Source organism: Mesorhizobium sp. B2-4-3, assembly GCF_006442815.1.
GTDB lineage: Bacteria > Pseudomonadota > Alphaproteobacteria > Rhizobiales > Rhizobiaceae > Mesorhizobium.
In genome coordinates this window covers 1-47,251 of sequence record NZ_VFVL01000040.1, presented here as the reverse complement: position 1 = coordinate 47,251, position 47,251 = coordinate 1, and the positions used below count along the sequence as shown (strand labels likewise).

General features: G+C 65.1%; 42 protein-coding genes and 1 tRNA gene. 18 read left to right on the top strand and 25 right to left on the bottom strand.

Going from position 1 to position 47,251, the window contains the following annotated elements:
* Positions 1-108: 108 nt before the first annotated feature.
* Positions 109-396 (bottom strand): GIY-YIG nuclease family protein, encoded by a 288-nt coding sequence (locus FJ956_RS27350; protein ID WP_140683195.1) that lies wholly within the window; start codon positions 394-396, stop codon positions 109-111.
* 215 nt (positions 397-611) lie between these two features.
* Complete coding sequence (holA, locus tag FJ956_RS27345) at positions 612-1,655, bottom strand: DNA polymerase III subunit delta (RefSeq protein ID WP_140683192.1); 1,044 nt, start codon at positions 1,653-1,655, stop codon at positions 612-614.
* A gap of 325 nt (positions 1,656-1,980) precedes the next feature.
* On the opposite strand from holA, the gene FJ956_RS27340 reads away from it, so the two are divergent.
* From FJ956_RS27340 to lpdA, 4 genes are all read left to right on the top strand, one after another.
* Complete coding sequence (locus FJ956_RS27340) at positions 1,981-3,213, top strand: 3-methyl-2-oxobutanoate dehydrogenase (2-methylpropanoyl-transferring) subunit alpha (protein WP_140683189.1); 1,233 nt, start codon at positions 1,981-1,983, stop codon at positions 3,211-3,213.
* A gap of 2 nt (positions 3,214-3,215) precedes the next feature.
* Entirely contained in the window at positions 3,216-4,229 is a 1,014-nt protein-coding gene (locus FJ956_RS27335; protein WP_140683186.1) for an alpha-ketoacid dehydrogenase subunit beta, read from the top strand.
* Between the two features lie 14 nt (positions 4,230-4,243).
* Entirely contained in the window at positions 4,244-5,557 is a 1,314-nt protein-coding gene (locus FJ956_RS27330) for a dihydrolipoamide acetyltransferase family protein (RefSeq protein ID WP_140683183.1), read from the top strand.
* A gap of 236 nt (positions 5,558-5,793) precedes the next feature.
* Positions 5,794-7,206 carry a dihydrolipoyl dehydrogenase gene (gene lpdA, locus FJ956_RS27325; RefSeq protein WP_140683180.1) on the top strand — a complete coding sequence of 471 codons (1,413 nt, stop codon included), beginning with the start codon at positions 5,794-5,796 and terminating at the stop codon, positions 7,204-7,206.
* Positions 7,207-7,435: 229 nt separating this feature from the next.
* Here lpdA and FJ956_RS27315 read toward each other — a convergent pair whose 3' ends face one another.
* Complete coding sequence (locus FJ956_RS27315; RefSeq protein WP_140683174.1) at positions 7,436-8,539, bottom strand: saccharopine dehydrogenase family protein; 1,104 nt, start codon at positions 8,537-8,539, stop codon at positions 7,436-7,438.
* Between the two features lie 137 nt (positions 8,540-8,676).
* Between FJ956_RS27315 and FJ956_RS27310 the strand changes: the two genes are divergently transcribed.
* On the top strand, positions 8,677-9,105 hold the full coding sequence (locus FJ956_RS27310) for an Lrp/AsnC family transcriptional regulator (protein WP_140683171.1): 429 nt from the start codon (positions 8,677-8,679) through the stop codon (positions 9,103-9,105).
* A gap of 236 nt (positions 9,106-9,341) precedes the next feature.
* Here the strand turns inward: FJ956_RS27310 and FJ956_RS27300 are convergent, their stop codons facing one another.
* The 5 genes from FJ956_RS27300 to FJ956_RS27280 all read right to left on the bottom strand — a co-directional run bounded on the left by FJ956_RS27300 (position 9,342) and on the right by FJ956_RS27280 (position 15,668).
* Entirely contained in the window at positions 9,342-11,369 is a 2,028-nt protein-coding gene (locus FJ956_RS27300; protein WP_140683168.1) for an aldo/keto reductase, read from the bottom strand.
* 58 nt (positions 11,370-11,427) lie between these two features.
* Complete coding sequence (ugpC, locus tag FJ956_RS27295) at positions 11,428-12,513, bottom strand: sn-glycerol-3-phosphate ABC transporter ATP-binding protein UgpC (RefSeq protein ID WP_140683165.1); 1,086 nt, start codon at positions 12,511-12,513, stop codon at positions 11,428-11,430.
* 11 nt (positions 12,514-12,524) lie between these two features.
* Entirely contained in the window at positions 12,525-13,361 is an 837-nt protein-coding gene (locus tag FJ956_RS27290; protein ID WP_140659080.1) for a carbohydrate ABC transporter permease, read from the bottom strand.
* Positions 13,358-14,218, bottom strand: coding sequence for a sugar ABC transporter permease (locus tag FJ956_RS27285; protein WP_140683162.1), 861 nt, complete (start codon positions 14,216-14,218; stop codon positions 13,358-13,360). The genes FJ956_RS27290 and FJ956_RS27285 overlap by 4 nt, the downstream gene beginning before the upstream one ends.
* A 181-nt stretch (positions 14,219-14,399) precedes the next feature.
* Positions 14,400-15,668: an ABC transporter substrate-binding protein gene (locus tag FJ956_RS27280; protein WP_140683159.1), complete on the bottom strand. Its 1,269-nt coding sequence runs from the start codon at positions 15,666-15,668 to the stop codon at positions 14,400-14,402.
* A 106-nt stretch (positions 15,669-15,774) separates the two neighbouring features.
* On the opposite strand from FJ956_RS27280, the gene FJ956_RS27275 reads away from it, so the two are divergent.
* Positions 15,775-16,644: a helix-turn-helix domain-containing protein gene (locus tag FJ956_RS27275; RefSeq protein ID WP_140683156.1), complete on the top strand. Its 870-nt coding sequence runs from the start codon at positions 15,775-15,777 to the stop codon at positions 16,642-16,644.
* A gap of 314 nt (positions 16,645-16,958) precedes the next feature.
* Here FJ956_RS27275 and FJ956_RS27270 read toward each other — a convergent pair whose 3' ends face one another.
* From FJ956_RS27270 to FJ956_RS27260, 3 genes are all read right to left on the bottom strand, one after another.
* Entirely contained in the window at positions 16,959-18,338 is a 1,380-nt protein-coding gene (locus tag FJ956_RS27270) for a HAMP domain-containing sensor histidine kinase (RefSeq protein ID WP_140683153.1), read from the bottom strand.
* 45 nt (positions 18,339-18,383) lie between these two features.
* Positions 18,384-19,061 carry a winged helix-turn-helix domain-containing protein gene (locus FJ956_RS27265; RefSeq protein WP_140683150.1) on the bottom strand — a complete coding sequence of 226 codons (678 nt, stop codon included), beginning with the start codon at positions 19,059-19,061 and terminating at the stop codon, positions 18,384-18,386.
* Positions 19,062-19,260: 199 nt separating this feature from the next.
* A complete protein-coding gene (locus tag FJ956_RS27260; RefSeq protein ID WP_140683147.1) occupies positions 19,261-20,040 on the bottom strand; it encodes a hypothetical protein in 780 nt (259 codons plus the stop codon).
* Positions 20,041-20,243: 203 nt separating this feature from the next.
* On the opposite strand from FJ956_RS27260, the gene FJ956_RS27255 reads away from it, so the two are divergent.
* Positions 20,244-20,876 (top strand): isoprenylcysteine carboxylmethyltransferase family protein, encoded by a 633-nt coding sequence (locus FJ956_RS27255; RefSeq protein WP_140683144.1) that lies wholly within the window; start codon positions 20,244-20,246, stop codon positions 20,874-20,876.
* A gap of 263 nt (positions 20,877-21,139) precedes the next feature.
* Here the strand turns inward: FJ956_RS27255 and FJ956_RS27250 are convergent, their stop codons facing one another.
* Both FJ956_RS27250 and FJ956_RS27245 read right to left on the bottom strand, forming a co-directional pair.
* Positions 21,140-21,355: a hypothetical protein gene (locus FJ956_RS27250; RefSeq protein ID WP_140683141.1), complete on the bottom strand. Its 216-nt coding sequence runs from the start codon at positions 21,353-21,355 to the stop codon at positions 21,140-21,142.
* A complete protein-coding gene (locus FJ956_RS27245) occupies positions 21,352-22,107 on the bottom strand; it encodes a COG4280 domain-containing protein (protein ID WP_140683204.1) in 756 nt (251 codons plus the stop codon). Before FJ956_RS27245 ends, FJ956_RS27250 begins: the two co-directional genes overlap by 4 nt.
* Before the next feature lie 260 nt (positions 22,108-22,367).
* Between FJ956_RS27245 and FJ956_RS27240 the strand changes: the two genes are divergently transcribed.
* The 5 genes from FJ956_RS27240 (at position 22,368) to FJ956_RS27220 (ending at position 28,820) form a co-directional block, all read left to right on the top strand.
* Positions 22,368-23,387 carry an LLM class flavin-dependent oxidoreductase gene (locus FJ956_RS27240; RefSeq protein WP_140683138.1) on the top strand — a complete coding sequence of 340 codons (1,020 nt, stop codon included), beginning with the start codon at positions 22,368-22,370 and terminating at the stop codon, positions 23,385-23,387.
* 709 nt (positions 23,388-24,096) lie between these two features.
* Complete coding sequence (locus FJ956_RS27235) at positions 24,097-25,062, top strand: substrate-binding domain-containing protein (protein WP_140683135.1); 966 nt, start codon at positions 24,097-24,099, stop codon at positions 25,060-25,062.
* A 132-nt stretch (positions 25,063-25,194) separates the two neighbouring features.
* Entirely contained in the window at positions 25,195-26,694 is a 1,500-nt protein-coding gene (locus FJ956_RS27230) for a sugar ABC transporter ATP-binding protein (protein WP_246672208.1), read from the top strand.
* Positions 26,691-27,707, top strand: a complete 1,017-nt coding sequence (locus tag FJ956_RS27225) for an ABC transporter permease (protein WP_140683132.1) — start codon at positions 26,691-26,693, stop codon at positions 27,705-27,707. The genes FJ956_RS27230 and FJ956_RS27225 overlap by 4 nt, the downstream gene beginning before the upstream one ends.
* A gap of 114 nt (positions 27,708-27,821) precedes the next feature.
* On the top strand, positions 27,822-28,820 hold the full coding sequence (locus tag FJ956_RS27220; RefSeq protein WP_140683129.1) for a substrate-binding domain-containing protein: 999 nt from the start codon (positions 27,822-27,824) through the stop codon (positions 28,818-28,820).
* A 241-nt stretch (positions 28,821-29,061) separates the two neighbouring features.
* Here FJ956_RS27220 and FJ956_RS27215 read toward each other — a convergent pair whose 3' ends face one another.
* Together FJ956_RS27215 and rocF are read right to left on the bottom strand one after the other, a co-directional pair.
* The gene (locus FJ956_RS27215; protein WP_140683127.1) at positions 29,062-30,120 is read right to left on the bottom strand and encodes an ornithine cyclodeaminase; all 1,059 of its coding nucleotides are present in this window, start codon (positions 30,118-30,120) and stop codon (positions 29,062-29,064) included.
* Between the two features lie 2 nt (positions 30,121-30,122).
* Positions 30,123-31,055 carry an arginase gene (gene rocF / locus FJ956_RS27210; protein WP_140683124.1) on the bottom strand — a complete coding sequence of 311 codons (933 nt, stop codon included), beginning with the start codon at positions 31,053-31,055 and terminating at the stop codon, positions 30,123-30,125.
* Positions 31,056-31,183: 128 nt separating this feature from the next.
* On the opposite strand from rocF, the gene FJ956_RS27205 reads away from it, so the two are divergent.
* Positions 31,184-31,624, top strand: coding sequence for an Lrp/AsnC family transcriptional regulator (locus FJ956_RS27205; protein WP_140683121.1), 441 nt, complete (start codon positions 31,184-31,186; stop codon positions 31,622-31,624).
* Positions 31,625-31,726: 102 nt separating this feature from the next.
* Here the strand turns inward: FJ956_RS27205 and FJ956_RS27200 are convergent, their stop codons facing one another.
* From FJ956_RS27200 to FJ956_RS27180, 5 genes are all read right to left on the bottom strand, one after another.
* Entirely contained in the window at positions 31,727-32,110 is a 384-nt protein-coding gene (locus FJ956_RS27200; RefSeq protein ID WP_140683118.1) for a hypothetical protein, read from the bottom strand.
* Between the two features lie 215 nt (positions 32,111-32,325).
* Positions 32,326-32,523, bottom strand: coding sequence for a hypothetical protein (locus tag FJ956_RS27195; RefSeq protein ID WP_140683115.1), 198 nt, complete (start codon positions 32,521-32,523; stop codon positions 32,326-32,328).
* A 695-nt stretch (positions 32,524-33,218) separates the two neighbouring features.
* Positions 33,219-34,352 (bottom strand): glycosyltransferase family 4 protein, encoded by a 1,134-nt coding sequence (locus tag FJ956_RS27190; protein ID WP_140683112.1) that lies wholly within the window; start codon positions 34,350-34,352, stop codon positions 33,219-33,221.
* An 8-nt stretch (positions 34,353-34,360) separates the two neighbouring features.
* Positions 34,361-35,338, bottom strand: coding sequence for a hypothetical protein (locus FJ956_RS27185; RefSeq protein ID WP_140683109.1), 978 nt, complete (start codon positions 35,336-35,338; stop codon positions 34,361-34,363).
* A gap of 335 nt (positions 35,339-35,673) precedes the next feature.
* Positions 35,674-35,748: transfer RNA gene (locus tag FJ956_RS27180), tRNA-Gly, on the bottom strand.
* 260 nt (positions 35,749-36,008) lie between these two features.
* Between FJ956_RS27180 and FJ956_RS27175 the strand changes: the two genes are divergently transcribed.
* The 4 genes from FJ956_RS27175 (at position 36,009) to FJ956_RS27160 (ending at position 38,939) form a co-directional block, all read left to right on the top strand.
* Positions 36,009-36,503 carry a prolyl-tRNA synthetase associated domain-containing protein gene (locus FJ956_RS27175; protein WP_140683106.1) on the top strand — a complete coding sequence of 165 codons (495 nt, stop codon included), beginning with the start codon at positions 36,009-36,011 and terminating at the stop codon, positions 36,501-36,503.
* Between the two features lie 120 nt (positions 36,504-36,623).
* Positions 36,624-37,616 (top strand): thioredoxin, encoded by a 993-nt coding sequence (trxA, locus tag FJ956_RS27170; RefSeq protein ID WP_140683103.1) that lies wholly within the window; start codon positions 36,624-36,626, stop codon positions 37,614-37,616.
* Positions 37,617-38,001: 385 nt separating this feature from the next.
* On the top strand, positions 38,002-38,673 hold the full coding sequence (locus FJ956_RS27165) for an LON peptidase substrate-binding domain-containing protein (protein WP_140683100.1): 672 nt from the start codon (positions 38,002-38,004) through the stop codon (positions 38,671-38,673).
* 23 nt (positions 38,674-38,696) lie between these two features.
* Positions 38,697-38,939, top strand: a complete 243-nt coding sequence (locus FJ956_RS27160) for a Trm112 family protein (RefSeq protein ID WP_140683097.1) — start codon at positions 38,697-38,699, stop codon at positions 38,937-38,939.
* A 246-nt stretch (positions 38,940-39,185) separates the two neighbouring features.
* On the opposite strand, the gene FJ956_RS27150 is transcribed toward FJ956_RS27160, so the two are convergent.
* From FJ956_RS27150 to FJ956_RS27140, 3 genes are read right to left on the bottom strand one after another with little or no spacing between them, the layout of a single operon-like run.
* Positions 39,186-42,518, bottom strand: a complete 3,333-nt coding sequence (locus tag FJ956_RS27150) for an error-prone DNA polymerase (RefSeq protein WP_140683095.1) — start codon at positions 42,516-42,518, stop codon at positions 39,186-39,188.
* Positions 42,515-44,005, bottom strand: a complete 1,491-nt coding sequence (locus tag FJ956_RS27145) for a DUF6504 family protein (protein ID WP_140683198.1) — start codon at positions 44,003-44,005, stop codon at positions 42,515-42,517. Before FJ956_RS27145 ends, FJ956_RS27150 begins: the two co-directional genes overlap by 4 nt.
* Positions 43,947-45,065 carry a hypothetical protein gene (locus FJ956_RS27140; RefSeq protein WP_140683092.1) on the bottom strand — a complete coding sequence of 373 codons (1,119 nt, stop codon included), beginning with the start codon at positions 45,063-45,065 and terminating at the stop codon, positions 43,947-43,949. Before FJ956_RS27140 ends, FJ956_RS27145 begins: the two co-directional genes overlap by 59 nt.
* Before the next feature lie 183 nt (positions 45,066-45,248).
* Between FJ956_RS27140 and FJ956_RS27135 the strand changes: the two genes are divergently transcribed.
* Positions 45,249-45,686, top strand: a complete 438-nt coding sequence (locus FJ956_RS27135; protein ID WP_140683089.1) for a metallopeptidase family protein — start codon at positions 45,249-45,251, stop codon at positions 45,684-45,686.
* Between the two features lie 252 nt (positions 45,687-45,938).
* Here the strand turns inward: FJ956_RS27135 and FJ956_RS27130 are convergent, their stop codons facing one another.
* Positions 45,939-46,145, bottom strand: coding sequence for a DUF1737 domain-containing protein (locus FJ956_RS27130; RefSeq protein WP_140647198.1), 207 nt, complete (start codon positions 46,143-46,145; stop codon positions 45,939-45,941).
* A 29-nt stretch (positions 46,146-46,174) separates the two neighbouring features.
* On the bottom strand, positions 46,175-47,053 hold the full coding sequence (locus FJ956_RS27125; protein ID WP_140683086.1) for a CoA ester lyase: 879 nt from the start codon (positions 47,051-47,053) through the stop codon (positions 46,175-46,177).
* Positions 47,054-47,251: the final 198 nt, after the last annotated feature.

Sequence of the window (47,251 nt, the reverse complement as noted above, 5' to 3'; positions counted from 1 at the left end):
CGTTTGCTTTACAGCTGCAAAGACTTAGGACGGGCCGCCGCTCAGACCACGGTCATAACGTCTAGAATCCATGCCGTGACGCCTGAGCGCCGTCACGGTGCAGAACGCTCACCAGCCAATTCCGCGAAAGAGCTCGAACCACTCCGGATTGCTCTTCTCGATCAGTTCAATCTTCCATTGCCGTGGCCACCGCTTCAATGACGTCTCACGCTGGATGGCATCGGCGATGTCGAAATATTCCTCGTACCAGACCAGACGCTGCACGCCGTAACGGCTGGTGAAGCTGGAGCCTTGGCCAGTCTTGTGCTCGGGGATTCGACGCGCGAGGTCGTTGGTGACACCGATATAGATCGTGCCGCCTTTCTGGCTTGCGGTCATGTAGACAAAGCCTGTCATGTTGCGATCTTAGCTAACGGCTATTCTGGACCGCAGCAGTCTACGGCCAATGTCACGGCATGGATTCTAGGGTCTGCGCGCGTCGCTTCGCTCCTTGCTCCGCCCTAGAATGACGAAGGATACGCCGGCGGCGGGACAACGCTCCTTTGGCCACCGGCCATCTCCCTACAAGGAGGGAGATCGGCTGTCGCCCGGCCGTCGCCAATCGCCGGCGTTTACCTTTGCCCCAGCCTCGCGCTCTCAATGGCGATGCCGAGCAGCGCCTGCCTTGCCAGCGCTTCCGACAGGTCCGGGCGCTTGCGGGTCTGCAGCACCGCCGTCTGCAGCCGGCCGAGGGCGCGACCGAGCGCCTCGACAGTCCAGCGCTCCAGCGCCTTTTCCACCAGCTTGCGGCGCGAGAAGAAGACCGGGGGGCGGGCGCCGGCGACGACCGAGGCGGCGTTGCGGCCGCCGGTCTCCATCTGGCCGCGCATCACCTGGATCGCCTGCAGTTGGCGCATCGCCGAGGACAGCACCAGGAACGGATGGCCGCCCGACTGGCAGTGACGGTTGAAGGCGATGTCGAAATCGCCGACCTTGCCGTCCAGCATGGCGTCGACCGCGGCATCGAAAGACGCGCCGGAGACATCGCCCGACATCGCGTTGACGTCGTCGATGCCGATCTCCTTCTGGCCATGGGCATAGAGCACCAGTTTCTCGATCTCGCCGCGCGAGGCGAGGCGATCGCCGCCAAGATTGCGGCGCAGCGCCTGTCGGGCGTCGAGCGTCATCGACATGCCGGCCTTGCGCAGCTCGTCGTCGATCACCGTATCGAGGTCGCGGGCCTCGTCGGCATAGCAGGGCAGAGCGATGGCGTTGCCGGCGGCCTCGACGATGGCCCTGAGGCCGGTGCCTTTCTTCAGGTCGCCTGCCTCGATGAGGATGATGGCGTCGCGCGCGGGTTCTGCGGTCAGCGCCTTGATGTCGTCGGCCAGCGCTTTCTGGCCGCTGGCATTGCGCACCCAAAGCAGCCGCCGGTCGGAAAACATCGGCACGGTGCGGGCTTCGTCGAGCAGCCGGCCGTCGTCGCGGTCGACTTCCGCGCCGTCCAGCCTGACCACCGAGAACGGATCGTCGAGCGGCAGGCCGGTTTTCGCGGCAAAGGCTTTCGCACGCTCGGCGACGAGGCCGCGGTCGGGGCCGTAAAGCAGCACGATTCCCATGGAGGGATCGGGCTTCGCCAGCCACGAATCGACCTCATATCCTTTCTTCTGTGCCATGCGGGTGGGTTAGCATGGCGAGGGGTCGGGGAACCAGCGTCTCTTCCTTCTCCCGCAAGGGGAGAAGGGGAAGCCGCGCCCGGCCTCGCCCTCCCAGTTGCATTATCTGGCGGCAATCGCCCCATAAACTTCCGCCAAATTGCGCGCAGCGCGAAAACATCGACAAGAAATTTCGCCGCCATATCTGCATCTTGGCGCCTGCGTGTCGCATTGCTCAACCGAGCTGATGGCGGGGGACGGCCGTGCCCAGACCCGGCGAATTGGCACTGGTCTGGCGGCGCGGATGTGCAAAGATCGCGCCGGCAACATTGGAGGATGTGAGCTCATGGCCGATGCTGGAATGTTGCGCTTTCATGTGCCCGAGCCCGAGGTTCGGCCCGGCGGCACGCCCGACTTCTCGAATGTGACCATTCCCAAGGCGGGCTCGGTGCCGCGTCCGGAGATCGACGTCGATCCGCGCACCATCCGCGACATGGCCTTTTCCATCATCCGGGTGCTCAACCGCGCCGGCGAGGCGGTCGGGCCATGGGCGGGGCTGCTCACCGATGAGGAGCTTCTGGAAGGCCTGCGCCACATGGTGACGCTGAGAACCTTCGATGCGCGCATGCAGATGGCGCAGCGCCAGGGCAAGACCTCCTTCTACATGCAGCATCTGGGCGAGGAGGCGGTGAGCTGCGCTTTCCGCAAGGCGCTGGCGCCCGGCGACATGAATTTCCCGACCTATCGGCAAGCCGGCCTTTTGATCGCCGACGGCTATCCGATGGTCACCATGATGAACCAGATCTATTCCAACGAGGCCGATCCGCTGAAGGGCCGGCAGCTGCCGATCATGTATTCCTCGAAGGAGCACGGCTTCTTCTCGATCTCCGGCAATCTGGCGACGCAATATATCCAGGCGGTCGGCTGGGCGATGGCCTCGGCGATCTCCAACGATTCGCGCATCGCCGCCGCCTGGATCGGCGACGGCTCGACGGCGGAGTCCGATTTCCATTCCGCGCTGGTCTTCGCCTCGACCTACAAGGCGCCGGTCATCCTCAACGTCGTCAACAACCAGTGGGCGATCTCGACCTTCCAGGGCATCGCGCGCGGCGGCTCCGGCACGTTTGCGGCGCGCGGCCTCGGCTTCGGCATTCCGGCGTTGCGCGTCGACGGCAATGACTATCTCGCGGTGCACGCCGTGGCCAAATGGGCAGCGGAGCGGGCGCGCGCCAATCTCGGGCCGACGCTGGTCGAATATGTCACCTACCGCACCGGCGCGCATTCGAGCTCGGACGATCCGTCGGCCTACCGGCCGAAGGCCGAGTCCGACGCCTGGCCGCTCGGCGATCCGGTCATCCGGCTGAAGAACCATCTCATCCACAGGCAAGTCTGGTCGGAGGATCGTCACACCCAGGCCGAAGCCGAGATCCTCGAAACGGTGATCGCCGCGCAGAAGGAGGCCGAGGGCCACGGCACGCTGCATGCCGGCGGCAAGCCGTCGACCCGCGACATGTTCGAAGGGCTCTACGAAGAGATGCCGCCGCATCTGAGGCGCCAGCGCCAGCAGGCGGGAGTCTGACCATGCCCAGGAAGACCATGATCGAGGCGATCCGCGACGGGCTCGACGTCTCGATGGGACGCGACAACAAAGTTATCGTCTATGGCGAGGATGTCGGATTCTTCGGCGGCGTCTTCCGCGCCACGCAGGGCCTGCAGGCGAAGTATGGCCGCAGCCGCTGCTTCGACGCGCCGATCAACGAATCCGGCATCGTCGGCTCGGCCATCGGCATGGCCGCCTACGGTTTGAAGCCCTGTGTCGAGATTCAGTTTGCCGACTACATGTATCCGGCCTACGACCAGCTGACGCAGGAGGCGGCGCGGCTGCGCTACCGCTCGAACGGCGATTTCACCTGCCCGATCGTGGTGCGCATGCCGACCGGCGGCGGCATTTTTGGCGGCCAGACGCACAGCCAGAGCCCGGAAGCGCTGTTCACCCATGTCTCCGGCCTGAAGACGGTGGTGCCGTCCAATCCGCATGACGCCAAGGGTCTGCTGATCGCCGCGATAGAGGATCCGGATCCGGTGATCTTCCTTGAGCCGAAGCGGCTCTACAACGGTCCGTTCGACGGCCATCACGACCGTCCGGTGACGCCATGGTCGAAACATGAGCTCGGCGAAGTCGCCGACGGCCATTACACGATCCCGCTCGGCAAGGCGGCTATACGCAGGCAAGGCTCGGCGGTCACGGTGCTTGCTTATGGCACCATGGTCTATGTCGCGCAGGCGGCGGCCGCCGAGACCGGCATCGACGCCGAGGTGATCGATCTGAGAACGCTTTTGCCGCTCGACCTCGACACGATCGTCGCCTCGGTGAAGAAGACCGGCCGCTGCGTCGTCGTGCACGAGGCGACGCTCACCTCCGGTTTCGGCGCCGAGCTGGTCTCGCTGGTGCAGGAAAACTGCTTCTACCATCTGGAAGCGCCGGTGGCGCGGGTCGCCGGCTGGGACACGCCCTATCCGCACGCGCAGGAATGGGATTATTTCCCCGGCCCGGCGCGGGTCGGGCGCGCGCTTATCGAGACATTGGACGCTTAGAGCGGGAGGCCTGGTTGGGCGAACACATCATCAAGCTGCCCGATGTCGGCGAAGGCGTCGCCGAGGCCGAGCTCGTCGAATGGCACGTCAAGGTCGGCGACCTTGTGCGCGAGGACACGGTCCTCGCGGCCGTCATGACCGACAAGGCGACCGTCGAGATCCCGTCGCCGGTCGACGGCGAGATTCTCTGGCTCGGCGCCGAGATCGGCGACACGGTGGCGATCGGCTCGCCGATCGTGCGGCTGAAGGTGGCCGGCGAAGGCAATGTGAAGGCCGCCGACGCGGCTACGGCCGAGGTGAAAGCGTCGGCTGCGCCAGTCGAGGCGAAATCGGCGCCGGCGCCGGCCGCTCCAAAGGCAGCGCCAAAGCCAGCTGAGGCACCGAAAGCCACAACCGCGCCGAAGGCCACGCGCCCTGCCGCCGTTTCCGGGGCACCGCGCGCGGAAGGCGAAAAGCCGCTGGCCTCGCCGGCCGTCCGCCTGCGCGCGAAAGAAGCCGGCATCGATCTGCGCCAGGTCGCGGGCAGCGGTCCGGCCGGGCGCATCAGCCATGAGGACATCGATGCGTTCGTCGCGCGCGGCCCGCAACTGGCCCGCGCGACCGGGCTTGCCCGGAAGGACGGCGTCGAGGACATCAAGGTCGTGGGGCTGCGGCGCAAGATCGCCGAAAAGATGTCGCTCGCCAAATCGCGCATTCCGCACATCACCTATGTCGAGGAGATCGACGTCACCGCATTGGAAGAATTGCGCGCGACGCTGAACAAGGAGAAGCGCGGGGCCAAGGGGACGGAAAGGCCCAAGCTGACGCTGCTGCCCTTCCTGATGCGGGCGATTGTCAAGGCGATCGCCGAGCAGCCCAACCTCAACGCGCTCTTCGACGACGATGCCGGCATCATCCACCAGCATGAAGGCATCCATATCGGCATCGCCGCGCAGACGCCCAACGGCCTTGTCGTGCCGGTCGTGAAACATGCCGAGGCGCGCGACCTGTGGGATAGTGCTGCGGAAGTCAACCGGCTGGCCGAGGCGGCGAAGTCCGGCACGGCGAGCCGCGATGAGCTTTCCGGCTCGACCATCACCATCACCTCGCTCGGCGCCATGGGCGGCGTCGCGACCACGCCGGTCATCAACTATCCGGAAGTGGCGATCGTCGGCGTCAACAAGATCATGGTGCGGCCGGTATGGGACGGCACGCAGTTCATCCCGCGCAAGATGATGAACCTATCGTCCAGCTTCGACCATCGCATCATCGACGGCTGGGATGCGGCGGTGTTCGTGCAGCGGATCAAGGCGCTGCTCGAGACGCCGGCGCTGATCTTCGTGGATTGATGGGGCGGGACGATCGAGATGTCGGCGGGACAGCGCCCCCCTCTGCCTTGCCAGGCATCTCCCCCACAAGGGGGGAGATTGGACGTCACGCGGGCTTTCGCCAATCACCAGCGCCGCGGGAATGAGCGAGGCGCCAAAGCTGCCAATCTCCCCCCTCGTGGGGGAGATGTCCGGCAGGACAGAGGGGGGCGCGAAGGATCTCGACGGAACGTTCCCTTGGATCGAAGGGCCACAACATGAAAGAAATCTCCTGCAAGCTGCTGGTCATCGGCGCCGGTCCGGGCGGCTATGTCTGCGCCATCCGCGCCGGCCAGCTCGGCGTCGACACGGTCATCGTCGAGGCAGGCAAGCCGGGCGGCACCTGCCTCAATGTCGGCTGCATCCCTTCCAAGGCGCTGATCCATGCAGCGGAGGAGTTCGAGAAGGTCGCGCACATGGCCGGCGGCAAGGATCCGCTGGGCATCAAGGTCGCCGCGCCGACGCTGGAGCTCGCAAAAACCATCGCCTGGAAAGACGGGATCATTAGCCGGCTGAATAGCGGTGTTGCCGGATTGCTCAAGAAGGCCAAGGTCAAGACCGTGCAGGGCTGGGCGACGTTCCGCGACGGCAAGACGGTCGAGGTCGAGACCGAGACCGGCACGCAGGTGATCCGCGCCGAAACGGTGGTGATCGCCACCGGCTCGGCGCCGGTCGAGCTGCCGTTCCTGCCTTTCGGCGGGCCGGTCATCTCGTCCACCGAGGCGCTGGCGCTGAGCGACGTGCCGAAGAAGCTCGCGGTGGTCGGCGGCGGCTATATCGGGCTCGAGCTCGGCATGGCTTTCGCCAAGATGGGCGCCAAGGTCGCGATAGTCGAAGCGCTGCCGCGCGTGTTGGCGCAATATGACGCCGAGCTGACCCGGCCGGTGCTGAAGCGGCTTGGCGAGCTCGGCGTCGAGGTGATGACGGGAGCAAAGGCGAAGGGATTGTCGACCCAGGGACAGGCGGGCAAGGGCGACGCGCTGCTGGTCGAGACATCCGACGGCAAGAACGCCAAACTCGCCGCCGACAAGATCCTGGTCACGGTCGGGCGCAAGCCGCTGACCGAAGGCTGGGGGCTGGAGCAGATCGACCTCGACATGGCGGGAAAATTCATCCGCATCGACGACCAGTGCCGAACCTCGATGCGCGGCATTTTTGCGATCGGCGACGTCACCGGCGAGCCGATGCTGGCGCACCGCGCCATGGCGCAAGGCGAGATGGTGGCCGAGATCGTCGCCGGTCACAAAAGAAGCTGGGACAAGCGCGCCATCCCGGCGATCTGCTTCACCGATCCGGAGCTGGTCACCGCTGGTCTCACGCCCGAGGAGGCGAAGGCGCTCGCCGGCGAGATCAAGATCGGCCAGTTTCCCTTCGCTGCAAACGGCCGCGCCATGACTAAGCAGGGCGAGGATGGCTTTGTCCGGGTGGTCGCCCGTGCCGACAATCATCTGGTGCTCGGCATCCAGGCGGTCGGGCAAGGTGTATCGGAGCTGTCGGCGGCCTTTGGTCTCTCGCTCGAGATGGGGGCGCGGCTGGAGGATATCGCAGGAACGATCCATGCGCATCCGACGCAGGGCGAAGGTTTCCAGGAAGCAGCGCTGAAGGCGCTGGGCCACGCGCTGCATGTTTGATTTGCGACAGGGCAAGTAATGGTGATGTCGGCGGGACAGCGCCCCCCTCTGTCCTGCCGGACATCTCCCCCACAAGGGGGGAGATTGCACGTCACGCCGGCCGTCGCCAATAGCCAACCTTGGCAGAATGGCGAGGCGCACGAACTGCTAATCTCCCCCCTCGTGGGGGAGATGCCCGGTAGGGCAGAGGGGGCGCGAAGGATCGCGGCGACTGCCAGCTTACTGGCTCTCAGCCCGCCAGCCGGCTTACCATCTCGTGCTGGGCGTAGGCGCGGCCGAAGCGGTTGGCGAGGAAGGCGTCGAGGGCGATGTCTTCCTGCTTGACGAAGCCCTTCGCCGGCAGGCTGCCGTCGGCCAGCATGTCGAGCACGGCGCAGATGCCGGAGGCGGTGGTGATCTGGATGGCGCTGCGCACCAGGTTGCCGACGCGCTTGGAATAGATCTTGTTGGCGTAGGTCTCCTGCAGCAGGCGGCTGTTGCGGCGGCCCGAGACGGTGACAAAGACGATGACCACGTCCTGCAGCGTCGCCGGCAGGGCGCTCTCGAAAATGTCCTTGAGCACGTCGCGGCGGTGGCGCAGCCCAAGGTCGTTGAGCAGCGCCTTCATGATCGCGGCGTGGCCGGGATAGCGGATGGTGCGGTAGTTCAGCGTGCGCACCTTGCCCTTCAGCGTCTCGGCGAGCGTGCCGAGGCCGCCTGAGGTGTTGAAAGCCTCATAGGTGACGCCGTCGAGCGAGAACTCCTCGCGCTCCTCCAGCGGTGGCACTTCGATCAGCTCGCCCTCGACGATCGCCTCGCAAGGTTCGCAATATTCGTTGATGACGCCGTCGGTGCTCCAGGTGAGGTTGTAGTTGAGCGCATTGGACGGATATTGCGGCAGCGCGCCGACGCGCATGCGCACGCTTTCCAGCGTGTCGAAACGGCTGGCGAGGTCGTTGGCGACGATCGAGATGAAGCCCGGCGCCAGGCCGCATTGCGGGATGAAGGCGCTCTCGGCATCGCGCGCCAGCTCCTTGACCCGGCGGGTCGAGACGACGTCCTCGGTGAGGTCGAGATAGTGCACGCCGGTGGCGGCGGCCGCCTCGGCGATGCGGGTGGTGAGGTGGAAGGGCGCGGCGCTCAGCACGGCGAACTTGCCGGCGAGAACCTTCTCCAGCTCACCCGTGGCGGCGATGTCGAGCTCCTGCGTCGCGACGCCGGCCGGCAATTCGGCGGCGGCAAGCTGGGCGGCCGAGCGGTCGACGAGCGTGACTTGATAGTCGCCCGTGGCGCTCAGCATTTCGGCGATGGTCGAGCCGATCTTGCCGGCGCCGACGACAACGATGTTCTTCATGATCAATATCCCCTGCCAATCCTGATTTGGGCCAATTCGATTGGCGAGAATCTTCGCAGCTTGCCTGTCGAAAGGAAGCGTGGAATCTGGCAATATGACGCCGAACTTTGAGCAATATGCCGAAAGGTCTCGTCGAAATGATCACTGAAGCCGAACAAGCCCTGCTTACCCTGCTGCGCTCCAACGCCCGCGCCTCGACGGCTGAGCTGGCCAGACAGCTCGGCGTGTCGCGCACGACGGTGCAGAGCCGCATCGAGCGGCTGGAGCAGCGCGGCATCATAGCCGGCTATGGCGTGCGGCTGTCGCCCGACTATGAGCAAGGGCTGGTCAAGGCGCACGTGCTGCTCACCGTGACACCGAAGCTCGCCGACAAGGTGGTGCGGAGTCTGGAGGCCATGCCGCCGGTCAGGACAGTGCATTCGGTGAGCGGCAATTTCGACATGATCGTCATCGTCGACGCGCCTTCGATCAAGGATCTCGACGCGCTGCTTGACCGGATCGGCGCGATGGATGGGGTGGAGCGGACGTCGTCGTCGATCATTCTGTCGACACGGGTGGATCGGTGAGAGGACTGCCGCTCATTTCGAGGCGCCGGCGCGAGGCCCCCCTCTCTGTCCTGCCGGACATCTCCCCCTCAAGGGGGGAGATCAGATGTCACGCCGGCTTTCGCCAATCACCAATGTTGCGGAAAAGGTGCCGGCATCGAAGCTGCCAATCTCCCCCCTTGAGGGGGAGATGCCCGGCAGGGCAGAGAGGGGGGCGAAGGAACGCGACGTCCGTCGTTTCGCTCGTGATCTATCCCCTACGCCCGGCGTCTCTCCGGCCCCTCGTCCAGCCACGCCACATCCTCCGGCGTCAGCTTGATATCCAGCGCCTTCAGGCTGTCCTCCAGCTCGTCCAGCGTGCGCGGGCCGATCAGCGGCACCGACGGGAAGGGCTGCGCCAAGACGTAGGCCAGCGCGACATGGATCGGGCTCTTGCCGAGTTTTCGCGCCAGTTCGATCGCCCGGTCACGGCGGCCGAAATTCTTTTCCGAATACCAGACCCGCACCAGCTCCTCATTGTCGGTCCGGTCACGGCCGGCGCGGTCGGTGAAGAAGCCGCGGCCCTGGCTCGACCAGGCGAAGTTCGGCATCTGCCGCTTCGCTAGCCAGGCTTTCCATTGATCGGTGGACGAGGTGACGCAGCCGGCCCAGATCGGCTCCAGCATCTCGGCCAGCGAGAAATTGTTGGAGAGCGCGCCAGGCTTCTGCCTGCCGTTCTTTTCGGCGTAGGCAATGGCCGCGTCCATGCGCTCCATCGTCCAGTTGGAGCCGCCGAACAGGCCGCGGATGCGGCCGGCCTTGGCTTCCGCGTCCATGGCGTCGACGAATTCGCCGACCGGCACGTCCGGATTGTCGCGATGCATGAAATAGATGTCGACATGGTCGGTCTGCAACCGATCGAGCGACTGGGCGAGCTGCCTGCCGATCACATCAGGGTAGCAGAGCGGCGAATGCGCGCCCTTGGCGATGATGACCGACCGCTCGCGCACGCCGCGATTCTTCAGCCATTGGCCAAGCAGCGTCTCGGTGTAGCCGGCGCCATAGACAAAGCCGGTGTCGAACAGATTGCCGCCGGCCTCGAAATAGGCGTCGAGCAGGATCGAGCCGGAGGAGAAGCTGCGGAAATCCTCGAAGCCGAGCGCCAGAAGCGACACTGCGCGCGGCAGGCCTGGAATGGCGCGCTTGCCGATGGCGGTGCCGTTGGTCCTGAGCGGCCGGCCGGAGATCGTGTTGACGCGCTTAGCCGGCTTTTCGATCTCGTATTCGAGCCCGACAGCAGCGCGCCATCTGTCGAGGACGCGCAGCGTGCCGAGGCTGTCGGCCCAGCCCATGCCCGGCCAGGCGAACTCCCGCCGTCCGGCGAGGATCGCCTCGCCGGCGGCATCGACCTCGAAGGAATAGACATGGCGGGTCTCGCCGAGGCTGATCACCTCGCGAGCCGCCCCGGACCGGATCACCTCGATCCGGCCCGGTCCGACATCGCGGTTGCCACCGGCGAACCAGAAATCGGGCACTTCGATCTGACCCTTGGTGCCGAAGATGCGCAGCACATTGTCCTGGTTGAGCGAGATGCTGCAGGAGATTTCGGCGACGATGCCATTGGCGAAGGTGAGCAGCGCGGAGGCCCACTCGTCGACGCCCGATTGGCCGAGATGGGCCGCACCAACCACCTTGTCCGGCTCGAGGAAAGGCTGCCCGGCGGCTGCGCCCGCGATCAGCCGCGCCATCGACACCGGATAGCCGCCGACATCGAGGATGCCGCCGCCGGCGAGCGCGTTGGCATAGAGCCGATGTTCCGGCATGAAGCCCGGCATGGCGAAGCCGAAGCTCGATTTGATCATGCGCACCTCGCCGATGGCGCCGGATTTGATCAGCTCGACCAGTTGCAGCGTCTGCGGATGCAGCCGGTACATGAAGGCCTCGCCGAGAAACGTGCCGGCCTTGCGCGCCGCATGCATCATGGCGTCGGCCTCGAAGGCGGTCAGCGCCAGCGGTTTCTCGCACAAGACATGCTTGCCGGCCTCGGCCGCCTTGATCGCCCATTCGGCATGGCCGGGATGCGGGATCGAAATGTAGACGGCGTCGACCCCATCGTCGGCGAGCAGCGCCTCATAGCCGTCGAGGATGCGCGCGCCCGGAAAGGTCTCGGCCAGTCCCGGCTTGGCGGGATTGCGGGCGCCGAGCGCCACCAGCTCGCCGGTGCGCGAGCCCGCCACGCCGCCGGCAAAGGATTTCGCGATGCTTCCGGGACCGAGGATGCCCCAGCGGATTTTCTTGGATGTCATGTTGAATTCTCCATGGGTCGCCGCCACGCCTGGCATGCCGGCGAAGAAAACTTGCGGGTCAGCGGATCCTCGCGCCTGCCTTGTCGAAGAGCAGCGCCCGTTCCGCCTTGATCGAGACCTTGAAATGGTCGCCGCTGGCGCGCTGGCGCGAGGCCTCGCGTTCGACGATCAGCTCCTCGGGTCCGGCATTGGCGTAGACATAGCTCACAGAGCCCAGATGCTCGGCGACGTCGGCCTTGACCGGAATGTCGCAATCGCCCTCGCCGGCCTCGAAGAAATGCTCCGGCCTGACGCCGAGCACGACCTCGGCGCCGACAGCGGGAAAAGCTTCGGCGAGCGGCTTGCGCAACCGCACGCCGCCGTGATGGGCGAGCTCGATGGTCGCTGCGCTGTTCGACGTATCGACGATCTTGGCGCTGAGGAAATTCATCTTCGGCGAGCCGATGAAGCCGGCCACGAAGCGGTTGGCCGGGTCATCATAGAGGTCGAGCGGCGCGCCGATCTGCTCGACATTGCCGGCTTTGAGCACGACGATCCGGTCGGCCAGCGTCATCGCCTCGGTCTGGTCGTGCGTCACATAGATCATGGTGACGCCGAGCTCCTTGTGCAGGCGCGAGATCTCGACGCGCATCTGGACTCTTAGCTCAGCGTCGAGATTGGAGAGCGGCTCGTCGAACAGGAAGACCTGCGGCTCGCGCACGATGGCGCGGCCGATGGCGACGCGCTGGCGCTGGCCGCCGGAGAGTTGCTTCGGCCGGCGCTGCATCAATTCGTCGATGCGCAGGATCTCGGCGGCTTTCCTGACCCGGCGCTCGGTGTCGGCCTTCGGGTTGCCGTTCATCCTGAGGCCGAAGGAGAGGTTCTGCCCGACCGTCATATGCGGGTAGAGCGCGTAGGACTGGAAGACCATGGCGATGCCGCGATCGGCCGGCTCGACGTCGTTGATCACCTTGCCGCCGATGGCGATGTCGCCGCCGCTGATGTCCTCCAGCCCGGCGATCATCCTCAGAAGCGTGGACTTGCCGCAGCCGGAGGGCCCGACGAAGACGACGAACTCGCCGTCGGCGATGTCGATATTGGCGCCGTGGACGACTTCGAAGACGCCGAAGCGTTTGACGACATTGGTGAGGGTGACGGCCGCCATGGCGCTTCTTCCTACTTGACCGCGCCGGCGGCGATGCCGGCGATGAAATGGCGCTGCAAGAGCACGAAGACGATGAGCATCGGCACCGTCAGCATCACGGCGCCGGCCATGATGCCGCCCCACGAGACCTTGGTCAGGCCGATCAGCGTGCCGAGCGCCACCGGCGCCGTCATCGCGCCGGGCTGGCTGTTGATCAGCAGCGGCCACAGATAGTTGTTCCACGAGGCGAGGAAGAGGATGATGGCCAAGGCCGCCAGCATCGGGCGGGCCAGCGGCAGCGCCACGAACAGGAAGATGCGCCATTCTTTGACGCCTTCGACGCGCGCCGCGTCGAACAATTCGGCCGGCATCATCGAAAACGCCTGGCGCATGAAAAGCACGCCCAGCGAATTGAACAGCGGCGGCACGATCAGCGCGATCCAGGTGTTGGCCAAAGCGAAGTCGCGCGCCACCATGATGAATTGCGGGATGAGCACCACCGCATAGGGCAGCGTGATGGTGCCGAAGATGATCGCCACGACCGCGCCCTTGCCGTGAAATTCGTAGCGCGCCAGCGCCCAGCCGGCCATCGAGGTGAGCAGCACCGAAAGGATCGTGTAGGTCACCGCGACCGAGACCGAGATGCCGATGGCGCCGATGAAATTGGTGTCGCGCTGCAGGTTGGCGACATTGTCGAGGAAATTGTCGTGCGGCAGAAGCTCGATGCCGGGGCTGAAGATGCCGTTGTCGGGCATGGTGGAGAACACCACCATCATCCACAGCGGGAACAGCCAGACCAGCGCCAGCGGCGTGAGGAAAAGATGCAGCGCAATGACGCGCCCGAGCCTTGCTTGAGAGCGCGAGGTCATTTCGGCTCCCTCATCAGCCAGAGCTGCACCAGGGTGATGGCGATGGCCAGCCCAGCCATGGTGTAGGCGACGGCCGAGGCGTAGCCGAAATTGAGCGAACGGAAGCCCTGGCGGTAGAGCAGCAGGCCGAGCGTCTCGGTGCCGCCGCCCGGTCCGCCGCGTTCGGTGATCAGGAACGGCTCGGTAAAGAGCTGCATGGTGCCGATGATCGACAGCACGGCGCAAAAGACGATGACCGGCTTCAGCAACGGCAAGGTGATGTGGAAGAACTGCTTCACCCGGCTGACACGGTCGAGCGTCGCCGCCTCGTAGACGTCCTCGGGGATAGACTGCAGGCCGGCCAGGATGATGATGGCGTTGTAGCCGGCCCAGCGCCAGGTCACCGCGATCATAATCAGCGCCATGGCCGGCGTGACGTTGGAGAACCAGTCGATCTTGGGAATACCGACGCTGTTGAGCAGCTTGTTGACGATGCCGAAATCGAGGCTGAACATCAGGCGGAAGACGGCCGAATAGGCGACCTCGCCGACCACGACCGGGGCGAAGAAGGCGAAGCGGTAGAGGCCGCGCGCCTTGAGCAGCGGAGAGTTCAGCAGCACCGCCATGATGATCGCCAGCGCGATCATCACCGGCACCTGGATGACCAGGATCAGCAGCGTGTTCGTCAGCGCATTGTAGAAGGCGGGGTCGCCGATCAGGCGGCCCCAGTTGAACGCCGGCGCGAAGCGCCAGGGCACGGTGCGCGTCGCCTGGAAGGAGATCATGAAGGAAGAGACGATCGGCCAGATCCAGAAGATGGCGAAGATCAAAAGGTAGGGCGTGAGGAAGCGATACGCGGTGGCGTTCTGCGTGCGCATTGGCTTCCTCCTTTCTCTGTTTTTTCCTTCTCCCCCTGTGGGAGAAGGTGGCCGCGAAGCGGCCGGATGAGGGGTGTTCCAGGGAAAGCCAGCGTCTCACTCCGCTGGAACACCCCTCATCCGTCTTGGCGCTGCGCGCCAATCCACCTTCTCCCACAAGGGGAGAAGGCAAAATGGCCGCTTACTTCACCGGCAGGCCGGTCGCGGCGGCGATCTGCTTGGCGGCGTCGTCGAGCGCGGCCTTGGCGTCGGGATAGCCGTTGGCCAGATATTTGGTCTGCACGGCGCGCAGGATGATCTCGGCGTCGCTCTGGAACTGCGTGCCGCGGCTTGGCACCACCTTGGGCAGCGTCGCCAGGATATCCTTCCAGACCGCCTGGTCGCCCCAATAGGGCTGCCCTTGCGCAACATAAGGGTCGTCGAGCGCCGAGATCAGCGACGGCACCAGGCCGAAATCCTTCAGCATGGTGATCTGGCCCTCATTGGTCTCCAGCGTATATTTCAGGTAGGCGTAAGCCGCCTCCTTGTTCTTCGAGGCCGAGGTGATGGCCAGCGACGAGCCGCCGAGATTGGCGGCGCGCGGGCCGTCGGCGGTCAGGCTCGGCATCGGATAGACGCCCCATTTGCCGCTCTCCTTCGGCGATTCGGTGCGGATCGTGCCCTCATACCAGCCGCCATAGACCTGGCTGGCGACGGTGCCGGCGGTGTTGTTGGTGATCTTGGTGGACCAGTCGGCCGACGACACGATGCCGGCGTCCTTCATCTCCTTGACCTTGGTCAGGGCGTCGACGCATTTCGGCTCGGCCACGGTGATCGACTGGCCGTCCTCGGCGAAGTAACCGCAGCCCTGCTCGTTGGAGATCATGCGGAAGAATTCGGTGTCGCCGTTGAAATCGGCATTGGTCATGGTGACGCCGGGATTGGCATCCTGGATCTTCTTGCCCGCGGCGATGAAATCGTCCCAGGTCTTGATCGAGGCCGGGTCGACGCCTGCCTTTTCGTAGAAGTCGCGGCGGTAGAAGACGGCCACCGGGCCGGAATCCCAAGGCATCGCATAGGCCTTGTCGCCGACCTCGAGTTCCGTGCGCTTGAAATCGGGGAATTTCTTCTGGTCTTCCGCCGTGTAGCCCAGCGTGTGCAGGTCGACGAAGCAGTCGGGGAACTGGCTCCAGTAATTCTCCGCCTCGCCGTTCTCGATCGAGACGATATCGGGCAGGCCGACGCCGCCGGCGGCGCAGCCGGCGATCGATTTGTCATATGTGGGCTGGTTGCCGAGATCCTGAACCGTGACCTTGATGTCGGGGTACTTCTTGTTGAAGCCCTCGACCGTCGCCTTCAGGGACGAGGCGGCGATGTTCCAGCTCCAGATGGTGATCTCGCCGGACTGCGCCAGGGCCGGGCCGGAGCCCAGGGCAAGCAACAGCGTGGCGCAGGTCAGTGTAGTGCGCATTGAAATCCTCCCATTTCATTTGCTCTCTCACTGTGAGCGTGGCTAGACTATGCGGCGCGGAAGGCTTGTCGCCGTCAGAGGGAATAAGAAGTTGGCGGAAAGTAAGATGCCGGGGCGTCCATTCTACCAGCCTGGCGCGAGCAGCGTCGAAGGACTGCCGCTTGTTTTACAGATGTTCCACAACCACCCGTTGGTGATGCTGAAGCCGCACTGGCACGCCCAGGTGGAGGTGAATTTCATCGTCCAGGGCTCAGTGCACTACCGCATGGCCGAGCACGAGATTGCGCTGTCGGCCGGCGAGATGTGCCTGTTCTGGGGCGGCCTGCCGCACCAGATGGACGACCTCTCCGACGACGCCGTCTATGCCGGCGCGCATCTGCCGCTGGTGCATTTCTTCCGCCTGCATCTGCCGGCCGATATACGCCATCGACTGATGACCGGCGCGACGCTGGTGACCAATGCGACCGACCAGTCGGACAACGACAATTTCAAGCGCTGGAACGAATATGCGCGCTCGGGCGATCCGGCCAGGGCCGAGCACGCCGTCAACGAGCTGCTGTTGAGACTCGAGCGGGTACGCTTCGAGCCTTACCGGCTGGTGCCGGAAAGGGTGGTTGGACAAGGCGCCGGCAATGCCTTCGACCAGCAGTCCTCGCGCAATGTTGGGCGCATGTGCGATTTCATCGCCGAGAATTTCCTCTACGACGTCGACTGCGTGACCATAGCGGCGGCGGCCGACATCCATCCGAAATACGCCATGAGCCTGTTCAAGAAATCGACCGGCATGACGCTCAACGAATATGTCAACCTGCTGCGCCTGAGCTACGCGCAGGCGCTTTTGATGCATGAGGACGCCAATGTGCTGAGGGTCGCCATGGACTCGGGCTTCGGCTCGCTCAGCGCCTTCAACAAGTCGTTCCGCAAGCTCGCCGGCATGTCACCCTCCGATTTCCGCCGGGCGGGCGCCGCGCGGTGAGATGGTCAACGGTCGCCCAACGTTCGTCATTCTAGTGGCACCGCACAGGGACTTTGAGCTGTCGGCTCTGTTTGCGTTGGCAGGTGGCATGCGTTGGAGATTGGCCGAAACGCCCACCGCGATCGTCATTCTAGGGCGGAGCAGGAGCGAAGCTCCGTCGCGAAGACCCTAGAATCCATGCCGTTACCTTTGCCAAGGAGTGCAACGGAGCAAAATTCTGCACCGTGGCGGCGCTTCCCAGTCACGGCATGGATTCTATGGTCTGCGCCGCGTCGCTTCGCTCCTGCTCCGCCATAGAATGACGAGGTATCGGGTCAGGCTTCTGGGACTCCCACGGCCGGAAAACTGACGGTCACGCCGAGACCCGGATTGCGGTCCTCCAGCACGATTGCCGCGCCATGCAGGTCGGCCACCGCCTTGACCAGGCTGAGGCCCAGGCCGCTGCCCGGCGTCGTGCGGCTGGCATCGAGCCGATAGAGCCGGCGGAACACCTTCTCGCGCTCCTCTGCGGGGATGCCCGGGCCATTGTCGCGGACATGGATGAGGACGTGGCTGCCGCCCCTGGTCACCGAGAGCTCGATCTCGGTGCCCGGCGGGCAATGCCTGAGCGCGTTCTCGACCAGATTGGCGAGCATTTGCATCAGCAGGTCGCGGTCGCCGTGAATATACCATTTCGTATCCGGAATGATCTTTGTGGACAGCGACTTGCGGTCGTCCTCGGCGACATCGGCATAGACTTCGCCGATGGTCTCGACGACCGGCCCGACATCGAGATCGACGAAGCGCGCCTTGCGGGCGCCGGCTTCGATCTGGGCGATGCGAAGCAAAGCGTCGAAGGTGCTGTTGATCTGCTGGCTCTCGGCGCGGGCGTCGGTCAGCTCGGTCGAGACGTCCTCGCCCGACACCGTCTTGTCCGCGGCCTGCTCCAGGATCATCTGCAGCCGGTTGAGCGGCGTCTTGAGATCATGGGCGATGTTGGCGCTCACTTCGCGCATGCCGTCGACCAGCGCCGACAGCCGCTCAAGCGCGGAATTCACCTGGGCGGAGACGGCGTCGATGTCGTCGCCGCTGCCGATCAGCGGAATGCGCGCATCGAGACGACCATGCGAGACGTCGACCATGGTCGCGGCGATGCCGTCGAGGCGCCGCTGGACGCGCGAGGCAAGCACGGCGCCACCGACGATCGCCAGGACGGTGATGAAGAGCGTGGCCCAGCCGAAGCTCATCAGCACGATCCTTTCCAGATCCTCGGTTTCCGAAAGCGAGAAGGCGACCGTCAAATTGTTGTCGCCGACCATGCCCGAGTAGGCGCGATACTCGGTGTCGGGCGGCACACCCGGCAAATTGGCGGCGAACATGGAAAAGCCGTCCGGCAGCGCGGAGGCGGTGAAATCCCCGGCAAGGCGGTTGCCGCCCCGATCGGTGAGCGAAAAGATCTCGTCCTTGTCCTGGCTGAACTGGGCATGGTCCCTGACGGCAGTGGTGAGGTCCTCCTCGTCGCTCTCGGCATAGGTCGCGGCGATGAGCGAATAGGTCTCCTTGATCGATTGATCGAGCTGCCTAGCGAGCGAGGCGCTCATCAACTGATAGACGATCGCGCCGGACAGGATGAAGGCCAGCAGGAAAAGGAAGGCGAAGGTCAGCGCCAACCGGAACGGCGTGCTGCGCAGCAGGCTGGAGCGTGTCTCGCTCATGCGATCGCGAAGGCAATTGGTCGCCCCGCAACTGCGGGCGCAGGATCAGGCCGGGACATGCAGGCTGTAGCCGGTGTTGCGCACGGTGTGGATCAGCGGCACGTCGAAGGGCCTGTCGACCTTGGCCCTGAGCCGGCTGATATGCGTCTCGACGACGCTGGTCTTGGGGTCGAAATGAAAATCCCAGACGCGCTCCAGAAGCATGGTGCGGGTGATGACGCGGCCCTCGCCGCGCATCAGCACTTCGAGCAGGCTGAATTCGCGCGGCTGCAGGTCGATCGGCTGGCCCTGCCGGGTCACGCGGCGCTGGATCAGGTCCATTTCGAGGTCGGCGACGCGCAAAGCCGTCTTCTGCTCCTGCGCCGCCGGCCGGCGGCCGAGCGCATGGATGCGGGCAAGCAGCTCGGAAAAGGCGAAGGGCTTGACCAGATAGTCGTCGCCGCCCGCCTCGAGGCCCTCGACGCGGTCGTCGACGCCGCCGATGGAGGTCAGGAAAATGGCCGGCGTGCGGATGCCGGCGGCGCGCACCGCCTTGATCATCGACAGGCCGTCGAGGCCGGGAACCATGCGGTCGGCGACGATCACGTCATAGGCGTTGCGGGTCGCGGCGAAGAGCCCGTCATGGCCGTCGCGCAGCAAATCGCAGACATGGCCGGCCTCGGTCAGTCCCCTGACGATGTAGTCGGCGGTTCTCGGATCGTCCTCAACAAGCAGAAGTCGCATCGCCCCGTGCTGTCCTTGCCGCCTCAACCTCACCGGCATGGTAGCGCCGGCTGCGGCTTTTTCTTGGCCGGTCTCTATCTCTTCGTTTGACGCGGTTCCCGACGGAAATCCCGCGCCGCCCGTTGCTGGAATTGCTCTAACCATCTGTTTTTACGCGCTGCCGGAGCGAAGGCCGCAACACATTTTTGCGAGAAGCGTCTTAGTCGAGGAGTGCCTGCTCGTCTTCGTCGATCAGGTTCCTCAGCGTCATATGGAGAACGATGACCACGATGCAGCCGAGGAAGGTCAGGCTGGTGGCGGTGGTGCCGAAGCCCATGCCGCCATATTCGATCGGTTGCGACAGCAGGTCGCCGAAGGAGGCGCCGAACGGCCGGGTGAGGATATAGGCGAGCCAGAAGGCGAGGATGCCGTTGAGGCCAAGGAAGAACCACGCAAGCGCGATCGCCGCGATCACGCCGCCGAAGATGAGACCGGCGGTGAGATAACCCATGTCGAAACGCTCGGCGACCAGATCGCCGGCGGCCGTGCCGAGCGAGAAGGTGAACAGGATCGCCAGCCAGTAGAATATCTCGCGCCTGGTGGTGAAGATGGTATGGATCGACAGGGTCCTTTCGCTCGCGTACCAGGCCGCGAAGGTCAGCGCGAGGGCGACCGAGAAGACGATGGTCGTCGTCTCCAGCCGCACACCGAAATTGTCGACGAGGTTGTCGGTGACCAAGGTGCCGACGACGCTGATCAGCACCACCGCCAGCCAATAGGCCCAGGGCACGTAGCGCTTCTGCGCGAATTGCAGGGCGAGCGCGACAATCAGAACCCCGGTCATGATGAGCGACGTGACGGTGAGGCCGAGGCCGAGATTGACAGCGAGATAATCGGCCGCCGTCTCGCCCATGGTCACCGCCATGATCTTGATCAGCCAGAAATCGATCGTAACGTCCGGGACGCGGTTGGGCTCGAGGCTGTCGTCTGGAGAGATCATGGCGCGATCCGTTGTTCGTTCAAGCCGCCTCGAATTCCGTATGGCGGCGACGCCCAAATTAGGCAGGCGAATTCACCGCGGCCTGTCCGCGTTCTTACAAATTCGTAAGGTCGGCCAAAAACATCCGCCGGGCCTCGTCATCCCGCGGCGGAAGGACTAGAGAAGCCTGGCGGCGTCCCCTTGTCGGCGGAGCGGTGAGAAGAATGGCCTATACATCCCCCAAATCGGTGCCGAAGGCGTTCGACCAGCACAAGCGGCTGATCGTCGTGCAGCTGGCCGCCGTGCTTGCCGTCATCCTGCTCCTTTTCAGCAGGCCGGCGCTGGCCGAGGGGTCGGACGGTCACGAGATCGTCGAGACGATCGGCTTCGCGATGGTGCTGACCTGCTTTCTTGGCCGGCTGTGGAGCATTCTGTTCGTCGGCGGCAGGAAGAATGACGAGCTGATCATGTCCGGCCCGTTCTCGATGACCCGCAACCCGCTCTATTTCTTCTCGACCGTCGGCGCTGCCGGCATCGGCCTGATGTTCGGCTCGCTGCTGGCCGCCGCGATGCTCGGGCTGGCAAGCTTCGTCGTCTTCCGCTTCACCGCGCGCAAGGAGGCCGAATACCTCGCCGGCAAGTTCGGTGCGGCTTACGCGGCCTATGCCGACCGCACGCCGACCTTCTGGCCCAACCCGCTGCTTTACCGCGACGAGGCGCAGTGGCTGTTTTCGACGATCGCGCTGAGAAGAAGCTTCCGCGACGGGCTCTATTTCCTGGCGCTGTTTCCTGTCATCGAGGCGGTCGAGTATTTGCGCCTCAGCGGCGACCTGCCGACGCTTTTCACGGTTTATTAGGTTAGCCGAAACGCCCTTCCCGTCGTCATTCTATGGCGGAGCAAGGAGCGAAGCGACGCGCGCAGACCATAGAATCCATGCCGTGACTCATGAGTGCCGCTGCGGTGCATAAATTTGCTCCGCCGTGCCCTTCGATCGAGGTAACGGCATGGATTCCAGGGTCTTCGCGACGCCGCTTCGCGGCTGCTTCGCCCTGGAATGACGAGGTTGGGAGGCTCCAGCCAATCCCCAGCGTTTGCGCTAATTCCCGGAATTTGCTTTGATCAGCGCGTCCTGCCGCGCGCGGCGCGGCGCGTGCTCTGCAGAAGAATTGCCAGGCAGCCGGCAAGAAGCAGCAAGCCGCCGATGAGCGGCGGCAGCCCCAAGAACTTCACCGCCGCGGCGATCAGCGCAATCAGGATCAGCGCCAGCAGCGCAAGGCTGCCATCGTCGACGAACATGCCGACGAGTTCCTTGAAGACGAGACGGATCACGGTCATCGGACTACTCCTTCGGCAGGCGCCGGATAAGCGCCGCGCAGCCAACGCACAATGGCGAAGGATGCAACGGCAATGATGGCGAAGATGGCGAGCAGGGCGAGATCGGCGCCCGGCCATTCGGCACCGAGGCCTTCGCCGGTCCAGAACACGCCGAAGCTGGTGAGCATCAGCCCGACAACGAATTTCAGTGCGTTTTCCGGCACGCGCGCCAAAGGCCGGTGCACGGCGAGGCCGATCAGCATCACCAGCACGAAGGCGGCCAGCGCGCCGAGGCCGGCATAGAGGGTCTGGCCATGCGCGGCGCCGACGGCAATGACGATGAACACCACTTCGACGCCCTCGAGCAGCACCGCCTTGAACGACGCGACGGCCGCCAGATAGTCGGCGCGGCGGTCGTCGGCCTGCCGCCGCAAGACCGCCGTCTCCTTGGAAAAGGCCTGCTCCTCGTCATGCAGCGCTATGACGCCGACGCTGCGCAGGATCGCCTTCCTCAGCCAGCGCATGCCGAACAGGATCAAAAGCACGCCGACCACGAATTGCAGGACGGCGATGGGGACGAGCGCCAGCAGCGGTCCGAACGCCAGCACCAGCGCCGCGAGCAAGATGAGCGCCAGGGCCGCGCCGGTCAGCGCCGGGCGCCAGCCGCGGGTCACGCCGACGGCGAGCACGATGGTGAAGGCTTCGATCACCTCGACGAAGGACGCAAGGAAAGAGGCCGTCACGCTGGAAAATATGGGTGTCAGGCCATGCATCAAAGGCTTCGTCCAATGCTCGGGAATCATCGGGTCGCGTGAACGATACAGCGCTTCGGCGGCGGCGAGAATGCCAGGGGTGAGCCGATCGGCGCCGCCTCCGGCCCGATCGCGCGCCGACGCGAGGACGGACATTTCGCAGAACGCATTGACGGTCTGTATCCGTTCGGTGTCCGTTGTATCGCGGCACTGCCCTGGCTATTTGCTGGAGCAACAAGGAGTTCAAGCGGTCGATGGGCCGCTCCAGCAGGAATGGAACCATGAAGAAGATCGGATTTCTGTCGTTCGGGCATTGGTCGCCCTCGCCGCAATCGGGCACGCGCTCGGGCGCCGACGCGCTGCTGCAGTCGATCGACCTCGCGGTCGCGGCCGAGGAGCTCGGCGCCGACGGTGCCTATTACCGCGTCCACCATTTCGCGCGGCAGCTCGCCTCGCCCTTCCCGCTACTGGCGGCGGCTGGCGCCAGGACCAAGCGTATCGAGCTCGGCACCGCCGTCATCGACATGCGCTACGAGAATCCGCTCTACATGGCCGAGGATGCGGGTGCTGCCGATCTCATCGCCGGCGGGCGCCTGCAGCTGGGGATCAGCCGCGGCTCGCCCGAGCAGGTGATCGATGGCTGGCGCCATTTCGGCTACGTGCCGGAAGAGGGCAAGAGCGACGCCGACATGGCGCGCCGGCATTCGGAGATCTTCTTCGACCTGTTGCGCGGCGAAGGCTTCGCCCAGCCCAATCCGCGGCCGATGTTCCCCAATCCGCCCGGCCTGCTCAGGCTGGAGCCGTTCTCGGCGGGCCTGCGCGAGCGCATCTGGTGGGGCGCGGCCACCGACGCCACCGCGGTGTGGGCGGCCAAGCTCGGCATGAATCTGCAAAGCTCGACGCTGAAATTCGATGAGACGGGCGAGCCGCTGCATGTTCAGCAAGCCAAGCAGATAAGGGCTTACCGCGCCGCCTGGAAGGAGGCCGGCCATACGCGAGAGCCGCGCGTCTCCGTCAGCCGCAGCATTTTTGCCTTGGTCAACGACATGGACCGCGCCTATTTCGGCGGCAGCGAGGGTGAGGACCACTTTGGTTATATCGAGCCGGAGAAGCGCGCCGTGTTCGGTCGCACCTATGCCGCCGAACCGGACGTGCTCATCGAGCAGTTGAAGGAGGACGAGGCGATCGCCGAGGCCGACACGCTGCTGCTCACCGTGCCCAACCAACTCGGCGTCGACTACAACGCCCATGTCATCGAGTCGATCCTGAAGCATGTCGCGCCGGCGCTAGGCTGGCGGTGAGGGCTCGGCGGGAAACGTGCTGGCGATGATGATTGGCGAAAACAACGAAGCGCGTAATCTCCCCCCTTGCGGGGGAGATGGCCGGCAGGCCAGAGGGGAGTGCTGTCCCGCCAACGTCTCAGCCGATCAAGCTGAGTACGTCCTCGGGTTGCTGGTTCCTCAATACAGTGATTTTGAAAGATAGCAGGCTTGTCGGCGGGCAAAGTTATGAACGTCTGTTGGGGTGTCAGCGCAAACGCTGGCGATGAGATGAAGGCTCCCGAACCTCGTCATTCTAGGGCGGAGCAAGGAGCGTAGCGACGCGGCGCAGACCCTAGAATCCATGCCGTTGCATCGACCGAAGTGTGCAACGGTGCAGAATTCTGGACCGCCGCGGCGCTTCCAAGTCACGGCATGGATCCTCGGGTCTGCGCGCGTCGCTTCGCTCCTTGCTCCGCCCGTGGATGACGATCGCGATGGTGTTTCGGCCCATCTCCAAGGCATGCCGCCTCCCAACGCACGCATGGCCAACCGGTCAAAATTTCTGTGCGACCCCTCTGCCTGTCCCGGCGGACATCTCCCTCGAAAGGGTTCCGCAAGGGGGAGATTGGCAGCTTCGGCATCGGCGGCAGCCTGCAATCACGATATTGACACTCGCCAAATTCGCGCCTTACCTTGTCCCGTAATCGGTTACGTAACCGATTACGGCTCAATCAAGTGGAGGAGACTAATGAGCAAGATTTCGAACATGCACGGGCTAGGCCCGTTCTCGCGCCGCCAGTTCCTGAAGACCAGCGCCTTGGCCGCCGGCGCGATGGCTCTGCCGCTCGGCCCGGTTTTTGCCGCCGACAAGCCGAAGGTCGGCCTGGTCATGAAGTCTTTAGCCAACGAGTTCTTCAAGCAGATGCAGGCGGGCGCCGAGGACTATGCGGCGAAGAACAAGGACAAGTTCGATTTCGCCGCCGTCGGCATGAAGGACGAGCGCGACTTCGCCGCGCAGGTCGACGCCATCGAGAACTTCATCACCCAGAACTACAACATCATCGTCGTGGCGCCGGCCGATTCGAAGGCCATGGTCACGCCGATCGCCAAGGCGCTGAAGGCCGGCATCAAGGTCATCAACATCGACGTCGCGCTCGACACCGAGGCCAAGAAGAAGGCCGGCATCGACCTCGCCTTCTTCGGCCCGGACAACCGCGCCGGCGCCAAGCTCGCCGGCGACGCGCTCGGCAAGGCGCTGGGCAAGGGCGGCAAGGTCGTCATCCTCGAGGGCAACCCGGAGGCCGACAACGCCAAGCAGCGCAAGCTCGGCTTCGACGATTCGGTGAAGGCGTACAAGCTGAAGCTGCTCGACTCCAAGACCGCGCATTGGGAAACCGAGGAAGCCAACACGCTGATGACCAATTTCCTCACCCAGCATCCCGACATCCAGGGGGTGATGGCGGCCAACGACTCGATGGCGCTCGGCGTCGTCAAGGCGATCGACGCGGCCGGCAAGTCCGGCCAGATCAAGGTCGTCGGCTTCGACAACATCCCGGCCGTCGGCCCGCTGCTGAAGGATGGCAAGATGCTCGCCACCGTCGAGCAGTACGGCGCGAAGATGGCGGCGCTGGGCATCGACTACGGCCTGCGCGAGCTTGCCGGCGAGAAATTCTCCGGCTGGGTCAAGACGGACGTCAAGCTGATCACCGCATGAGGCGAGCCGGGGCGCCGGCTCCGGCGCCACGCTTCGTCTCTCTCGTCACCGCAGCCGGCAATCCCGGCGGCGGTGACGGAGCGCCCGCGCCGCTATCGCCGCCGACGGGCACGGTTTAGGATTCTGCCGCCCATGGATACGATTCTCTCCCTTGAAGGGGTCGGAAAGATATTTCCCGGCGCCGTCGCACTGAGCGACGTGTCGCTGTCGATCGCGCGCGGCGAGACCCATATCATCCTGGGCGAGAACGGCGCCGGCAAGTCGACGCTGATCAAGCTTCTGGCCGGCATCTACCAGCCGGACTCCGGCAAGATCGCCTTCAACGACCAGCCCTACCAGCCGAAGACGCCGCATGACGCGCAGCGGAGCGGCATCCGCATCGTGCACCAGGAACTGAACCTTTTGCCCTATCTCAGCATCGCCGAGAATTTGATGCTGGAAAGCCTGCCGCGCCGCGCCTTCGGCATCGTCGACCGCAAGGCGCTCAACAGCCGCGCCGTGGCGCTGCTCAAGGAAGTCGGGCTCGACATCGATCCGCGCATACGCGTCGAGGCGCTGGGCGTCGCGCAGATGCAGCTGGTCGAGATCGCCAAGGCGCTGAGCTACGACTCGAAGCTCTTGGTGCTGGACGAGCCGACCGCGACGTTGACGCCGCCCGAGATCGAGCGGCTGTTTTCCATCATCAAGCGGCTCAAGGCCAAGGGCGTCACCATCATCTACATCTCGCACCGGCTGCACGAGGTGTTCGAGATCGGCGACCGGGTGACGGTGCTGCGCAACGGCAGGCTGGTCGCGACGCGCGATCTCGAGGGCCTCACCGTGCCCGACCTTGTGCGCATGATGATCGGCCGCGACATCGCCGACGAATATGGTTTCGACGCTTCGATTGTGCCGGGCAAGGTCGCGCTCAGCGTCGCCAATCTGAAGCGCGACGCTTCCACCCCGGACATCTCCTTCGCCGTGCGCCATGGCGAGATCCTCGGCGTCGCCGGCCTGGTCGGCAGCGGCCGCACCGAAGCCATGCGCGCCTTGTTCGGCGCCGATCCCAAGCTCGACGGTGTCGTCGAGATCGACGGCAAGCCGGTGGCGATCGCCGCGCCGAAGGACGCCGTGCGGCATGGCCTGAGCCTGCTCACCGAGGACCGCAAGGGCCAGGGCCTGCTGCTCGACATGGCCGTCGACAAGAACATCACCATCACCGATCTGGGCCGGGTCTCGCGCAACGGCCTGCTCAACCGCCGGGCGGAGAGCGCGGCAGCAAACGATTTGGTCGGCCAGCTGCGCGTCAAGGCAAGCTCGATCGAGCAGGCGGTGCGCAACCTTTCCGGCGGCAACCAGCAGAAGGTGGTCCTGGCCAAGTGGCTGTTCCGCGGCACCTCGACGCTGATCCTCGACGAGCCGACGCGTGGCGTCGACATCGGCGCGCGGCGCGAGATCTACCAGCTGCTGTGGATGCTGGCGGCGCAGCAGAAGGGCATCATCATGGTGTCGTCCGACCTGCCTGAATTGATGGGCATGTGCCACCGCATCGTCGTCTTTTCCAAGAACAGGATCGTCGGCGAAGTGCCGCGATCCGAATTCGACCAGGAGCGCATCCTGTCGCTCGCCTATCAGGAATATGTGCGACCATGAGCGAGACGTCCGAGATAGTCGTGGCGGCGCCGGTTTCTCCCGCGCGGGCAAAATTCCTGCGCTTCCTGGTGCGCGACGCCGGCGTGCTCCTGGCGCTGGTGCTGATCACGCTGTTCTTCTCGGCGACCGCGCCTTATTTCGCCACCTCCGGCAACGCGCTGAAGATCTTCGTGCAGATCGCCATCAACACGGTGCTGGCGGCCGGCATGACCTTCGTCATCCTCACCGGCGGCATCGACCTTTCGGTCGGCTCGGTGCTGGCGCTGTGCACGGTCGTCGGCGCCACCGTGATGATAGACGAGAGCCTGTCGCCTGCCGCGGCAATCACGCTGGCGCTTCTGGCCTGCATGGCGACGGGCGCGGTGTGCGGCTTCCTCAACGGCTGGATCTCGACGCGCTGGAAGATCCCCTCCTTCATCGTCACGCTAGGCATGCTCAACATGGCCGCGGGCGCCGCCCGCGTCGTCAGCGACAATTCCACCATCACCGGCCTGCCGCAGAGTTTCGTCGATTTCGGCAACCTCATCATCGGCGGCTTCCTGCCGTCGATCTTCCTGGTCGCGGTGCTGGTGATCGCGGCCGGCTGGTTCGTGCTGCGCTTCACCGTCTTCGGCCGCATGATCTTCGCCGTCGGCACCAATGACGAGGCGGTGCGGCTGTCGGGCCACAATCCGGATTTCTACAAGGTCGCCGCCTTCACCATCAGCGGGCTCACCGCCGGCATCGCGGCCATGGTCTATCTGTTGCGCCTCAACATCGGCAGCCCGATCGCCGGCATCGGCTACGAGCTCAACGCGATTGCCGCCGTCATCATCGGCGGAACCAGCCTCAGCGGCGGCAAGGGCTCGATCATCGGCACGCTGGTCGGCGCCTGCATCCTGCAGGTGCTCTCCACCGGATTGCAGCTGCTCGGCGTCGGCGACAATTTCAAACCCATCGTAATCGGCCTTGTCATCGTGCTCGCGGTCATCCTAGACGCGTATCGGGAGAGGCTGTTGCGGAGAATCCGCTAGAGCATGATCCCGAAAAGTGGGAACCGGTTTTCGGAGAAAGATCATGCTCCAACAAAGAGCTAGGCCGTGATGGCGATTCAACGAAACGCCATCACGGCCTAAGGGGAACGGGCCATGACGACGATCGCCGATGTCGCGCGCCATGCGGGGGTATCCGTCGCCACCGTCTCGCATGTGATGAACCATACGCGCCATGTCGAGCCGGAAACGGCAGAGCGCGTGCGCGCCGCGATCGCGGCGCTGCGCTACAGCCCGAACTCGGTGGCGCGCAGTCTGCGGCGCGGCGAGACCAAGACCATCGGCCTGCTGCTTCCAGACAATTCCAATCCGTTCTTCGCCAGCGTCGCCCGGCAGATCGAGGACGCGGGCTTCGTCTCCGGCTACACGGTGATCCTGTGCAACTCCGACGGCAATGCCGAGAAGGAGGAGCGCTATCTTTCGGTGCTGATGGCCAAGCAGATCGACGGGCTGATCTTCGCCGGCTCGTCCGACCATGCGCGGGTCTTCGCGCGCCTCCTGCCCAGCGTGCCGGCGGTGCTGCTCGACCGCGAGATCCAGTCGGTCAATGTCGATTCCGTGCTGGTCGACCACGACCATGGCGGCTATCTCGCCGGCAGATACCTGGCCGGACTCGGCCACCGGAAGATCGGCGTCATCGGCGGGCCGCGCGATTCCAGCTCCAGCCCAGCCCGCCTGCGCGGCTTTGTCCGCGCGCTCGGCGAAGCAGGGGTCGATCTGCCGCCGTCCTCGATCGTCGATTCCGACTATCATTTCGCCGGCGGCCGGCTGGCGATGGAGCAGCTGATGGCGCGGGCGCCGGACATCACGGCGCTGTTTGCCTGCAACGATTTGATGGCGATGGGCGCGCTGACCGTGCTGCGCTCGCGCGGATTGCGGGTTCCCGACGACATGTCGATGGTCGGCTTCGACGATATTCCCTATGCCGTCACCACCTGGCCGCCGCTGACGACGATCGCGCAGCCGGTGGAAAAGATCGGCACGCGGGCGGTGAGCCTGCTGCTGGAACGGCTCGGCGATCCGGCGGCACCGTCAAGGCGCGAGGTGCTGGCGCCGGTGCTGGTGGAGCGGGAAAGCTGCGCGGCGCGGGGGTAGGTGCCGGCAATCGCCGACGCTGGCGCTGGCCCCCGCTCCGTCTCGGCGCTGCGCGCCGATCCACCTCTCCCCCACTTTGTGGGGGCGAGGAAAGGCCGACCGCTGACGGCGCGGCCTTGAAAAGCTTGGGTTCCTCTCCCCCGCCAGAGGCCGGGGAGAGGTGGATCGGCGAAGCCGAGACGGAGAGGGGGAGCGCACTATGCGATTGCCCCGCCCTTTGAAACCGACTTGCTGACAGACTTCACGCAGCCGGCTGCATCGCCGCCCTGAGCAGCATGCCGAATAGGTCGCGCGGCTCGTCGGGGTCGGCGAGCAGGTCGAGCTCCTCATAGAGGCCGGTGGCCTGGAGCTGGTCGCGGACGTAGCGCAGCGCGGAAAAATCTTCCGTGGCGAAGCCGACGGAATCGAACAGCGTGATCTGCTTGTCCGATTTGCGGCCCTCAGCCTTCCCGGTCATCACCTGCCACAGCTCGGTCACCGGATGATCGGCGTCGAGCTGCTGGATCTCGCCCTCGATGCGGGTCTGCGGCGGGAACTCGACGAAGATGTCGGAGCGCAACAGTATGTCGCGGTGCAGCTCGGTCTTGCCGGGGCAGTCGCCGCCGACGGCATTGATGTGAACGCCGGCGCCGACCATGTTGTCGGTGAGGATGGTGGCATACTGTTTGTCGGCGGTCACCGTGGTGATGATGTCGACGCCTTCCACGGCATCCTGCCCGGTCGCGCAGATGGTGATGTCGAAGCCTTTGCCGGCGAGGTTGCGGGCGCATTTTTCGGAAGCCGAACGGTCGATGTCGTAGAGCCGCAGCCGGTCGATGCCGAGCAGTGCCTTGAAGGCGATGGCCTGGAACTCCGACTGGGCGCCGTTGCCGATGATGGCCATGGCTCGGCTGCCCTTGGGCGCCAGATATTTGGCCGCGACGGCGGAGGTGGCGGCGGTGCGCAGCGCCGTCAGGATGGTCATCTCGGTCAACAGCATCGGATAGCCGGAGCCGACATCGGCGAGCACGCCGAAGGCGGTGACCGTCTGGCGGCCCTCGCGCATGTTCTTCGGATGGCCGTTGACGTATTTGAAGCCGTACATCTTGCCGTCGCTGGTCGGCATCAGCTCGATGACGCCGTCATGGCTGTGCGAGGCGATGCGCGGAGTCTTGTCGAACAGCTCCCAGCGGCGGAAATCCTCCTCGATATAGGCGGCGAGCTCGGTCAGGAAACGCTCGACGCCGATGGCGAACACCAGCTTCATCATGCGGTCGACGCTGACGAAGGGGACGATGGCAAGGCGCGAAGGCTGGGTCATGATCAGAGGCTTCCGGAGTGGCTGCGGGTCGGGCGGTCCATGATGCGGCGGCCCATCAGGCTGGCCGTGAGGTCGACCATCAGGGTCGCGGTGCGGCCGCGCTCGTCGAGGAAGGGGTTGAGCTCGACCAGGTCGAGGCTCGAAACCAGGCCTGAGTCGGACAGCATCTCCATCACCAGATGCGCCTCGCGGAACGTGGCGCCGCCGGGCACCGTGGTGCCGACGGCGGGCGCGATCGAGGGGTCGAGGAAATCGACGTCGAGGCTGACATGCAAGAGCCCGTTCTCCTTCTCGACGCGGGCCAGGAAGGCGCGCAGCAAGGGCGCGATGCCGTGCTCGTCGATGGCGCGCATGTCGTGCACGGTGACGCCGGCTTGCGTAAGCGCGCGGCGCTCGGCCGGGTCGACGCTGCGCAGGCCGATGGCGCAGATGCGGGCCGGGTCGACCGCTTGCGGCAGATCCGGGAAATAGCCCTGAAAACCGGCCTGGCCGCTGGCATAGGCGAGCGGCACGCCGTGCAGATTGCCGCTGGTGGTGGTGTCGAGCGTGTGGAAATCGGGATGCGCGTCGAGCCACAGCACGAAGAGCGGCCGGCCGCGCTCGGCCGCGCGGCGCGCCACGCCGGACACTGTGCCGGCGGAGATCGAATGGTCGCCGCCGAGGAAGATCGGCATGGCGTCCCTGGAAGCGGCGTAGGCGGTCTCGGCGATCGCCGCCGTCCAGGCGGAGATCTCCGGCAGCGCCTTCAGGGCCAGATTGCCGTGCACCACGGGCCGCGCCATGACCTTCTCGACCGCGCCCCAGTCCTCGACCTCGTGGCCGAGCTCGGCCAGCACCGAGACAAGCCCCGCCGTGCGCAGCGCGCTCGGCCCCATCTCGCATCCCATCCTGCCCGCGCCGTCCTGCACCGGCGCGCCGACGATCCTGCAGCGCATTTTTTCTCACCTTGCGATTGATCGAGGGAGTGAACCATCAGCCGCTGGCGGTTTGAACAGCGAAAATTGGCATTTCGAGAAGATTGATCTATCATATTGATCAGATGATTTGATCGAAATGGAAAGCCATGGACGCTCTCGACGAGAAGCTGGTGACGCTGCTGAGGCACGATGCGCGGCGCAGCGTATCCGACCTCGCCATCGATCTCGGCGTGTCGCGCGCAACGGTCAGGTCGCGCATGGAACGGCTGGAAAAGTCCGGCGAGATCATCGGCTACACGGTGGTGCTGCGCGCCGACGCGGTCGATCAGAGGATACGCGGCGTGATGACGATCGAGATCGAGGGCCACGCCGCCGACCGCGTCGTCAGGGCGCTTGGCGGCCTCGCCGAGGTCTCGACCATCCACACCACAAACGGCCGCTGGGACCTGGTGGTCGAGCTCGGCACCGCCACGCTGACGGATTTCGACGCCGTGCTGCGGCGCATAAGGCTGATCCCCGGCATAACGGGAAGCGAGACCAGCCTGCTCTTGGCGACACCGAGGACTACCAGGGCGCGACTGGCGTAGCCTAGCGATCGACGATTGCAACCGGTGGGGCTCTTGTTTTCGTGCGACCCGGCCCAAAGCGAGCCGGCCGGATCGCACCGCTTCATGCAGGGCGCATGTTCGTCAGCCGTTCGGATAATAGCCGCCGTCCGAGCCGTCGCCGATATAGATTCCCTGGCCGGTGGCATCCCGAAGCCGCTGATCCAGCTCGTTGATCTGCCCGATCGCCGAACGGCCTCCGGTGGGCTGGATGCTATCGGCTTGCTGCATCAGATCGCGGGCCTTGTCCTCGGAGATCTTGCCGAGCTTGCTGGCGTCGCGGATACCTTGCTTGACGCCAAGCAGCTGCTCCGTCGCGGCTCTCGCCTCCGGATCCACCGGCACCGACGCAGTGGTTGTGGTGTCGACCGCCGCTCTATGGTGGCGGTGCACGGCATAGGCGCTGGAAAGCGGTATGGCCGCGAAGATCGAGGCGGCCGCGATGAGTTTTGGGATGAATGAACGCATGATGACATCTCCTCGTGATGGAGGAAGCGGTGAAACCGCTTTTTCCGAAACGGGCCGTCCGGTCGCGTCGTGTCGCGGTGCAGGCCATTCACCGCCGGCGTTTCTCGGCCCAAAACAGACATATAGAAGCCGCCCCGGCGTTGAAACGAGGGTGGAACGCAAACGTTATCCGATGTGAACAGGCACTGAATCGCCGATGCGCGGGACCGGGGTCTTCAGGCGACGCTGGCGAACGGGACCGGCGAACTGGCAGCCTGCCCGCCAAGCCCGGCATTGGCCAGGTCGGCAAGCCGCTCGGCTTCGCCGCGCGTCAGCCCGATCAGCGGCCGGCCGTCCATCTCCGCCGGGATGTCGAAAGCCAGATCACACACAAGCCAGTCGTCGCACGGATCCTGCATCGCTGCGAACCTCATTGGCGCTCCTTGTTCCGGCGCAGCTAGAGCGTTTCGCCGTTTCACGGGGGACCGCTGAACCACCCTAAGTCTTGGTTTTGGCGATGTGTTTGCCCCGCAACCGCTGCGCGCTTCCACGACACGCAAAGAACTCGGAGTAGAATCGGATTGTTCCCGCATGGGCCAGTAAAATATCGATAAAAGGCTGAAATATCGAGAAAGTGTGGCCGGCTGCGGCGTCGAGAGGAGCTCATTCGCCTGGCCGGCGAACTCCTCCGCTTGCTCGCGCGTGAGACCGAGCAGCACCATGTCCGGTATCTGCGCCGGGCAACCGGCCCGCAGATCGTACACCATCCATTGGCCGCATGGATCCTGTAAGGCTGTGAACCTCATGGCCGTTTTGTTTAGCTATGCCCCAACGTTACGACTTGCGGGAATGGTCCCCGCGAGACTGCCCGGCCGGATTAATTCCGGCACTTTCACTCAACATATAGTTGTCGGGCGCCCGGCAAAAGAGGCTCTACAGTCCCTTCGGCATGCGACCCAAGTCTGATGGGTCGCCGATATTTTTGGGATGGCGAACGCTACCTGCCCAGGAGAAATATCGCATCCATCTGCTTGATCTCTTTTGCGGGAAGTCCGTGACGGAAGGCGCCCCGGCGATCGGTTCAGTCGAGAACTTTTTCGGGCCATGCGCGGGGCCAAGACGCGCTGCCCTATTCATGCCCACGTTTGCGCGAGATGGATTTGATGATTTTCTTGAGACGAGACGACCATCTCCGCGCGAGCTTCCTTTCCAGATAGGCGATGCGCCCGCGCAGCGCCGGCAAGCTTTCTCTCTCCAGCCACATCGCGTCAACCTCGCTCGCCAGGCGTTCGAGATAGGCCGCGAACGGACCCGCTGCCGGCTCCGGCACACCGGATTCCAACGCTTTTCGATAAAGGCCTTCCAGCCCGTCGACCGCAATCTGGAGGGTTCGTTCGCGCCGCACCTTTGCCGTCACCTGGGCCGCGTCCTGCGGCGAATAGAGAGCAAGCTCCCGGCGCAGCCATGCCTCGTTGATCGGCGTCGCGCCGCTGTAGTAGCGGGGTCCGAAATTCAAGAAGGAGCCGCGGTCGAAGTTCTCCAAGGTCACCAGTCCACCGGCCTGGGTCGGCGCTAGCGTCATCACCGCGCAACCGGTCGCCATTGCTTCCAGCGCGGATTTGCCGCTGGCGAAGACGAGATCATATTGCTGCAGCAGCATTTCCGGCCGGGGTTGGCTGTTGCCATAGGCCGCGCCGATCTTGTCGAGTTGGAGACCGAGCGCGGCACAACCGGATTCCAGTTGCGAAAGCTCGATCGCGGGCAGGCCACTGCTCTGGAAGAGCAGCGCCCGGCGCATCTCCCGAGGCGGCGCGCGCACCTCGGAGAAGCGCGTCGTGTTGACAAAGTTCGGCACGCAGGAAACACGCCCGGGATCGAGATCGAACTCGGCGATGGCGCGTCGCACCATCCATTCGCACATCATCACGTAGCAGTGGATGCGCCGGTGCATGGGCGGCTGCTCCACCCATGGTATGGCGCCGTGGCAATAGTAGACGGCGGGCGTTGTTTCGAAGCGCGCCATGGCTGCCATGGCCGGCAGATGATGGTGGGCGTGGATCAGGTCCGGGGTCCACGGCACATCGTCCAGGCGGGATACCACACGCACGCCGCTTGGCCAGAGCAGTTTGGCGACACCGCCGAGACGAGGGCTGAAAACCGTGATTTCGTGGCCGCGCTCGGCCATTTCGCGGGCGACCTCGACGGTGACCATCTCCGACCCGTGGAAGTCGACAAGCTCGCGTTGGGTCATCAGGAGCCGCATGCCGGCTCCTATAAGCGGCACGGGGGCACGGCGACGATAAGGCCGGCCCTTGCGGCGTCGTTGAGATAGCCGATCCCGAAGGGCAGGACTGGACGGTCGCCCCTGTCGCCATAGGCCGCTGCCAGCTCCGACTGATCATATTTCGCGAACACCGGAATATCGGCGACAAAGCGCCCATGCAGCTCGATATGCCATCCCCAGTCGCGCAACAGGCGGTAAGGGATGCCGCTTGGATCCTGCACCAGAACATCGGTCCGTTCCCGCAGAAGACAGCGAAGCCGCTCGAAGGTCGGTTCGTGCAGGAGATAGCTCGCGCTCTTCACAAACGTCGCCAAGCGGCGCGTGGCCCCAAGATGACGGCTGAGCGGACTCTCCCGCGCCCAGTGTTCGTCGCGAAGGTCCTGCTGGAAATAAGTGAGGCGGGTTGGCGCCGCCCGGTCACCGAACAGGATATGGATCCCCGTGCCTTCGACGGGATCGATCCGGTGCAGCGGCTGTCCGGCATGGGCGATCTGCGCGATCAGGAGCGGCAGGACGCCCCCTATGCTGCTGCTCGTCAGCTGCGATTGCAGATCCTTGGTGACGAAATAGGAGCAGTCGAGATAGTGCCGCAAGATGTCCACTATGCCGGCCAACGCGAAGTCGTCCGGTCTCTGCGCGGGCGGCCAGGGACCGCATGGTTCGGCGCCAACCAGGATATATTCTCGAGCCTGCGGGAAAAGGTGAAGGGGGAACAGCAGGTCCGGGCCGCCGAAAGGATAGAAAATGGTCTCGACCACGGTCCGGTGCGTCGCAAGGTTATTCTGCGCCCAGTGCCCCGCCGGCTCGGCGAAACGGCGCTTGAAACGTGCGAACAAGCCATGAATCGCTTCGGCGGGCCCGGATCCGGAGGGAGCCCGAGCAAAACCCTGCAATAGAGGCGAGAGCGCCTCCGCCAGCCCGCTGAGCGGCTCCAGATCGGCCTGCCGGCAATCAGGCTGGTACACGCGGCACCTGCGCGGCGGACGCCTCCGCGGCGACCGGATCGACAATCGCGGCGCGAGGAGCAACCGTTAATGAGAGAGGGAAAGCCATGGTTATGGAGCCTGTTCAGGCGACATATTGCGGCACGCGTGCCTGCGTTACGCGACAGGCGCCCCCGCCAAAGGGCTGCCTCGCCGTTGTTAGCGTACCTCCGGTGCGGGGGGCAATCGTGAAATGATCCGCGCAAGCGGCGGCCAGGCGGCGGCCATGAGCGTCCAGCAGCGTATGTCAGCGGCAAAATGAAAAGGGCCGGATCGATCCGGCCCTTTTTCATTGCGCTTGATTTCCTTGAGGAAACTGGAGCGGGTGAAGCGATTCGAACGCTCGACCCCAACCTTGGCAAGGTTGTGCTCTACCCCTGAGCTACACCCGCTCGCGCGGCCTTGGGCCGCAAGCCGGGCCTATATGGCCGAAGAGCGCGGCGATTGCAACAGGGAAATGACGGTCTTTTGGCGGGAAGCCCTCGCGCGGCGAAGTTCGCTTCGAAAGCATCGAAGCGTGTCCAAAACCGGGCCGGTCGCGAGTCCCGGGCAAAGCCGCCGTTCGCGTTGCCTGGAATCGTCGCGGCAGCCTTGCCCCGAGGGCATCGTTGGCCGTAAACGGCATGAACCCTGTTCGACCGCGCGAGGACCGATGCCGAAGACCGAAGCCGAGCTCAACGAATTTCTTGCCGATCTCGGCATTGCCGTCACGACGGTGCGGCACCCGCCGCTGTTCACGGTCGCCGATTCGCAAGGCCTGCGCGGCGAAATCGCCGGCGGCCACACCAAGAACCTGTTCCTCAAGGACAAGAAGGACAATTATTTCCTCGTCACCGTCGGCGAGGACGCCGTGGTCGACCTGAAACAGATCCACCACCTGATCGGCGCCGCCAGCCGGGTGTCCTTCGGCAAGCCGGAAATGCTGATGGAGCTGCTCGGCGTCATCCCCGGCGCGGTCACCGTTTTCGGCCTGATCAACGACACGGAAGGGAAGGTCAAGATCGTGCTCGACCAGGCGTTGATGAGCCATGACGTCGTCAACGGCCACCCGCTGACCAATGAGGCGACGACCTCGATCGCCGCCGCCGACCTGATCAGATTCGTCGAGGCAACCGGCCACGATCCTGTTATCCTGAAAGTCTCATGACCTTGAAAGTCCCGTTACCTTGAAACTCGGGGGCTGATCGCCACATGGAAGGCGGTCTTTGAAATCCGACAATGACGCGCCGGGCGCCGACGCCGGGAGCGCGACCGAAAGGGCGAGAATATGAGTGACGACAATCCGTATAGCGGCGCGTTCGGCGGCAATGGCGGCCAGTACGCCCAGACGGTGCAGTATGGCGGCGGCGACCGCGCCAAGGTTTCGCTGGGTGACGCGCCGGCGGCGGCCGACCTGATCAAGGACACGACAACAGCAGCCTTTGCCGCCGACGTCATCCAGGAATCGCGCCGCCAGCCGGTGCTGGTCGACTTCTGGGCGCCGTGGTGCGGGCCCTGCAAGCAGCTGACGCCGCAGCTCGAAAAGGCGGTGCAGGCCGCCGGCGGCAAGGTCAAGCTGGTCAAGATGAACATCGACGATCACCCCTCGATCGCCGGCCAGCTCGGCATCCAATCGATTCCCGCGGTCATCGCCTTCAAGGACGGCCAGCCCGTCGACGGCTTCATGGGCGCGGTCCCGGAAAGCCAGGTCGCCCAGTTCATCGAGAAGGTCGGCGGCAAGGGCGGCGGCGCGCCGCAGATCGCCGACGCGCTTGCCGCGGCGGCCGAGGCGCGTACGGCCGGCGACGTCCAGACCGCGGCCGACATCTACGATGCGATCCTCGAGCAGGCGCCGGAGACGATCGAGGCGGTCGCGGGCCTGGGTGAGATCCTGTTCGATGCCGGGGACGCGGAAGGCGCCGAAGCCGTTCTGGCGCGGGCGCCCGAGGACAAGAAGGACGCGCCGGCGCTGGCGGCGCTGCGTGCCAAGATGACGCTTGCCGCGGAAGCGGCCGCGCTTGGCAATCCGGCCGAGCTCGAGCGCCGGCTCGCCGCCGACCCGGCCGACCATCAGGCGCGCTTCGACCTGGCGATGCTCCAGAACGCGCGCGGCGAGCGCAATGCCGCCGCCGACAACCTGCTGGCGATCGTCAAGGCCGACCGGACCTGGAACGACGACGGCGCCAGGGCGCAGCTGTTGAAGCTGTTCGAGGCCTGGGGAATGACCGACGAGGCGACGCTCGCGGCACGCCGCAAGCTCTCGTCGCTGCTGTTCTCCTAGAGCCGGATGATTTCAGGTCGAACCGACCTGAAATCATCCGGCTCTAAATCAAAGAGATAGAGCATGATGTCGTCCGAAACCGCTCCACACTTTTCGGCATCATGCTCTGGAGCGGTTCGGCGTTTCACAGAATCGCCGAACCGCTTTAAGTTTGGTTTTGCGCAATTCCGGACGGGAGGCTACGGCGAAGTCGCCGAAGCTGACCGCCAGGCATTTTTCCCGGAATTGCCGTGATTTTTTGCCGGCTGTCGCGGCCGGCAGGCTTGCGCAGCGGGACGTCAGCGCCAGATAAGGGCGGGGCCGGATGCCGATAGAGACGAATTTGCCTGTGCGAGAGGAGATTGCAGCTTGATGCGCTTGCCGGCGTTGCTTTGGGAGGGTCGCGGTGCGCGTCGGTAACGCACTCTACCGGCTTGCCAAGGATCTGCCGTCGGCAATCCCGGTGTTCCCTCTCGCCGGGGCGCTGCTTCTGCCGGGCGGCCGCATGCCGCTCAACGTCTTCGAGCCGCGCTATCTGCAGATGATCGACCTGGCGATGGCCGGCTCGCGGCTGATCGGCATGATCCAGCCCAGCCTCGACGGCGCATTGCGCGACGACGGCGAGCCGGAACTGTGCAGCGTCGGTTGCGCCGGGCGCATCATCTCGCTCGCCGAGACCGGCGACGGGCGCTATTTGATCTCGCTGCAGGGCGTATGCCGGTTTCGCATCGTGCAGGAGCTCACGGCAAAGGCGCCGTTCCGGCAGTGCAAGATCGCGCCGTTTCTCGCCGATCTCGAGGAAGACCCAGCCGGCGCCGAGGTCGACCGGCCGGCGCTGCTCAAGGCGTTTCGCGCCTATCTGCAGGCCAACGACCTCGAGGCCGACTGGGAAAGCGTCAGCCGCGCCGAAAACGGCATGCTGGTCAACGCGCTGTCGATGATGGCGCCTTATGGACCGGCCGAGAAGCAGGCGCTGCTGGAAGCGCCGGACCTGAAGACGCGCGCCGAGACGCTGATCGCCATCACCGAAATGACGCTGGCGCGCGAGGATGATGAATTTGGCTCGAGTCTACAATAGCTTGCCGGCACAGGGATGAGTTCATGGCGGACGGACGGGACGGACGAAAAGCCACGGTCGACCCGAAGCTGCTGGAGCTGCTCGCCTGCCCGCTGACCAAGGGGCCGCTGACCTGGGACCCCGAGCGCAGCGAGCTGGTCTCGCGCGTGGCGAAGCTCGCCTATCCGGTGCGCGACGGTATCCCGATCATGCTGCCTTCGGAGGCGCGCACGATCTCGGCCGAGGACATGCTGGCGCCGCCGCCGCGGCTCGGCGGGCCGTCGTGAGCCGGAGGGCCTCAAAGTCCCATGACATAGGTTGGCGATCCTTCGCGCCCCCCTCTGTCCTGCCGGACATCTCCCCCACAAGGGGGGAGATTGGCAGATTCGGCCGCGGCACCATTCCTGCAAAGTCGGAAATTGGCGAAGGCCGGCGTGACATCCGATCTCCCCCCTTGTGGGGGAGATGGCCGGCAGGCCAGAGGGGGGCGCTGTCCCGCCGGCGCCGGGGGCCTGCGTCGTGACATATCGCTGCTACTGAAAATTGCGCCCCTTCGGCATGACCTGGCGTGCCGTGTCCGACAGCGTGGCGATATCCTGGCGGACCGGCAGGCCACGATTTGCGGCGGCTCCAACCGGCCGTTCGGCGGGATTATGCTCGATGACCGGGCGGTTGGCGGACTCCAGCAACACGCTCAGCCAGGAGGTCAGATCCTCGATCCGGTCGGCGACGATGTGGATGACGTCCGATTCATGCTGCAGCTTGCCGGTGACGCGGATGAAGCGCGCGCCCATGACCACCGGGCGGAAGCGGTCGAAGACGCGTGGCCAGATGATGACGTTGGCGATCGACTTCTCGTCTTCCAGCGTGAGGAAGATCGCATTGCCCTTGCCCGGACGCTGGCGCACAAGCACCAGCCCGGCGACGGAAACGCGGCGGCCGTCGCGCACCGACGGCAGGCGGGCGTTGGGGGTGACGCCGGCGCGATCCAGCCTTTCGCGCAGGAAGGCGACGGGATGCTCCTTCAGCGACAGGCCGAGCGAGCGGTAGTCGTGCACGACATGCTCGCCGAGCGGCATTTTCGGCAGTTTCGTTTCCGGCTCCAGCTCACGCAGGCTGAGCGAGGGCTGGTCGAAAAGCGGCAGTTTCTCGGCGGCGCTCTTGCCGTCAAGGGCGCGGACTTCCCAGAGTGCTGCGCGGCGGTCGAGGCCGATCGAACGGAACGCATCGGCCTGCGCCAGTCTCTCGATCTCGCCGACATCGAGGCCCGAGCGCAGCCAGACGTCCCTGACTGAACGATAGCCGTCGCCGCGGCGGGCAACGACTATATCCATGCGCTCCTCGGACAGGCCCTTGATCTGGCGGAAGCCGAGGCGGACGGCATGCGCCGTCTCGATGACGCCGCGCATCGAGGCGTGGCGCTCGAGGATGCGGGACGGATCGAAGGCGGTGGCCTCCAGCGTGCAGTCCCAGACGGAATGGTTGATGTCGACCTCGCGCACCTCGACGCCATGGTCGCGCGCATCGCGCACAAGCTGCGCCGGCTGATAGAAACCCATCGGTTGCGCGTTGAGGATGGCGGCGCAGAACACGTCGGGATAAAAGGTCTTGAACCAGCAGGAGGCATAGACCAGCAGCGCGAAGGAGGCGGCATGGCTTTCGGGAAAGCCGTATTCGCCGAAGCCTTCGATCTGCTTGAAGCAGCGCTCGGCGAACTCTCTGGGATAGCCCTTGTTGACCATCCCTTCGACCATTCGCGTTTCATAGTTTCCTATCGTGCCGGTGCGTTTGAAGGTCGCCATGGCGCGGCGCAACTCGTCGGCCTCACCCGGCTTGAAGCCGCCGGCGACGATGGCGATCTTCATTGCCTGCTCCTGGAACAAAGGCACGCCAAGCGTCTTGCCGAGAATCTCTTCCAACTCAGGCTTGGGGTATTCGGCCTTCTCCTTGCCCTGCCGCCGGCGCAGATAGGGATGCACCATGTCGCCCTGGATCGGGCCGGGGCGCACGATCGCCACCTCGATGACGAGGTCGTAGAAATTTGCCGGCCTGAGGCGCGGCAGCATCGACATCTGCGCGCGCGACTCGATCTGGAAGACGCCGAGCGTATCGGCTCTTTGGATCATGGCGTAGACGCGCCTGTCCTCTTCGGGAAGGGTGGCGAGCACATAAGGCTGTCCGAACGGATCCCGGGCCCGCGGATAATGATCGGTGAGCAAGGTGAAGGCGCGCTTCAGGCAGGTCAGCATGCCGAGCGCCAGCACGTCCACCTTGAGGATCTTCACCGCGTCGAGATCGTCCTTGTCCCACTCGACCATCTTGCGCTCCTCCATCGCCGTCTTGACGATGGGCACGACCTCGTCGAGCCGGTCGCGGGTGATGACGAAGCCGCCAACATGCTGGGAAAGATGGCGGGGAAAGCCCATGATCTCGTTGGCGCGTTCCAGCACCTGCCTGGACAGCGGATCGGTGCGGTCGAGGCCGCCGGCATTGGCTTCCCTTTCGCCGAGCTCGGAGGTCGACCAGCCCCAGATGGTGCTGGACAGCGCGCTGCGGACATCCTCCGACAGGCCCATGGCCTTGGCCACCTCGCGCAGGGCCGAGCGGCCGCGATAGCTGATGACGGCGGCAGCCAAGGCGGTGCGCTTGGCGCTGTATTTCGTATAGATGTACTGAATGACCTCCTCGCGCCGCTCATGCTCGAAATCGACGTCGATATCGGGCGGCTCGTTGCGCTCCTCCGAGATGAAGCGTTCGAACAAGGTGTCGATGCGCTCGGGTCCGACCTCGGTGATGCCGATGCAGAAGCAGATGATCGAATTGGCGGCCGAGCCGCGGCCCTGGCAGAGGATGTCCTGGCTGCGGGCGAATTTGACGATGTCATGGACGGTGAGGAAATAGCGGGCATAGTTCAGGCGCTCGATCAAAGCGAGCTCGCTGTCGATGCGTTTCAGCACATCTTGGGGAATGCCGGCCGGATAGCGAACGGCCGCGCCTTCCCGCGCCAGGCGTTCGAGCTCGGCCTGCGGTCCAAGCCCGGATTCGGTCGGCTCGTCCGGATAATTGTATTCGAGGTCGCTGAGCGAGAAGGTGAGCTCGTCGGCGAAGCGCAGCGTCTCGGCCAGCGCCCGCGGGTGGCGGCGGAAAAGCCGCGCCATCTCCAGCGGCGGCTTCAGGTGGCGCTCGGCATTAGCGGTCAGCTCCAGCCCGACCTCGGAAACCGGCGTGTTGAGGCGGATCGCGGTCAGCACGTCCTGCAGCGGGCGGCGGTCGGCGGCGTGATAGAGCACGTCGTTGGTCGCCATCAGCGGGACGCGCGCGTGTTCGGCCACGGCGGAAGCCTGCTCGATGCGGAAACGATCGTTGCCGGCATAATCCGGCGCCACGGCCAGCCGGAGCGCCGCGCCAAAGCGATCCTTAAGCCGGCTAATGAATGCCAGATTGTCTTCCGCGCCTGCCGACAGATCGGGCAGGATCGCCAGCGACATCCGATCGCCCCATTCGAGCAGGTCGCTCAACTGGAGCAGCGTCGCGCCCTTCTCGTTCTCGTCGCGCAGATTGGCCTGGGTCAGCATGCGGCAGAGATGTCCCCAGCCCCGGCGGTCGCGGGGATAGGCGAGGATATCCGGCGTGCCGTCGCCGAAAACCAGGCGGCAGCCGGGGTGATAGGCCATCTTCTCCACCCTGGCCTGCTGCCAGGCGCGCACGACGCCGGCGACCGTGTTGCGGTCGGCAAGCCCGATCGACGAAAAACCGTAGAATTTCGCCGTGACGACCAGCTCCTCCGGCTTGGAAGCGCCGCGCAGGAAGGAGAAATTCGAACTTATGCCGAACTCGGCATAGGGAATGACGGTCAGCGCGTTCATGCGAACACCCCATGCATGAACCAGCGCGGCGGCGCGGCCTGCGCGGCGCTGCTGTAGAGGCCCTGGCGGTAGAGCCAGTAGCGGCGTCCCTCGCTGTCCTCGATGCGGTAATAATCGCGGGTCGGCGCCTCTTCCTCGCCGGGCAGCTGCCGCCACCATTCGGCGGCGATACGCTCCGGCCCCTCGGCGCGGGCGACACGGTAGAGCGCGCGCCGCCAGCGGAAATTCATCGGCGGTCCCTCCGGGATCTCGGTCGCCGGCACCTCGATCGGCTCGGGCGAGCGGAACAGGCGCACCGGCCGCTCCGGCGGATAGATGGTCATCGGCGGCGTTGTTCGGGGCAGCGCCGCCCGTCCGGCCGCCGGGGCGCGCCTTTGCGGCGCTTCGGCGAAAGGCACGGTTTTGACGGCGCGTTCCGGCAGATGGCTTTCGACGACCACCGGCTTCAGCACGGCGGCCTCGCCGAGACGGGCGCGGACGCGGTCGGCAAAGAGCGCGATGTCGGCGTCATCGTCGTCCGTATCGCCGGTGAGGTCGCCCTGAGCCAAGTCGAAGGCCGCGACCGACAACACGGACAGCCGCACGAGGTCGAAGCCGAAGCCGGCGTCGATGCTCTGCTCCAGCGCGGTGAGCCGCTCATGGAACAGTCTTTGGATCAGCCGCGGCTCGCGCATCGGGCGCGAGGTGCCGACGGCGATGCGATTGACGGCGCCGTCGACGCGGAAGAGAAGCAGCGCCAGCGTGCGCGCGCCCTCGCCGCGGCGTTCGAGGTCGGTCTTCAAGGCGATCGCCAGCCGGCTCACCAGCCGCTCGATATCGTCGGTGAGCACGACCGGCTCGGCAAGATGGCGCTCGACCGAGAGCGGCGCGACGGGAAGGCGCGGTGACACGGCCTCGTCGAGGCGGCCGAGCGCCTGGTCGAGGCGCAAAAGCAAGGTGGCGCCGAAGCGGCGGGCGAGCGGCGCGCGGGGTGCGGCCATCACCGCGCCGGCGGTGCGCAGGCCCACACTTTCCAGGCTGGCGCGGGTCTGCGGCGCGATGCGCAGCGCCGACAAGGGCAACGGCGCCAAAAGCGCTTCTTCCTCGCCGCCGGCCACGATGCGGTCGCCATGGAAGCGCGCCGCCGCCCAGGCGGCGCCCGGCGTCGAAGCCAGCCCGGCGCGGACATCGAAGCCCTGCTGGAAGAAGCGGGTTAGGATCTCGTCCTGCATGGCGCGCTCGCCGCCGAACAGATGCGTGCAGCCGGTGACGTCGAGGAACAGCCCGTCCTCGCCGTCGATCGCCACCAGCGGCGTGTAGCGGTCGCACCAGTCGGCAAGGCCTTCGAGCAGGCGGCGGTCAGCCTCCGCGTCGGCCTCCACCACGTCGATCGTCGGGTGCATGGCGCGGGCATCGGCAATGCCCATGCCGCGCTTCAGCTTCAGCGCCTCAGCCCGCTCGTCGAGGGCCGCGATGCGCTGGGTGTTGTTGTCGCGATGGCTGACCACCAGCGGCAAATGATGCGACGGACGGGAACGCCAGGACCGCCCCAGACGCTGGCGCAGGATCCGCTCCGCGGCCAGATGCGGGAACCACAGCGACAGAATTCTCTGCTCTTTCTGCAAAAGCGTGCTCATTTGGGTTCCACTCCAGTGTGAATTGTCCGGGCAGGGCCGTACGGCTCTTGCCGATATCGACTTTGAAGGCGGGGCGGCCGATCGAGCCGGCGAGCGGCCCGGCGACCGTCTCGCGGCTTGCCGCGGGCGCCGCCGAGACGATGAGGCGCACCGGGGCGGCGGTGGGGTCGGCCTCGCCGGCCTGGCGCAGCAAAAGCAGCGGACGGCCGGCATTTTGGGCCCGCGCATGCAGCCGGCGCGTGGCGGTGAGGTCGAGCCGCCGCGGACTGCCGCGGATCTCGAGGATGACCGCGGCGAAGGCCGTCATGCGGGCGGCCTCCTCGGCGATCCACAGCGCATCGAGCAGTTTTGGCGCCTCGGAAAACAGCAATTGCCCGGGCTCGATGCCGAACAGGGCGTGAAGGCCCCTGGCATAGGGAAAGCCGGCCTCATGGAAGATTTCCGCCGTGCCGACCCAGAGGATCGGCAGACCCTGCTTCTCCCTGAGAACCAGGCTTACGAGCGACAGCGCGAAGCCGGCGACAGCGCCGGCATCGCGGGTCTCCAGGCCGTGGATTTCGCTCAGCGCCGCCTTGGGCAGGCCGCCGCCGAGGGCAGTGTCGAGGCGACCGATGCCGGTGCGCAGGAAGGCGTCCGCCGAGGCCACGGCGAGGCGACCGATGCCGGTGCGCAGGAAGGCGTCCGCCGAGGCCACGGCGAGGCCACGCCGGACGATCGTCCTGTCCCGCGTCATATCCGGTCCGGTGGCATCGCCAGGGCGGTTCAGCTTTTCCGCAATTCCGGACGGAAGACCGCTTCGCGCTTCTCCTGGAATTGCTCCAGGCGCGCCAGCCATCGGCGCCTGCAGGCGCTCGGGCAGCGTTCCCTCGATCTTCGCGATCTGGCGGCGCAGGGCAAAAACAGTGTCCCGCGCCACGGCGCTCATCGCCATGACGTTCACTTCCGGTAGCAATTGTTCCTGTTATGTTCCTATAGATTCCAGAGGCGCCCGGAAGAGTCAAGCGGAGTCACAAGGAATTTATTCCTTCGGCTTTTACCCTGAAAGCGCACGCCCAGCCGGCTCATTTGCCTCAATCGGCGTGAAAGCCTATATGCCGGGATCAAAGGACGTTACATGGCCCGCATCTATAAGACACGCACCTGGCACGACCAGCTCTCGCCGTCGATGGACGAGATGGAGCTCCTGGCGCTGGAGGCCTATGCCCATCTGCCGGACGAGTTCCGCAAGCTCACCGGCGAGATCATCATCCAGATCGCCGATTTCCCGACCGACGAGATCATGGACGACCTGTCGCTGGAAACGCCCTTCGACCTGCTCGGCCTGTTCGAGGGACGCGGCATCGCCGAGCGCTGGAACCCGCAGACCGGCGAAGGTCCGAACCGCATCACGCTCTACCGCCGCGCCATACTCGACTACTGGGCCGAGAACGAAGAGACGATGGGCGACATCGTCACCCATGTGCTGATCCACGAGATCGGCCACCATTTCGGCCTGTCGGACGACGACATGGAGAGGATCGAGGAAGCGGCCGAGCAGGCGGCGGCGGGCTGAGCGCGCACCTCGTCATCCTAGGGCGAAGCAAGGAGCGAAGCGACGCGCGCAGACCCTAGGATCCATGCCGTTCCGTCAACACCAAGCCCGTGGTGCAGAATCGAACGCTTGCCGCCCGACACCGCAAAAGTCCCCTATATTCTGACCCGCTGCGCCTTTCGGCTCAGGTAACGGCATGGATTCTAGGGTCTTCGCGACGGAGCTTCGCTCCTGCTCCGCCCTAGAATGACGAAGTGGGGGTTGCCGCCCTTTCTACCAGTCGCTGAGCTTGGTGTCCGGGCCGTAGTCCTGGCCCTCGACGTCCTTCACCACGGCCTGGCCGCAGCGCATCGACTTGGTCTTCTTGTCATAGGCGTAGGTCGGCGAGCCGAACAGGTGCCAGCCCTTGTTCAGCGCCGCCGTCACCTTGTGGCAGAAGGTTGAATCGTCCGGGCCGGACAGAAAGCGGTAGAGTTTCATTTTTCGAGCCTGTCTTGAATATCGGCGCATCATGCGCCGATGATTATCGCCTTCGCCAGAAGTTTCTCGGCTTCCGCCAGATGCAGCCGCTCGACCATGCGGCCATCCAACCCGATCACGCCCTTGCCGGCATTTTCGGGCCGCGCGAACGCATCCCTGATCGCGCGGGCCCTGGCCAGCGCCTCGGGCGACGGCGAGAAGGCCAGGTTCGCCGGCTCGATCTGGGCGGGATGGATCAGCGACTTGCCGTCGAAACCCATGGCCGCCCCGTCGGCGCATTCGCGCGCCAGGGCGTCGAGGTCGCGAAAATCATTGGCGACACCGTCGATCACGTCGAGGCCGCCGGCCCGCGCGGCTAGCACCAGCTGCATCAGCCAGGGCATCAGATAGCGCCGGTCGGGCGTCGCCAGGATGCCGGTCGCCTTCACCAGGTCATTCGTTCCGGCAACGAAACAAGTGAGGCGCGAAGCTGGATCGCGGCCAAGCTCGGCGATGGCGCCGATGTTGAGCAGCGCCTTGGGCGTCTCGACCATCGCCCACAGTTTCACGCTGTCCGGGGCGAAATTGTCGTCGAGCAGGTCGCCGGCTTCGAGGATGTCGCGCGGCGTGCCGATCTTGGGCAGAAGAATGCCGTCGGGCTCGGCCTTGGCGATGGCCAACAGATCGTCGGCGCCCCACTCGCTGGTCAAAGGATTGATGCGCACCACCATCTCGCAGCGTTTTTCGCGCCCGGCGAGAATGCCGGCAACCTTGTCGCGCGCGGCTTTCTTGTCGGCGGGCAGGACGGCGTCCTCGAGATCGATAATGACGGCGTCGCAGGCAAGCGAAGCGATCTTGGCGAGCGCCTTGTCGTTCGAGGCGGGAATGTAAAGCACCGAGCGGCGCGGGCGGTAGGGTTCCTGAGCCATGGCCGATCTATGCAGGGTGATGGCGGATGAGGCAAGGCGGGGAGTAATCTTCTCCTTGAGGGGCCGCAAGGGTGAGATGCCCGGCAGGGCGGAGGCGCACGCTGTCCTGCCAACCCGTCCTTCGTCATTCTAGACGTTATGACCGTGGTCTGAGCGGCGGCCCGTCCTAAGTCTTTGCAGCTGTAAAGCAAACGGGGA

What these genes read in the sequence shown, in the direction of transcription:
- FJ956_RS27350 (WP_140683195.1), bottom strand. Translation starts at nt 396, where the DNA reads ATGACAGGCTTTGTCTACATGACCGCAAGCCAGAAAGGCGGCACGATC.
- holA (WP_140683192.1), bottom strand. Translation starts at nt 1,655, where the DNA reads ATGGCACAGAAGAAAGGATATGAGGTCGATTCGTGGCTGGCGAAGCCC.
- FJ956_RS27340 (WP_140683189.1), top strand. Translation starts at nt 1,981, where the DNA reads ATGGCCGATGCTGGAATGTTGCGCTTTCATGTGCCCGAGCCCGAGGTT.
- FJ956_RS27335 (WP_140683186.1), top strand. Translation starts at nt 3,216, where the DNA reads ATGCCCAGGAAGACCATGATCGAGGCGATCCGCGACGGGCTCGACGTC.
- lpdA (WP_140683180.1), top strand. Translation starts at nt 5,794, where the DNA reads ATGAAAGAAATCTCCTGCAAGCTGCTGGTCATCGGCGCCGGTCCGGGC.
- FJ956_RS27315 (WP_140683174.1), bottom strand. Translation starts at nt 8,539, where the DNA reads ATGAAGAACATCGTTGTCGTCGGCGCCGGCAAGATCGGCTCGACCATC.
- FJ956_RS27310 (WP_140683171.1), top strand. Translation starts at nt 8,677, where the DNA reads ATGATCACTGAAGCCGAACAAGCCCTGCTTACCCTGCTGCGCTCCAAC.
- FJ956_RS27300 (WP_140683168.1), bottom strand. Translation starts at nt 11,369, where the DNA reads ATGACATCCAAGAAAATCCGCTGGGGCATCCTCGGTCCCGGAAGCATC.
- ugpC (WP_140683165.1), bottom strand. Translation starts at nt 12,513, where the DNA reads ATGGCGGCCGTCACCCTCACCAATGTCGTCAAACGCTTCGGCGTCTTC.
- FJ956_RS27290 (WP_140659080.1), bottom strand. Translation starts at nt 13,361, where the DNA reads ATGACCTCGCGCTCTCAAGCAAGGCTCGGGCGCGTCATTGCGCTGCAT.
- FJ956_RS27285 (WP_140683162.1), bottom strand. Translation starts at nt 14,218, where the DNA reads ATGCGCACGCAGAACGCCACCGCGTATCGCTTCCTCACGCCCTACCTT.
- FJ956_RS27280 (WP_140683159.1), bottom strand. Translation starts at nt 15,668, where the DNA reads ATGCGCACTACACTGACCTGCGCCACGCTGTTGCTTGCCCTGGGCTCC.
- FJ956_RS27275 (WP_140683156.1), top strand. Translation starts at nt 15,775, where the DNA reads ATGCCGGGGCGTCCATTCTACCAGCCTGGCGCGAGCAGCGTCGAAGGA.
- FJ956_RS27270 (WP_140683153.1), bottom strand. Translation starts at nt 18,338, where the DNA reads ATGAGCGAGACACGCTCCAGCCTGCTGCGCAGCACGCCGTTCCGGTTG.
- FJ956_RS27265 (WP_140683150.1), bottom strand. Translation starts at nt 19,061, where the DNA reads ATGCGACTTCTGCTTGTTGAGGACGATCCGAGAACCGCCGACTACATC.
- FJ956_RS27260 (WP_140683147.1), bottom strand. Translation starts at nt 20,040, where the DNA reads ATGATCTCTCCAGACGACAGCCTCGAGCCCAACCGCGTCCCGGACGTT.
- FJ956_RS27255 (WP_140683144.1), top strand. Translation starts at nt 20,244, where the DNA reads ATGGCCTATACATCCCCCAAATCGGTGCCGAAGGCGTTCGACCAGCAC.
- FJ956_RS27250 (WP_140683141.1), bottom strand. Translation starts at nt 21,355, where the DNA reads ATGACCGTGATCCGTCTCGTCTTCAAGGAACTCGTCGGCATGTTCGTC.
- FJ956_RS27245 (WP_140683204.1), bottom strand. Translation starts at nt 22,107, where the DNA reads ATGCATGGCCTGACACCCATATTTTCCAGCGTGACGGCCTCTTTCCTT.
- FJ956_RS27240 (WP_140683138.1), top strand. Translation starts at nt 22,368, where the DNA reads ATGAAGAAGATCGGATTTCTGTCGTTCGGGCATTGGTCGCCCTCGCCG.
- FJ956_RS27235 (WP_140683135.1), top strand. Translation starts at nt 24,097, where the DNA reads ATGAGCAAGATTTCGAACATGCACGGGCTAGGCCCGTTCTCGCGCCGC.
- FJ956_RS27230 (WP_246672208.1), top strand. Translation starts at nt 25,195, where the DNA reads ATGGATACGATTCTCTCCCTTGAAGGGGTCGGAAAGATATTTCCCGGC.
- FJ956_RS27225 (WP_140683132.1), top strand. Translation starts at nt 26,691, where the DNA reads ATGAGCGAGACGTCCGAGATAGTCGTGGCGGCGCCGGTTTCTCCCGCG.
- FJ956_RS27220 (WP_140683129.1), top strand. Translation starts at nt 27,822, where the DNA reads ATGACGACGATCGCCGATGTCGCGCGCCATGCGGGGGTATCCGTCGCC.
- FJ956_RS27215 (WP_140683127.1), bottom strand. Translation starts at nt 30,120, where the DNA reads ATGACCCAGCCTTCGCGCCTTGCCATCGTCCCCTTCGTCAGCGTCGAC.
- rocF (WP_140683124.1), bottom strand. Translation starts at nt 31,055, where the DNA reads ATGCGCTGCAGGATCGTCGGCGCGCCGGTGCAGGACGGCGCGGGCAGG.
- FJ956_RS27205 (WP_140683121.1), top strand. Translation starts at nt 31,184, where the DNA reads ATGGACGCTCTCGACGAGAAGCTGGTGACGCTGCTGAGGCACGATGCG.
- FJ956_RS27200 (WP_140683118.1), bottom strand. Translation starts at nt 32,110, where the DNA reads ATGCGTTCATTCATCCCAAAACTCATCGCGGCCGCCTCGATCTTCGCG.
- FJ956_RS27195 (WP_140683115.1), bottom strand. Translation starts at nt 32,523, where the DNA reads ATGAGGTTCGCAGCGATGCAGGATCCGTGCGACGACTGGCTTGTGTGT.
- FJ956_RS27190 (WP_140683112.1), bottom strand. Translation starts at nt 34,352, where the DNA reads ATGCGGCTCCTGATGACCCAACGCGAGCTTGTCGACTTCCACGGGTCG.
- FJ956_RS27175 (WP_140683106.1), top strand. Translation starts at nt 36,009, where the DNA reads ATGCCGAAGACCGAAGCCGAGCTCAACGAATTTCTTGCCGATCTCGGC.
- trxA (WP_140683103.1), top strand. Translation starts at nt 36,624, where the DNA reads ATGAGTGACGACAATCCGTATAGCGGCGCGTTCGGCGGCAATGGCGGC.
- FJ956_RS27160 (WP_140683097.1), top strand. Translation starts at nt 38,697, where the DNA reads ATGGCGGACGGACGGGACGGACGAAAAGCCACGGTCGACCCGAAGCTG.
- FJ956_RS27150 (WP_140683095.1), bottom strand. Translation starts at nt 42,518, where the DNA reads ATGAACGCGCTGACCGTCATTCCCTATGCCGAGTTCGGCATAAGTTCG.
- FJ956_RS27140 (WP_140683092.1), bottom strand. Translation starts at nt 45,065, where the DNA reads ATGGCGATGAGCGCCGTGGCGCGGGACACTGTTTTTGCCCTGCGCCGC.
- FJ956_RS27135 (WP_140683089.1), top strand. Translation starts at nt 45,249, where the DNA reads ATGGCCCGCATCTATAAGACACGCACCTGGCACGACCAGCTCTCGCCG.
- FJ956_RS27130 (WP_140647198.1), bottom strand. Translation starts at nt 46,145, where the DNA reads ATGAAACTCTACCGCTTTCTGTCCGGCCCGGACGATTCAACCTTCTGC.
- FJ956_RS27125 (WP_140683086.1), bottom strand. Translation starts at nt 47,053, where the DNA reads ATGGCTCAGGAACCCTACCGCCCGCGCCGCTCGGTGCTTTACATTCCC.